The organism is Streptomyces sp. NPDC033178 (genome assembly GCF_055577685.1).
In genome coordinates this window covers 1-55,809 of sequence record NZ_JBVIPT010000031.1, presented here as the reverse complement: position 1 = coordinate 55,809, position 55,809 = coordinate 1, and the positions used below count along the sequence as shown (strand labels likewise).

The 55,809-nt window shown below is 71.7% G+C and carries 47 protein-coding genes, 2 pseudogenes and 1 riboswitch; of the genes and pseudogenes, 27 read left to right on the top strand and 22 right to left on the bottom strand.

Annotation, left to right across the window (positions count from 1 at the left end):
- Positions 1-39: 39 nt before the first annotated feature.
- Positions 40-924, top strand: a complete 885-nt coding sequence (locus ACZ5VQ_RS46250) for an oxidoreductase (protein WP_469110256.1) — start codon at positions 40-42, stop codon at positions 922-924.
- Between the two features lie 20 nt (positions 925-944).
- Positions 945-1,475 (top strand): hypothetical protein, encoded by a 531-nt coding sequence (locus ACZ5VQ_RS46245; RefSeq protein WP_469110255.1) that lies wholly within the window; start codon positions 945-947, stop codon positions 1,473-1,475.
- Positions 1,476-1,528: 53 nt separating this feature from the next.
- Here ACZ5VQ_RS46245 and ACZ5VQ_RS46240 read toward each other — a convergent pair whose 3' ends face one another.
- Together ACZ5VQ_RS46240 and ACZ5VQ_RS46235 are read right to left on the bottom strand one after the other, a co-directional pair.
- On the bottom strand, positions 1,529-2,395 hold the full coding sequence (locus ACZ5VQ_RS46240; protein WP_469110254.1) for an ABC transporter permease: 867 nt from the start codon (positions 2,393-2,395) through the stop codon (positions 1,529-1,531).
- Positions 2,392-3,300, bottom strand: a complete 909-nt coding sequence (locus ACZ5VQ_RS46235; protein WP_469110253.1) for an ABC transporter ATP-binding protein — start codon at positions 3,298-3,300, stop codon at positions 2,392-2,394. Before ACZ5VQ_RS46235 ends, ACZ5VQ_RS46240 begins: the two co-directional genes overlap by 4 nt.
- A gap of 132 nt (positions 3,301-3,432) precedes the next feature.
- On the opposite strand from ACZ5VQ_RS46235, the gene ACZ5VQ_RS46230 reads away from it, so the two are divergent.
- Both ACZ5VQ_RS46230 and ACZ5VQ_RS46225 read left to right on the top strand, forming a co-directional pair.
- A complete protein-coding gene (locus ACZ5VQ_RS46230) occupies positions 3,433-4,650 on the top strand; it encodes a sensor histidine kinase (protein ID WP_469110252.1) in 1,218 nt (405 codons plus the stop codon).
- Positions 4,647-5,306: a response regulator transcription factor gene (locus ACZ5VQ_RS46225; protein ID WP_362088074.1), complete on the top strand. Its 660-nt coding sequence runs from the start codon at positions 4,647-4,649 to the stop codon at positions 5,304-5,306. Before ACZ5VQ_RS46230 ends, ACZ5VQ_RS46225 begins: the two co-directional genes overlap by 4 nt.
- Here ACZ5VQ_RS46225 and ACZ5VQ_RS46220 read toward each other — a convergent pair.
- Positions 5,296-6,288, bottom strand: a complete 993-nt coding sequence (locus tag ACZ5VQ_RS46220) for an alpha/beta fold hydrolase (protein ID WP_469110251.1) — start codon at positions 6,286-6,288, stop codon at positions 5,296-5,298. The two genes, ACZ5VQ_RS46225 and ACZ5VQ_RS46220, sit on opposite strands and share 11 nt — an antisense overlap.
- Before the next feature lie 827 nt (positions 6,289-7,115).
- Positions 7,116-7,244: pseudogene (locus ACZ5VQ_RS46215) on the bottom strand (sigma factor); the annotation flags it as partial.
- Positions 7,245-7,359: 115 nt separating this feature from the next.
- Here ACZ5VQ_RS46215 and ACZ5VQ_RS46210 point away from each other — a divergent pair.
- The 3 genes from ACZ5VQ_RS46210 (at position 7,360) to ACZ5VQ_RS46200 (ending at position 10,906) form a co-directional block, all read left to right on the top strand.
- Entirely contained in the window at positions 7,360-8,769 is a 1,410-nt protein-coding gene (locus ACZ5VQ_RS46210) for a S1 family peptidase (RefSeq protein WP_469110250.1), read from the top strand.
- Positions 8,770-8,830: 61 nt separating this feature from the next.
- Entirely contained in the window at positions 8,831-10,066 is a 1,236-nt protein-coding gene (locus ACZ5VQ_RS46205) for a damage-control phosphatase ARMT1 family protein (RefSeq protein ID WP_469110249.1), read from the top strand.
- Between the two features lie 153 nt (positions 10,067-10,219).
- Positions 10,220-10,906, top strand: coding sequence for a hypothetical protein (locus tag ACZ5VQ_RS46200; RefSeq protein WP_469110248.1), 687 nt, complete (start codon positions 10,220-10,222; stop codon positions 10,904-10,906).
- Here ACZ5VQ_RS46200 and ACZ5VQ_RS46195 read toward each other — a convergent pair.
- Both ACZ5VQ_RS46195 and ACZ5VQ_RS46190 read right to left on the bottom strand, forming a co-directional pair.
- Positions 10,897-12,288, bottom strand: coding sequence for an MFS transporter (locus ACZ5VQ_RS46195; protein WP_469110247.1), 1,392 nt, complete (start codon positions 12,286-12,288; stop codon positions 10,897-10,899). The genes ACZ5VQ_RS46200 and ACZ5VQ_RS46195 overlap by 10 nt on opposite strands.
- The gene (locus tag ACZ5VQ_RS46190; RefSeq protein ID WP_469110246.1) at positions 12,285-12,917 is read right to left on the bottom strand and encodes a TetR/AcrR family transcriptional regulator; all 633 of its coding nucleotides are present in this window, start codon (positions 12,915-12,917) and stop codon (positions 12,285-12,287) included. The genes ACZ5VQ_RS46195 and ACZ5VQ_RS46190 overlap by 4 nt, the downstream gene beginning before the upstream one ends.
- 137 nt (positions 12,918-13,054) lie before the next feature.
- Here ACZ5VQ_RS46190 and ACZ5VQ_RS46185 point away from each other — a divergent pair, with 137 nt between their 5' ends.
- The 3 genes from ACZ5VQ_RS46185 (at position 13,055) to ACZ5VQ_RS46175 (ending at position 15,048) form a co-directional block, all read left to right on the top strand.
- Positions 13,055-13,435 (top strand): hypothetical protein, encoded by a 381-nt coding sequence (locus ACZ5VQ_RS46185; RefSeq protein ID WP_469110245.1) that lies wholly within the window; start codon positions 13,055-13,057, stop codon positions 13,433-13,435.
- Between the two features lie 88 nt (positions 13,436-13,523).
- The gene (locus ACZ5VQ_RS46180) at positions 13,524-14,180 is read left to right on the top strand and encodes a DUF3105 domain-containing protein (protein WP_469110244.1); all 657 of its coding nucleotides are present in this window, start codon (positions 13,524-13,526) and stop codon (positions 14,178-14,180) included.
- 133 nt (positions 14,181-14,313) lie between these two features.
- Positions 14,314-15,048 carry an ankyrin repeat domain-containing protein gene (locus ACZ5VQ_RS46175; protein ID WP_469110243.1) on the top strand — a complete coding sequence of 245 codons (735 nt, stop codon included), beginning with the start codon at positions 14,314-14,316 and terminating at the stop codon, positions 15,046-15,048.
- A 34-nt stretch (positions 15,049-15,082) separates the two neighbouring features.
- Here ACZ5VQ_RS46175 and ACZ5VQ_RS46170 read toward each other — a convergent pair whose 3' ends face one another.
- Positions 15,083-16,405 (bottom strand): PucR-like N-terminal domain-containing protein, encoded by a 1,323-nt coding sequence (locus tag ACZ5VQ_RS46170; RefSeq protein ID WP_469110242.1) that lies wholly within the window; start codon positions 16,403-16,405, stop codon positions 15,083-15,085.
- Positions 16,406-16,750: 345 nt separating this feature from the next.
- Between ACZ5VQ_RS46170 and ACZ5VQ_RS46165 the strand changes: the two genes are divergently transcribed.
- From ACZ5VQ_RS46165 to ACZ5VQ_RS46150, 4 genes are all read left to right on the top strand, one after another.
- Entirely contained in the window at positions 16,751-17,905 is a 1,155-nt protein-coding gene (locus ACZ5VQ_RS46165) for a PucR-like N-terminal domain-containing protein (RefSeq protein WP_469110241.1), read from the top strand.
- 71 nt (positions 17,906-17,976) lie between these two features.
- On the top strand, positions 17,977-18,855 hold the full coding sequence (locus ACZ5VQ_RS46160; RefSeq protein WP_362088048.1) for a poly(ethylene terephthalate) hydrolase family protein: 879 nt from the start codon (positions 17,977-17,979) through the stop codon (positions 18,853-18,855).
- A 352-nt stretch (positions 18,856-19,207) separates the two neighbouring features.
- Positions 19,208-20,545, top strand: a complete 1,338-nt coding sequence (locus ACZ5VQ_RS46155; RefSeq protein WP_469110280.1) for an alpha/beta hydrolase family protein — start codon at positions 19,208-19,210, stop codon at positions 20,543-20,545.
- Between the two features lie 156 nt (positions 20,546-20,701).
- The gene (locus ACZ5VQ_RS46150; RefSeq protein ID WP_469110240.1) at positions 20,702-21,598 is read left to right on the top strand and encodes a hypothetical protein; all 897 of its coding nucleotides are present in this window, start codon (positions 20,702-20,704) and stop codon (positions 21,596-21,598) included.
- A 107-nt stretch (positions 21,599-21,705) separates the two neighbouring features.
- Here ACZ5VQ_RS46150 and ACZ5VQ_RS46145 read toward each other — a convergent pair whose 3' ends face one another.
- From ACZ5VQ_RS46145 to ACZ5VQ_RS46135, 3 genes are all read right to left on the bottom strand, one after another.
- On the bottom strand, positions 21,706-21,900 hold the full coding sequence (locus ACZ5VQ_RS46145; protein ID WP_362076331.1) for an antitoxin: 195 nt from the start codon (positions 21,898-21,900) through the stop codon (positions 21,706-21,708).
- A gap of 99 nt (positions 21,901-21,999) precedes the next feature.
- The gene (locus ACZ5VQ_RS46140; RefSeq protein WP_469110239.1) at positions 22,000-22,710 is read right to left on the bottom strand and encodes a ribonuclease H family protein; all 711 of its coding nucleotides are present in this window, start codon (positions 22,708-22,710) and stop codon (positions 22,000-22,002) included.
- A 55-nt stretch (positions 22,711-22,765) separates the two neighbouring features.
- On the bottom strand, positions 22,766-23,311 hold the full coding sequence (locus ACZ5VQ_RS46135) for a GNAT family N-acetyltransferase (RefSeq protein WP_469110238.1): 546 nt from the start codon (positions 23,309-23,311) through the stop codon (positions 22,766-22,768).
- A 127-nt stretch (positions 23,312-23,438) separates the two neighbouring features.
- On the opposite strand from ACZ5VQ_RS46135, the gene ACZ5VQ_RS46130 reads away from it, so the two are divergent.
- The 3 genes from ACZ5VQ_RS46130 (at position 23,439) to ACZ5VQ_RS46120 (ending at position 26,370) form a co-directional block, all read left to right on the top strand.
- Positions 23,439-24,371 (top strand): MurR/RpiR family transcriptional regulator, encoded by a 933-nt coding sequence (locus tag ACZ5VQ_RS46130; RefSeq protein WP_362076322.1) that lies wholly within the window; start codon positions 23,439-23,441, stop codon positions 24,369-24,371.
- A 282-nt stretch (positions 24,372-24,653) separates the two neighbouring features.
- Positions 24,654-25,043 (top strand): hypothetical protein, encoded by a 390-nt coding sequence (locus ACZ5VQ_RS46125; protein ID WP_143641084.1) that lies wholly within the window; start codon positions 24,654-24,656, stop codon positions 25,041-25,043.
- Between the two features lie 58 nt (positions 25,044-25,101).
- Positions 25,102-26,370 carry a hypothetical protein gene (locus tag ACZ5VQ_RS46120; protein WP_469110237.1) on the top strand — a complete coding sequence of 423 codons (1,269 nt, stop codon included), beginning with the start codon at positions 25,102-25,104 and terminating at the stop codon, positions 26,368-26,370.
- 70 nt (positions 26,371-26,440) lie between these two features.
- On the opposite strand, the gene ACZ5VQ_RS46115 is transcribed toward ACZ5VQ_RS46120, so the two are convergent.
- Positions 26,441-27,466: a hypothetical protein gene (locus tag ACZ5VQ_RS46115; protein WP_469110236.1), complete on the bottom strand. Its 1,026-nt coding sequence runs from the start codon at positions 27,464-27,466 to the stop codon at positions 26,441-26,443.
- Positions 27,467-27,707: 241 nt separating this feature from the next.
- On the opposite strand from ACZ5VQ_RS46115, the gene ACZ5VQ_RS46110 reads away from it, so the two are divergent.
- From ACZ5VQ_RS46110 to ACZ5VQ_RS46100, 3 genes are all read left to right on the top strand, one after another.
- Complete coding sequence (locus tag ACZ5VQ_RS46110) at positions 27,708-28,433, top strand: TetR family transcriptional regulator (protein WP_469110279.1); 726 nt, start codon at positions 27,708-27,710, stop codon at positions 28,431-28,433.
- 107 nt (positions 28,434-28,540) lie between these two features.
- The gene (locus tag ACZ5VQ_RS46105; protein ID WP_469110278.1) at positions 28,541-28,951 is read left to right on the top strand and encodes a Zn-ribbon domain-containing OB-fold protein; all 411 of its coding nucleotides are present in this window, start codon (positions 28,541-28,543) and stop codon (positions 28,949-28,951) included.
- Between the two features lie 88 nt (positions 28,952-29,039).
- Entirely contained in the window at positions 29,040-29,549 is a 510-nt protein-coding gene (locus tag ACZ5VQ_RS46100) for a mycothiol transferase (protein WP_469110235.1), read from the top strand.
- 68 nt (positions 29,550-29,617) lie between these two features.
- On the opposite strand, the gene ACZ5VQ_RS46095 is transcribed toward ACZ5VQ_RS46100, so the two are convergent.
- From ACZ5VQ_RS46095 to ACZ5VQ_RS46070, 6 genes are all read right to left on the bottom strand, one after another.
- Complete coding sequence (locus tag ACZ5VQ_RS46095; RefSeq protein WP_469110234.1) at positions 29,618-30,721, bottom strand: class I SAM-dependent methyltransferase; 1,104 nt, start codon at positions 30,719-30,721, stop codon at positions 29,618-29,620.
- Entirely contained in the window at positions 30,718-32,010 is a 1,293-nt protein-coding gene (locus ACZ5VQ_RS46090) for a glycosyltransferase (protein ID WP_469110233.1), read from the bottom strand. Before ACZ5VQ_RS46090 ends, ACZ5VQ_RS46095 begins: the two co-directional genes overlap by 4 nt.
- Entirely contained in the window at positions 32,007-32,885 is an 879-nt protein-coding gene (locus tag ACZ5VQ_RS46085) for an alpha/beta fold hydrolase (protein WP_469110232.1), read from the bottom strand. Before ACZ5VQ_RS46085 ends, ACZ5VQ_RS46090 begins: the two co-directional genes overlap by 4 nt.
- A gap of 3 nt (positions 32,886-32,888) precedes the next feature.
- On the bottom strand, positions 32,889-33,143 hold the full coding sequence (locus ACZ5VQ_RS46080; RefSeq protein ID WP_362076400.1) for an acyl carrier protein: 255 nt from the start codon (positions 33,141-33,143) through the stop codon (positions 32,889-32,891).
- A gap of 95 nt (positions 33,144-33,238) precedes the next feature.
- Entirely contained in the window at positions 33,239-38,080 is a 4,842-nt protein-coding gene (locus ACZ5VQ_RS46075) for a type I polyketide synthase (protein WP_469110231.1), read from the bottom strand.
- 124 nt (positions 38,081-38,204) lie between these two features.
- A complete protein-coding gene (locus tag ACZ5VQ_RS46070) occupies positions 38,205-45,344 on the bottom strand; it encodes an SDR family NAD(P)-dependent oxidoreductase (RefSeq protein ID WP_469110230.1) in 7,140 nt (2,379 codons plus the stop codon).
- A gap of 902 nt (positions 45,345-46,246) precedes the next feature.
- Between ACZ5VQ_RS46070 and ACZ5VQ_RS46065 the strand changes: the two genes are divergently transcribed.
- The 3 genes from ACZ5VQ_RS46065 to ACZ5VQ_RS46055 all read left to right on the top strand — a co-directional run bounded on the left by ACZ5VQ_RS46065 (position 46,247) and on the right by ACZ5VQ_RS46055 (position 49,961).
- The gene (locus ACZ5VQ_RS46065; RefSeq protein ID WP_469110229.1) at positions 46,247-47,515 is read left to right on the top strand and encodes a tetratricopeptide repeat protein; all 1,269 of its coding nucleotides are present in this window, start codon (positions 46,247-46,249) and stop codon (positions 47,513-47,515) included.
- Positions 47,512-48,591 carry a polyprenyl synthetase family protein gene (locus ACZ5VQ_RS46060; RefSeq protein WP_469110228.1) on the top strand — a complete coding sequence of 360 codons (1,080 nt, stop codon included), beginning with the start codon at positions 47,512-47,514 and terminating at the stop codon, positions 48,589-48,591. The genes ACZ5VQ_RS46065 and ACZ5VQ_RS46060 overlap by 4 nt, the downstream gene beginning before the upstream one ends.
- Before the next feature lie 131 nt (positions 48,592-48,722).
- Complete coding sequence (locus tag ACZ5VQ_RS46055) at positions 48,723-49,961, top strand: hypothetical protein (protein ID WP_469110227.1); 1,239 nt, start codon at positions 48,723-48,725, stop codon at positions 49,959-49,961.
- Between the two features lie 294 nt (positions 49,962-50,255).
- On the opposite strand, the gene ACZ5VQ_RS46050 is transcribed toward ACZ5VQ_RS46055, so the two are convergent.
- Both ACZ5VQ_RS46050 and ACZ5VQ_RS46045 read right to left on the bottom strand, forming a co-directional pair.
- The gene (locus ACZ5VQ_RS46050; RefSeq protein WP_469110226.1) at positions 50,256-50,483 is read right to left on the bottom strand and encodes a hypothetical protein; all 228 of its coding nucleotides are present in this window, start codon (positions 50,481-50,483) and stop codon (positions 50,256-50,258) included.
- Positions 50,484-50,614: 131 nt separating this feature from the next.
- The gene (locus ACZ5VQ_RS46045; protein WP_362076284.1) at positions 50,615-50,911 is read right to left on the bottom strand and encodes a hypothetical protein; all 297 of its coding nucleotides are present in this window, start codon (positions 50,909-50,911) and stop codon (positions 50,615-50,617) included.
- Positions 50,912-51,097: 186 nt separating this feature from the next.
- On the opposite strand from ACZ5VQ_RS46045, the gene ACZ5VQ_RS46040 reads away from it, so the two are divergent.
- Positions 51,098-51,472: a nuclear transport factor 2 family protein gene (locus ACZ5VQ_RS46040; protein WP_469110225.1), complete on the top strand. Its 375-nt coding sequence runs from the start codon at positions 51,098-51,100 to the stop codon at positions 51,470-51,472.
- A 21-nt stretch (positions 51,473-51,493) separates the two neighbouring features.
- On the opposite strand, the gene ACZ5VQ_RS46035 is transcribed toward ACZ5VQ_RS46040, so the two are convergent.
- Positions 51,494-52,027, bottom strand: coding sequence for a MarR family winged helix-turn-helix transcriptional regulator (locus ACZ5VQ_RS46035; protein ID WP_469110224.1), 534 nt, complete (start codon positions 52,025-52,027; stop codon positions 51,494-51,496).
- A 77-nt stretch (positions 52,028-52,104) separates the two neighbouring features.
- Between ACZ5VQ_RS46035 and ACZ5VQ_RS46030 the strand changes: the two genes are divergently transcribed.
- Both ACZ5VQ_RS46030 and ACZ5VQ_RS46025 read left to right on the top strand, forming a co-directional pair.
- Positions 52,105-52,962 (top strand): hypothetical protein, encoded by an 858-nt coding sequence (locus tag ACZ5VQ_RS46030; protein WP_469110223.1) that lies wholly within the window; start codon positions 52,105-52,107, stop codon positions 52,960-52,962.
- A 15-nt stretch (positions 52,963-52,977) separates the two neighbouring features.
- Positions 52,978-53,064, top strand: a riboswitch (ZMP/ZTP riboswitch).
- A 20-nt stretch (positions 53,065-53,084) separates the two neighbouring features.
- Positions 53,085-53,933, top strand: a complete 849-nt coding sequence (locus ACZ5VQ_RS46025; protein ID WP_469110222.1) for a bifunctional 5,10-methylenetetrahydrofolate dehydrogenase/5,10-methenyltetrahydrofolate cyclohydrolase — start codon at positions 53,085-53,087, stop codon at positions 53,931-53,933.
- Here the strand turns inward: ACZ5VQ_RS46025 and ACZ5VQ_RS46020 are convergent, their stop codons facing one another.
- Positions 53,934-54,971 carry a CU044_5270 family protein gene (locus tag ACZ5VQ_RS46020; protein ID WP_469110221.1) on the bottom strand — a complete coding sequence of 346 codons (1,038 nt, stop codon included), beginning with the start codon at positions 54,969-54,971 and terminating at the stop codon, positions 53,934-53,936.
- On the bottom strand, positions 54,964-55,527 hold the full coding sequence (locus ACZ5VQ_RS46015; RefSeq protein WP_469110220.1) for an RNA polymerase sigma factor: 564 nt from the start codon (positions 55,525-55,527) through the stop codon (positions 54,964-54,966). Before ACZ5VQ_RS46015 ends, ACZ5VQ_RS46020 begins: the two co-directional genes overlap by 8 nt.
- Positions 55,528-55,633: 106 nt before the next feature.
- On the opposite strand from ACZ5VQ_RS46015, the pseudogene ACZ5VQ_RS46010 reads away from it, so the two are divergent.
- Positions 55,634-55,809 (top strand): annotated as a pseudogene (locus ACZ5VQ_RS46010) (aa3-type cytochrome oxidase subunit I); the annotation flags it as partial.

Here is a 55,809-nt window from a genome sequence, read left to right as displayed (position 1 = left end):
CCGCCCCCATGGTCCGAACCTCCGTGCAAGACTCCGAAGATGACCTCGGAGACGATCAACGCGGCGGCAGCGGGCACGTGGCGGCTCGGCGACCTCACGGTCAGCCGGCTGGGTTTCGGGACCATGCGGCTGACCGGGAGCGGCGCCTTCCACCAGGGCACGCCTAGCGATCGCGACCGGTCGCTCGGTGTGCTGCGGCGCGCGGTGGAACTGGGCGTGAACCACATCGACACCGCCGCCTTCTACTTCTCGTCCCTGCGCTCGGCCAACGAGCTGGTCAACTCGGCGCTGGCCCCGTATCCGGACGACCTGGTCATCGTCACCAAGGTCGGGCCGGGGCGTGATCCGTCGGGCGAGTGGCTGCCCTGGGCCAGGCCCGAGCAGCTGCGCGGCCAGGTGGAGGAGAACCTGCGCCAGCTCGGCCGCGACCACCTCGACGTGGTCAACCTGCGGACGCACGGCCGCCATTCGATCGCCGAGCACTTCGGCGCACTGGCCGCGCTGCGCGAGGCCGGGCTCGTCCGCCACCTCGGTGTGTCCGACGTCGACGCGGAGCAGCTCGCCGAGGCACAGGCCGTCGCCCCGGTGGTCTGCGTCCAGAACCGGTACGCCCTCGACACCCGTACCGAGATGGGCGACGACGTCCTGCGGATCTGCGGTGAGCAGGGCATCGCCTTCGTGCCGTTCTTCGCGATAGCCGGCGAAGGCGGCAGGAAGGGCGCCGACGGCAGTCACGAGGCGGAGGTCCTCGACATCGCCCGGGCCCACGGCGCGAGCCCCGCGCAGATCCGGCTGACCTGGACACTGCACCGCGGCCCGCACGTCCTGGCCATTCCGGGCACCGGCGATCCGGACCACCTCGTGGAGAACGTGGCCGCGGGAGCGATCAGCCTGTCGGACGACGAACTCGCCCGGCTCGCCTGAGGGTTGAGGATCACTTCGACATGGGGGACAGCACACTGTGGGTGGCCGCGCTGACGGCCGGGACCGCCGTGCTCGCGAGCTGGGTGACCAGCCGCGGCACCTACCGGGCCGCCCGCATCCAGGCGGACGCCGCCGCCGCGACCGTACAGGCGGACCGGCTCCGGGCTACCCGGCGGTCGGCGTACGTGGACGTCATCGAGCAGGCCCAGCGCATGGGAGACCTCTACTGGAAGGTCACCGACGCCGATCGGATCCAGGACCCTGACGAGCGGCTCGCCGCCCTCAGGGACCTGCGGATACGGCTTCAGGGCGAGTACGCCGTGCTGCGTCAGCGGGTCTGGGTGGTGGACCTGGAAGGGTCGGCGGAGGCCGCCGCGGCCGCGGACCGGCTCCGCCTCGCGACCGGCGACAACTGGCGGGCGCTCCGCGCGATGATCGAGGGCGAGGAGGGGGCGGGACAGCGGTTCGACGACTGCTACCGCCCGTTCTGGGAGTCGGTCGTGAACTTCGTCGGCCTCGCCCGCACCGCGCTGCACGAGACACGTACGTGACAGCACGTACGTAAGGACGGCGAGTATGCGGTGATCCGCGTGTGTCAGGACGGTCACTGGTCGCGCCGCTGCACCGAGATCACGGCGACAGCGGCCGCGGCCAGGGACCAGACCGCGTAGACGGTCCAGGCGCCGGTGAGCGTCCACGGGTACGCGATAGCCTGCTGGTCGACGTCGACCAGGCGGATCCACGCTCCGGTGGGCAGGGCGTGGTCGACGACGGCTGCCCAGTGGCGGTCGGCGCTGAAGACCAGGGGCAGCAGCAGGAGGATCACCACGCTTGCGGTCATGGTGGCCGCGCTGTGCCTGATGAGGGTGCCGAGGGCCATACCGAGGATCGCGGACACCGGCGCCAGGAGCGCGGACGCCACGACGACGCGCAGCGCCCCGGGGTGGTCGATCGGGACGCCGATGTGCCGGCCGGACAGAACGGCCTGGGTCAGTCCGAACGAGGCCGCCGCGACGACCGCGCCGAACACCGTCGTGACGGCCGTGACCACACACACCTTCGCCGCCATCACCGAACGCCGGGCCGGGACGGCCGTGAACGTCGTGCGGATCATCCCGGTCCTGTACTCACCCACGATCGCCGTGGCACCGATGGCGCTGAGGGCGAGCATGAGGATCATGGCGGCGTTCGCGGTGAAGGCGATCGACAGCGGGATCCCGTCCCGGACGAAGTCGGCCCGGGAACGCGCATCCTGCGCGGTCCAGTAGCGGTACGTGTCCCAGGCGGTCCCCACGTTGAACCCGATGACCGCCAGGGCGCCGATCACGAACGCCCAGGTGTTGGAGCGCAGCGACCACAGTTTGATCCACTCGGCGGCGACGAGGTCACGGAACCGGGCGCGGGGTTCGGTGACTTGAACAGAGTCGACCGTGGCCATGGCTGTGACCGTGGCCTTGTCGGTGGCGGTCATCGGGCTTCTCCCGCGAGGTATTCGACGCTGTCGGCGGTCAGTCCCATGAAGGCCTCCTCCAAAGAGGCGGTCCTGGTGGTGAGTTCGCGCAGCAGCACCCGGTGCCGGAGGGCGAGTTCACCGATTCGGTCCGCGTCCAGGCCGGACACCGTCAGCGAGTCGGCGTCCCGGCGCACCTCCGCACCCGCCCCGGTGAGCAGCGCCGTCAGCGCAGCGGGGTCCGGCGTGCGCACGGTCACGGTCGGACGGGTGCCGCGCGCCGCGAACCGAGTGAGGCTCTCGGCGGCGATGAGCGCGCCGCGGCCGATGACGACGAGCTGGTCGGCGGTGTTCTCCATCTCGGACATCAGGTGGCTGGAGACCAGCACGGTCCGGCCCTCGGCGGCCAGCCGGTGGAACAGGCCGCGAAGCCACTTCACCCCCTCCGGGTCCAGCCCGTTGAGGGGCTCGTCGAACAGCAGCACCGGAGGGTCGCCGAGCAGCGCGGCAGCGATGCCAAGCCGCTGTCTCATCCCGAGCGAGAAGCCGCCGATCCGGCGCCGCCGCGCGCCCGCGAGACCGACCTCCTCCAGCACCTCGTCCACCCGGCGGCGCGGGATGCGGTTGGAGCGGGCCAGCACGGTCAGGTGCGCCAGGGCGCTGCGGCCGCCGTGCACCTCGTGGGCGTCGAGCAGTGCGCCGACGTGGCGCAGGCCGCGCGGGCGGTCCCGGAAGCGGCGGCCGTCGACGGTGACCGATCCGCTGGTGGGATCGTTCAGACCGAGGACGAGTCGCAGAGTGGTGCTCTTCCCGGCGCCGTTCGGGCCGAGGAACCCGGTGACGTGTCCGGGCCGCACCGTGAAACTCAGATGGTCGACGGCCGTGGTGCCGCCGTATCGCTTCGTCAGTTCGTTGACTTCGATCACGGGTCCAACGGTCCCCGGGAACACGGCGGTTCGGCATCGGACCGGCGCCGACAATCGCGCAGGACGGTGTCGACCGTGGGTGTACACCCACGGTCCGATGCCCTGCGCGGATCGCGTCGTTACGATCGGCGTATGCCCGCCACACCGCGTCTTCCGCTGCTCAAGCGCATACCGCCGGGCATCTGGACGGCGGTGATCTGGTGTGCGGGTCTGGCGCTCACCCTCCTCATGCGTTTCCGGTTGCCCGGCCAGGAGGAGGCGGACGCCTATCGCACCGTGCTCATCAGCGGCGCCAAGTGGGAGGGCTGGGCACTCCTGGCGCTCGGCACCGCCCTGACGCTGGGCGGCGGTGCCCTGTTGCGCCGTCGGCCGCTGTGGGCCTTGGCGCTGATGCTCGCCGGTTCGATCGGCGGGACGAGCGCGCTGAGCGTGGACGCGATACCCCCGCTCCAGTTCCTGGCGGTCGATCTCATGCTGTACTTCATCGCGGCGGCCCGTCCCCGCAGGACCGGGATCGTCGCCGTCTCCATGGCGCTCTTCACACTCGCCGGTTTCCTGGCCGTCCGGGTGCTGAGCGGGTGGGGCATCGGAACCACGACCGAGCTGATCGTGGCGCTCACGGCCGTCATCGCCTGGCTCATCGGCGACTCGATGCACCAGTCACGGGTCCATGCCGAGCAGGTGCGCGCGCAGGCGGCGGCCCAGGCCGTCACCGCCGAACGGCTGCGCATCGCAAGGGAGTTGCACGACATGGTGGCCCACACCATCGGCATCGTCGCCCTCCAGGCCGGTGCCGCGCGGCGGGTCATCGACACCCGGCCCGAGCTGGCGCGGGAGGCCCTCGGAGAGGTGGAGAACGCGAGCCGCGAAACGCTGTCCGGTCTGCGCCGGATGCTCGGTGTGCTCCGCCGGGCCGAACCGGGCCGGGCCCCCGAGGAGACTCCGCTCGATCCCTCCCCCGCCCCCGGTCTGGCCGACATCGACCGCCTCGCCGAGCGGACGACGGCCGCGGGCGTCCGCGTCGAGGTCCGCTGGCAGGGCGAACGGCACACACTGCCTCCGGAGATCGGCATGTCCGCGTACCGCATCGTGCAGGAGGCCGTCACCAATGTCGTACGCCATGCCGGCGTCCGCTCCTGCCGGGTGACCGTCGACTGCCGGGACGAGGAGCTGGCCATCGAGGTCGTCGACAGCGGGAACGGCCCCGGGCGTGCCGCGGCCACCGGCTACGGGCTGCTCGGCATGCGCGAGCGGGTCGGCCTGCTGCACGGGGAGTTCTCGGCCGCGCCGCGCCCCGAGGGCGGATTCCGGGTGGCGGCGCGGCTGCCCGTACCGGCGGGTGTGCGATGACGGTCCGGGTGGTACTGGCCGACGACCAGCCCCTCGTCCGCGCGGCCCTGCGCATGGTGATCGGTGAGGCCACCGGCCTGGAGGTCGTCGGCGAGGCCGGCACCGGAGCCGAAGCGGTTGCCCTCGCCGCGGCGGAGCACCCCGACGTCGTGGTCATGGACATCCGCATGCCCGGCATGGACGGTATCGAGGCGACCCGGCTGATCGCGGAGGGTTCCGGCGGGACCCAGGTCATCATGCTGACGACCTTCGACGATGACGACTATCTGTACGGGGCGCTGCGCGCGGGCGCGGCCGGATTCCTCGTCAAGGACATGGCCCTGGACGACATCCTCGACGCGATCCGGGTCGTCGCCACCGGGGACGGGCTGCTCGCGCCGAGTGTGACACGCCGTCTCATCAGGGAGTTCGCGGAGCGTCCCGTGTCGGCCGCACCCGCCGTCCGCACGGCTCTGGGCATCACCGACCGCGAGCGCGAGGTGCTCACCCTCATCGGGAACGGCCTGTCCAACACCGAGATCGCCGCGCGGCTGTCCATCAGCGTGGCCACCGCGAAGACGTATGTGACCCGGCTGCTCGCCAAGCTGGACGCCCGGGACCGGGTGCGGCTCGTCATCATCGCGTACGAGGCGGGGCTGGTCGCGTCTACGCGTTGAGGGATCGCAGCCAGGTGGTCAGCAGCCGGTTGACCTCCTCGGGGCGTTCCTGCTGCACCCAGTGGCCGCAGCCCTCGACGAGGTGCGAGGAGACCAGGCCGGGAAGCGTGGTCGGGAACGCCTCGATGGCACTGGCCAACCACGCGATGGAGGCGTCGAGTCGGCCCGCGACGAAGAGCGACGGCTGGGTGATCGGGGCACCGTCCCACTCGGCGAGGTCCTCCCAGTCCTGGTCCATGTTGCGGTAGCGGTTGAGCGCGCCGGTGAATCCGGTGCGCTCGAACTCGCCCACGCAGAAGTCGAGTTCGGCGTCCGAGAGCCAGGACGGCCGGTCCTTCACGAACCGGTCGGAGAGCTTGCCGCCCGCCGGGACGAAGAAGACACCGGCCTCTCCCGACTCGGGCATGGTGTCGGCCGACAGTGTCGCGTAGAAGCCCGTCAGCCACGCCCGTACATCCGGCTCGATCTCCGACTCCGCCCGGCCGGGCTCCTGGAAGTAGCGGACGTAGAACTCCTCGTCCCCGCCGATCATGGCGAAGGCGTCGGACGGGCGCATCCCGCCCCGCGGCGCGTACGGCACGCCGAGCAGTCCCACCGCGGAGAAGACGTCGGGCCTGAGCAGCGCGGAGTCGGCGGCGATGGTCGAGCCCCAGTCGTGGCCGACGATCACGGCGGTCTCCTCGCCGAGGGCGCGGACGACGGCGACGTTGTCCTCGACGTGCGCCCCGATGCGGTACGCCTCCACGGTGTCGGGCACCGACGAGCGCCCGTAGCCGCGTACGTCGATGGCGACGGCGCGGAATCCCGCCTCGGCGAGTGCGGGGAGCTGGTGGCGCCACGAGTACCAGAGCTCGGGAAAGCCGTGGACCAGCAGGACAAGGGGGCCGGCGCCCTGTTCCACGAGGTGGATACGGCCACCGGGGACGTCCACCATCCGATGCTGGGCGCCCGCCGGGGTGAACGGGTCTGCGGCCTGCGACATGGGTCCTCCTCGGACTGGGATGCACTGCTGTCGATCATTGCTCCGGTTCCAGGAGGGGGCGAGGGACGTTGCTGTTTCGGCAACAACGCCCGGAGGGGGCACACCACCCCCGCGGATGTGCCCCCTCCGAAACGCCCCCTCCGAAGCGCCCCACCGCCGAGTCGGGCACCTTCTAGCCGCTCCCCGTTCGGTGCCTTGCCCTCGAACAGTTTGCGAACCGTGTCGGTGTCGGGCGCCAGGCCCTCGGAACCGGGGCCGTGGCCCGTGCGATCGAGCCCCCAGATGACGTCGTCGGGAATGATCCCCGACGCCTGTGCGGCGAGTCCCGCCCCCGCCAGGGCCGTGACGGTGGCGACCGCGACCACCCAGCCACGCCCGCGCCGCGGCCGGTACGCGTCGGCCCGGCGCCAGCTGCGCGGGCGCGGATCCGTGGCGAGCACCCGGGCCAGGACCATCCGATCCGCCGCCTCACTCACCACCACCCGGTCGGCTAACGGATCGGCGGGGCCCATCAGTTGACGTACCCGGGCCTCCGTCTCCACGGTCTCCTCGCGTGCCCTCATGTCCGCCTCCACGGTCTCCTCGCGTGCCCTCATGTCCGCCTCCCCTTCAGCCGCAGACCAGTACCCAACAGGCGGCGCGCGTCGTCGGCTGCTCGGCACGGGCCTTCGCCGTACGGCTGCACCGCGCGCGCCGACGGCTGGAGAACGCGCTGGCACGGACGGAGCAGGAGGAGCCGCGGGGACGGCGCCACGAACTGGACGGGGAGCTGGGGGACCGTACAGCCAGGGCAGCGACTCCTCCGGCATGTTCGGGACCTTGTCCAGGTGTCGCCAGGCGACGACGAAGGTCTCGGAGGCGATGTCCTTGGCCGCCTCCGCGTCACCCGCCCGCCGTTCGGCGAAGCGCAGCACCTGCCGGTAGTTACAGGCGAGTTCTCGCCGACTGACGAACACTCGGCCGGGCCGGTGAACCAGACCGAGGGGAGGCACGTACTGAAGGAGGGCGTTCACCTCACGGGAACGCCCACAGCAGTGACGCTGGGTCAGGACAGTCGCACGGGAGCCGTGGATGAGGCATGCACGACGGAACGTTCAGCGGATCGCACGGTTCGCCGCAATCGGCGGACTGGTGTGCGGGGGGCTGATGGTCTCGCATGCCGTGGCGAGCGAGACGCCGGACGATCCGAAGGCTCCGAACGCCGAGATGCTGGCCGCCCGGACCGGCCAGGAACTGGTCGCCGAGCTGGGCACCTCGCGTACGGCGGGCAGTTGGATCGACGCGAAGGGGCGCCCGGTCGTCGCGGTGACCGACGAGGAGGCGGCGGCCGACGTGCGTGGCGCGGGTGCCGTCCCCAAGGTCGTCCGCTACGCCATGAAGGACCTGCGGTCCGCCACCGACACCCTCAAGGACGCGCCCAAGGTGGCCGGCACCTCGTGGGCGATGGACTACGCCTCCAACCAGGTGGTGGTCCGCGCCGACACCACCGTCTCCGCCGACGAGTGGGACCGGCTGGCCAAGGTCGCCGAGAGCCTCGGCAAGTCCGTGCGGATGGAGCGCATCGAGGGCACGTTCACCCCACGGGTGAACGGCGCCTCGCCGCTCTTCGCCAGCGCCGGACGCTGTTCGGCGGGCTTCAACGTGACCAACGGACAGGCCAACTTCATTCTCACGGCCGGGCACTGCGGCCCGGTGGGCACGACGTGGTTCTCGGACCAGCAGGGCAGCCAGCAGGTCGGAGCGACCGTGTCCGGCTCGTTCCCCGGCGGTGACTTCTCGCTCGTGCAGTACAGCCCCGGCGTGGATCTCAGCGGCGCCGACCTCGTGGCCGTCGGCAACGGGGAGGGCATCCGGATCGTGGGAACGGCCGACGCCGCCGTCGGACAGAAGGTGTTCCGCAGCGGCAGCACGACCGGCCTCCAGTCCGGCGAGGTGACCGGACTGAACGCCACCGTGAACTACCCGCAGGGCACGGTCACCGGACTCATCGAGACCACGGTGTGCGCCGAACCGGGCGACAGCGGCGGCCCGATGTTCGCCGACGGACTGGCCATGGGCGTCACCTCGGGCGGCAACGGGGACTGCCAGAGCGGTGGTACGACGTTCTTCCAGCCGGTCACCAAGGCGCTGGACTCGCTCGGCGTGAAGCTGGTGACCGAGCCCGGGTCGGGCCAGGCGGCACCCTCCTCCGGGAGCACAGGCAGCGCCAACAGCGGCGCGGGCGCGGAGGCTCCCGACACGTCCTCGACCGCTCCCGGCGGCGCGGTCCTGCCCGGGGCAGGTGGCGGATCGGTGGACACGGTGCCCGAGGGTCGGACCGACAGCCTGTCCTCGGCGCTGGAGCGGATCGCGGACTTCAGAAGCCTGGGTCCCGGACTGTTCGTCATCGCGGGCAGCCTGGTCGCCCTGGTGGCCCTCCGAATCCGCTCCGAACGCGGGCGCAGGCGGTACCGCAACCAGTACTCGCAGAGCTGGGGCTGACGGCGGGCGGATCCGTCCCGGCTCCCGACCGGCGGGAAGCGCGGACGGTTTACTGGGGGGCATGACGCGCCCCAGTCACATCCCCGGCCGAGCCCCCGACGACGCCACTGCCGCCGCCGAAGCCACCTCCACCAGCGCCGAGAACCGCGCCCCCGTCATCGTCAGCTCCCCCGGCTCCTTCGCCCGGAGTGTGCTGGACGAGCGGCACCCGGCCCTCATCGAGCGCGTACGGCGAGCCACTCCGTACCCGCCCGAGCAGCAGCGCGCGCTGGACTCCCTCCTGGAGGAGATCACCAAGGGGGTCATCGAGCGGCTCGACGACAGTGAGCCCGGCGCCGAGCGGTGGCGGGACGAGCCGTACTACGGACAGCTCTGGGCGGACGTGCCGTTCCTGTGGGCGGAGAGCTTCTTCTACCGCAAGCTTCTGGCCGCCCTGGGCCACTTCACACCGGGGCCCTGGCAGGGCATCGACCCCTTCGCCCCGTTCAAGAACGCCGAACTCACGAGTTCCAAGGTCGACGAAGAGCTCTCCGCGCTCGACCGCCTGCCCGAACTCCCGGCGGAGGAGCAGGACCGCACGCTCCTGCTCTCCTCCCTCTGGGGCAACCGGGCCGATCTCGGCTTCCAACTGTCCGCCGGTGCCGGGGGGTTGGGCGAGCGCGTGGCGGGCCTCGTCGTGGACGACTCCCCCGCGCTCCTGGCGACGCTCGAAGCCGGCGAGCCCGGACAGGTCTGTCTGGTCGCCGACAACGCCGGTCCCGAACTGCTTCCCGACCTCGTCCTCGCCGACCATCTCCTGACCACTCGGCGGGCGGCCACCGTCGTCCTGCACCTCAAGCCGTACCCGTACTACGTGTCCGACGCGACCACCACCGACACCCTGGCCTGTCTCGACCGTATGACCGGTGCGGCCGGACACGCGGCCGAGGTCGGCGAGCGGCTGCGGCAGGCCGTCGGCGGTGGACGGCTGATCCTGCGCACCCACCCGTTCTCGTGCGCGCCGCATCCCTACGAGCGGATGCCGGCCGACCTCCGGGAGGATTTCGCGTCCGCCACGCTGACCGTGATGAAGGGCGACCTCAACTACCGCCGTCTGGTGGGCGATCGCCACTGGCCGGCCACGACTCCGTTCGCCGAGGCCACCGCGTACTTCCCGGGTCCGGTAGCGGCACTGCGGACGCTCAAGTCGGACGTCGTGACCGGACTCGAACCGCGGACGCTGGAGGAGCTGGACGCGGGCGAGGAAGCGTGGCGCACGAGCGGGACGCACGCCCTGATCCAGTTCGGCGCGTGCTGATCCGGTTCGGGGCGCGCTGATCCGGTTCGGGGCGTGAGCGTTCCGGTTGTGAGGACTGGGCTGTTTGTCCCCTCATGGGTCGGTGGTGCCGCTAGCGTTCGCTGGTCACCGTTCGCGTGAATGTGCATGACATGCACAGGGGGGGAGACAGCTATGGGGAACAAGCGTGTGCTGAGACATCCGGCACGGCTGATCGTCGCGTTGCTCGCCGGGTTCGCTCTGGTCCTGACCGGCACGGGCACCGCCCACGCCACGACCACCGTGGAGATCCCGGCGGGCACCGAGGGCGGCGTCTCGGCGACCGTGAAGTTCTACGGGACCGTGGTGCCTCAGCCCTACAACCCGGATCCGACCGCCTACTTCGGCGACCGCAAGTGCCAGTTGATCTACCACGACTACGACCCGTCGGCGGGCTGCGGGGGCTTCAAGCTCGGCGTCGTCCTGCACAACGTCCGCAACCAGCCCGGCTATCTGGCCGGCCTCAACAGCACCGGGAACTACTTCCAGGCGCACGCCGACACCGCCCGTACCTTCGGGTGCCTCCGGCCCGACGGCAGCTTCGACCACGGCACGAGCTTCGTCGTCCGCACCGAACAGCAGCGCCTCGGCTCGACGTACTACGAGCCGGACAGCAACTGGATCCTGTCCAGGCACCGGACCTACGACGGCGAGTACGGCCCGCACTTCTACGTCAACTTCCCTCCCGTGGAGGTGAACTGCCCGGCGGGCATGACCGCGACCCAGTACGGGCTGAAGGTCAGCAACGTCAACATCAGCATTGACGACGCGAACGTCTTCGGTACGACGACGTGGAGCACGCCTGGGCCGTTCTACGGGTGACCCGCTGTGCTTCTGGCGCCCGGACCCTCGGCGGGGTCCGGGCGCCTCTCCCGCGTCGCGGCAGGGAGTCTGCCGGCCAGTAGCGCGCCCGGTGCGGCGACCGCGGCGAGGACGGCCAGCGCGGTTCCCCTCGCGGCGGCACCGGCCGGTGCGAGCGTCGTGGCCACGGCCACCCCGAGGGCCGGACCGATGTTCATCGCGGTCTGCTGGAGTCCGCCGGAGACACCCGCCGACCGCACGCACGCCTCCCGCACGACGACAGCCGTCGCGGTGACCATCACGGGGGCGAAGCCGGCCCCCAGCAGAAGGAAGCAGCCGCCGATCGCCAGGGAGCCCGACGTCTGGTCGAGCCGGGACATCAGAAGCGTGGCGAGGGCCACAAGAAGCATGCCCACCACGGTCGTTCGGCGCGGACCGGACCGTCGCAGCAGTACGGCCGAGACCGGTGCGCCGACCATCATGGCCACCGCGAGCGGCAGCGCGTGCAGGCTGCCGTGGAGAGGGTCCAGGCCGAGTACGTCCTGGAGGTAGTACGTGCTGAGGAACAGCGTGCCGAACAGCACCGCCGACGCGGTGAGCAGGACACCGAGTGCCGAGGTGACGGTGGCCGAGCGGAACACGTCGGGCGGTACCAACGGCCCTGCCGTACGCCGCTCGTGGCGGACGAAGGCGGCGCACGCGGCCGTAGTGCAGAGGAGTCCGAGCACGCTCGCGGCCGTCCAACCGGTGTCCGGCACCCCGACGAGGGTGTGGACCAGGCACACCAGCGTCACTCCCAGCAGGCACGCGCCCCGCAGGTCGAGGCGGACGTCCGAGGCCTCCCTCGACACCCGCGCCACGAGGGCGAGCACAACCGCCGCCAGCGCCGGGACGAGGCCAAGGAAGAAGACCGACCGCCAGCCGAAGTAAGTTGCCAACGCCCCGCCGACCAGCGGGCCGAGGGCGGCGGCGGCCCCGATGGCACTGGTGCGCACGGCTATCGCCATACCAAGGCGGTCGGGCGGATACGCGGCGCGCAGCATTCCCAGGGTCGCCGGTTGCAGCAGCGCGCCGAATACCCCCTGAACGACGCGCAGTCCGATGACCCAGCCAACCCCCGGTGCCAGGCCGATCGCCGCCGAGGTGACGGCGAAGCCCAGCATTCCGAGGGCGAAGACCCGTCGGTGTCCGTACCGGTCACCGAGGCGTCCGGAGAACACGAGCAGGCTCGCGACGGCGATGAGATAGCCGGTGCTCGTCCACTGCATCTGCACGAACGAGGCGTCCAGGTCACGCCGCAGACTGGGCTGCGCGACGGTCAGCGCGGTCCCGTCGAGAGCGACCAGCGTGGCCCCGGTGATGCCCGCGATGAGCGTGAGACGCTGGTCGCGCGCCGAGTTCACCGGGCCTCCGGTCCGAGGTGGGCGTCCAGCGCGGCCCGTACAAGGGGTTCGACGCCGTCGGCCCCCGTCGCGAGCTGGAGACTGCCCCAGCCCCACAGTTGCGCGATGCCGTGCAGGTTGGCCCAGAGGGCGCCCGCCACGTCCGGCGCCCGCACGTCGGGACGTACGCGACTCACCAGGTCCACAAGGGAGTTGAACAGGGGCAGGCTGGTCTCACGCAGGCCCAGACTGTTGCTCTCCAGCAGGTCGTGACGGAACATCAGCTCGTACATACCGCGGTGGGACAGCGCGAAGTCGACGTAGATCCGGGCCAGCGCCGCGAGTTGGGCACGCGGGCCAACGTCGCCGCCGCCCGGTTCCTCACCGACTCCCCGTTCCTCACCGACTCCCGGCTCCTTGCCGCCCCGCAGCTCCTCGGCGACCTCCGCCCCCAGTTCGGCGAAGCCCTCTCGCGCGATCGCGGAGAGCAGTTCCAGGTGGGTCGGGAAGTAGCGGCGCGGGGCGCCGTGCGAGACACCCGCCCTGCGGGCGATCTCCCGCAGCGAGAGGGCCTGCGCCCCCTCCTGGGTCACCAGGTCCACGCCCACGGACACCAAACGGGCTCGAAGTCCCGCCTCCTGTTCGGTCATGGACAGTGTCTACCAGCCAGAAGTAGACACTGTCTACTCACAACTGGAGGCGCGTGCCCCGCCGAGTAGAGGTGCGTGCCCAACCGATCCGCGGGGCCCTCGAACCGCTCGCGCGCGCACCGCATACCATCACCGTGATGAGCAGCAGGACGCACCGGCGACCGCACCGCGTCACGCGGGACGCGGTGCTGCGCCCTGCCCTCGCCGTGCTGCTCGCGGCGCTGGTGATGTGTCTGGGGTACGTGCCCTCGCACGGCCGGGCGGCTCCGGCGGCCGATCCCGTCGTCACCGTCTCCGTCACCCAGGAGCGGCTGGGCTCCCCCGCCGAGCACGACCGGTGCTGCGGCCTCCCCACCCGGGAGGCGCGGGCCGTACTGCCCGTCGCGACGCACCCTCTGCCCGCGGTGCTGCCGCGTATGCCGGTCGTGGCGCGCCCGGTCGTCGCTTCGCACGTCCCCGTCCTGCCGCCCGCACGTGGCGCTCCCGATCTCCATGTCCTCCAGGTGCAGCGGATCTAGACCGACGTCCAGACCAGAGACGTCCGTCCGACCCCTCACCCACCGCCGCCCGAAGGAACCGGCGCGGCGGGGACAAGGAACGCATCCCATGAGCAGGACCAGCAAGAAGTCGGCCGCCGCGGCACGCAAGGCGCGCGTCGAGGAGCTGCGGCGGGCCGAGAAGGCCCGCGAGCGCAAATACCGCGTCCTGACGATCACGGTCAGCACGGTCATCGTCGTCGGTCTCGTCGCCTTCGGCGCCTACGGCCTCAACAAGGCGAACGACAAGGACGAGCAGCAGCAGGCGGCCGTGAAGAAGCCCGTGAAGGGCGAGAAGTCCTGGAACGCGAAGAAGCTGACGCAGAACCATGTCGCGAAGGCCGTGTCGTACCCGATGAACCCGCCGGTCGGCGGCGACCACAACCAGGCGTGGATGACCTGTGACGGCTCGGTCTACACGAAGGCGATACCGAACGAGAACGCGGTGCACTCGCTGGAGCACGGCGCGGTCTGGGTGACGTACAACGACAAGGCCGCGGACGCCGACGTGAAGACTCTCGCCGACAAGGTCGCCAAGACCCCGTACACGCTGATGAGTCCGGTGAAGGACCAGGCCGGGGCCATCATGCTGTCGGCCTGGGGCAAGCAGCTGACCGTGGACAAGGCGTCCGATCCGCGGGTCCAGCAGTTCCTCACGAAGTACGTGCAGGGCGCGCAGACCCCGGAGCCGGGGGCCGCGTGCACGAACGGGATCGACGCGTCCTGACGAGCCGGCGCCGGGCTCTTCCGTGAGCCCGGCGCCACGCCGTACCTCCGTCTCTGGCAGGCTCACCCCAGGCGCATCGTTCCGATCCCGAGCAGGACGCCCCCGACAGGGCTTCCTCGGCAGGAGGCGTGAGATGGAGACGCTCGACTCGCAGGATCCGCTCGCCGTCGCGGTGACCGAGGCGATCCGCGGCGGTGACCTGGCCACGCTCCGGCAGTGCCTCGCCGAACACCCCGGCCTCGCCGGCACACGGATCGTGCGGCGCGGCGCCGGAGCGGGGACGCGCAGCCTGCTGCACATCGCCGCGGACTGGCCCGGCCACTACCCGAACGGTCCCGCCGTCGTCGCCGCCCTCGTCGAGGCGGGCGCCGACCCCAACGCCCGCTTCGGGGGCGCCCATTCGGAGACCCCGCTGCACTGGGCGGCCAGCAGCAACGACGTGCCCGTACTGGACGCCCTCGTCGAGGCGGGCGCCGACATCGAAGCCACGGGTGCCGTGATCGGCGGCGGCACACCGCTCGCCGACGCCCGCGGCTTCGGCCAGTGGCGGGCGGCGCACCGGCTGGTCGAACTGGGCGCGTGCACGACGCTCATGGACGCCGCGACGCTCGGTCTGCTGGACCGGGTGAAGGAGGTCGTCGAGGCCGCCGAACCGCCGGGCCGCGACGCCGTGACCCGCGCTTTCTGGGGTGCCTGCCACGGCGGCCAACTGGCCGCCGCCGACTACCTGTTGGCGCGGGGAGCCGATCTCGACTGGGTCGGCTACGACAACAAGACCCCCCTCGACATCGCACGGTCGACCGACGCGGACGGGGTCGTCCACTGGCTGCGGGAACTCGGCGCGAAGGGCCGCGCCGAGCTGCCCTGACCGCGCCCACGGGATCCGGGCCCGGCGCCCGCGTCTACGCCTGTTTCGGCCGGGCGGGCGGGTGCATCCGGGCCGCCGCGTCGCCCGCCTCCCTGGACCTGGCCCGCCATCTGCCCGCGCCCTCGTCCGCGGTGCCCGGGGACAGCAGCCGGGTCAGTACGAGCATGGTCTCCAGGTGGCGTTCGGGGTCCGGGCAGTTGCCGTCGGTGAGCTGGGTGATCTGGCGGAGGCGGTAGCGGACCGTCTGTTCGTGGACGTGCAGGCGCTCCGCCGTGAGGACGGCGTTGTCGCCGCAGCGCAGATACACGAGCAGGGTTTCGAGGAGCGGTTCGCGGCGGCGGGGCGGGAGTTCCAGGAGCGGCCCGAGGAGCTCGGCCGCGGCCGCTTCGAGGAGGTCGCCCGACCGGAAGGCGGTGAGGACGGCCACGTGGTCGACGCAGCGCAGTGGCGTGTCGGCGGGCAGAGTCCCGCGTTCGACGAGCTCCAGGCCGCGCCGCGCCCATCGCAGCGACACCGCGCCCCGGTCGGCGGGCACCACGGGCCCGAGGGCCGCCCCCTCGGTCCTCGGAAGCCAACGGGGGCCAGGCGTACGGGGATTGGGCAGGATGAGATAGGGCGCGGCGGGGCTGCGGTCGGCGAGCACCTCGGGCGGCAGGACGTGTGTCTGCGGATGGTCGCCCGGTGGCAGGGCGAGGACGGCGAGCGTGCCGGGCAGCCGCCAGTCGGCCGCCGCCGCCAGCTCGGCGAGCGGCCGGGCCCGGTCGTCGGGCTCGGCGACCAGGGCGTCACGCAGCCGGTCCCGCTGTACGTCCAGCGGGGCGCGGTGGCTCTCCTCTGCGTAGCCGCGTGTCGCGGCCGCGATGGCCGTCCCGATCAGGGTGAAGGTGTCCTCGGTGAGCGTCGCCAGCAGGGGCGCGGGCCAGTGGAGGCGGTACGCGTCCTTGATGAGGCGGCGGCACGCCACCCGTCCCGCAAGGTCGAGGGCGTCCCGCAGTGCGTCGAGGGGGCAGCCCAGGCGGCCGTGCCGCGCGCCGATGCGCTCGTACAGGGCGATGATCTCGGCGGTGGCGGCCGGGCCGCGCAGACCGGTGTCGTGGATCGAGACGAAGCAGTTGACCGTGCGGTCGATGATCTGGCGCACCGAGTAGCCGTATGTGCCGTCGACGATGTGCGTGTAGTGCGGCAGACCGGTGCGGACGGCCTCCTCCATCTCGTCGACGGCGGCCGGCATGTGCCGCAGCAGCATCCGCCGCATCTCGCCCGGGAGCGGCGCGGCGTACTGAGGGTGCGGATCCTTCGTGCGCGCGGCTCGTTCGTGCGTGTTGGTGCGCGCGGCCCGTTCGTGCGTGGGGGTCAAGGGGCCTCCCGTGGATTCCCGTGGGGCTGGGCAGCCTCCGGGACCGGTGTGACGTACGCCAGATTCCGCGCGCGGACCGGCGGCGAAAGTGTCACCCGGCTTACACTCCGGACCACGACGACTCACTGTCCCGTGCTAGGCCCTGTCGCCAACTCCCGTCGTCCGCCCGGAGGGCGGGCCCTTCGGCGGTATGGGGGTCCCCCTGGTCGAGCGAAGTCGAGAGCCGGCACAAGCGTGCTCTCGGCGTGCCAGGCGCGAGCGCGCATGGCGTCGCAGGTTGGGGCACCTCCCCGCCGAAGACTGGGGGAGGGAGTTCGACTACAGGGCCAAGCAAGGGAGTTGGACGTGTCAGCTGTCGACCCGCTCTTATCCAGGCGCCCATGGCACGACCTGCCTCCGGCGCTCGCCCCACTGCTCCGGGCCAGACTTCCCGAGCTCACCACGGAGATGGTGCAGGCCATCCGCAGAGAGGTGCGCGGCTACCGGCAGCCGATCGGCTCCGCCGTCGCCCATGACCTCGCCGAGGCGGTCCGGCTGGCCGCGACGCAGTTCACGGAGCTGGTGGAGGAGCCGGACGCGCCGCAGCAGCACTATGTGCCGCGTTTCAAGCGGCTGGGCAGACTGGAGTATCTGAGCGGGCGCGGCATGGACGGGCTGCAGGCCGCGTACCGGATCGGCGCCCGGGTAGCGTGCCGCCGCTACATGGACGTGGCCCGGGAGGCCGAGTTCTCCGGTGAGATCGCCGTCCCGCTGAGTGAGGCCGTGCTCACGCACATCCACGCGATGGCCGAGGGGTCGGTGGCGGGCTTCGAGGAGGCGCGTGCTGGGGCCGCCGACGAGGTGCTGCGCACCAGGCGGCTGCTCGCCGCGCGGCTGCTGGAACGCAACCGGGATCCGCTCGCGGAACCGCTGCCCGATCTCGCCCGCAGAGCCGCCTGGCCGCTGCCGGAACGGGTGCGGTGTGCGGTGCTGCCCGCCTCCGCCGACCTGACCGCGGTCCACGAGGACGTACTGCGGGTGAGCCGGGGCGGTGAGGTGCATCTGGTGGCGCCCGACGACAGCCTGCTGACCGTCCTGGAGGGAACGGAGGTGGCGGTGGGCCCGAGCGTCCTGCTGAACGAGGCGTGGGTCTCGCTGCACTGTGCCCGGCTGGGCCGGCGCCTGGGGCGGCCCAGGGCCGAGGAGCATCTCGCGGAGCTGCATCTCCTGCACGGTTCGCCGATCGGAACTCTCCTGACCGACCAGGTACTTGAGCCGTTGCGCACCCTGCCGCCCGGCAAGGCGGAACGCCTCACGGACACGCTCGACGCGTTGCTCACGTCCGGTGGGCGGACGGCTCCGGAGGTCGCCGCCGCGTTGGGCATCCATCCGCAGACCGCCCGCAACCGGCTGCGCCAACTCGCCGCGCTGTACGGCGACAGGCTCGACGACCCGGCATTCCGTTTCGACGTTCAGCTCGCGCTGCGCAGCAGGTCAGTGCGCCGTTCCTTGCTGCCCTGACAAACTTCCGTACGGAATTCAGCAGTTGAGCCAGAAGCGGTACTGACTTTCGGTCAGCATGCTCTGGCGGCATGAGACATGCCAGCACCCGCGCAGCGAAACGCCTAGGCCTCCTCTCCGGCGCCGCCGCACTGGCGGTGAGCCTGAGCCTCCTTCCCCAGGAGGCTCAGGCCGGGCCCGGAGACTTCCAACGGGGCCCCGACCCCACCGAACAGTCCATCACCGCCGAGCGCGGTCCCTTCGCCACGGCTCAGACCACCGTCGACGGTCCGACCTTCAAGTCGGGCACCGCCTACTACCCCACCGACACCAGCCAGGGCACGTTCGGAGCCGTCGTCGTCAGCCCCGGCTTCGTGACGCCGGAGGCGCTGATCAGCTGGTACGGCCCCCGCCTCGCGTCGCAGGGCTTCGTCGTCCTGACGTTGGAGACCAACTCGGGCTTCGACCAGCCCGACGACCGCGCCACCCAGATGCTCAACGCACTGGACTACCTCGTCCAGTCCAGCTCCGTGCGCACCCGCATCGACCCCAACCGCCTTGCGGTGATGGGTCATTCGATGGGCGGGGGCGGCTCGCTCAAGGCGTCCGAGTCGCGCCCCGCACTCAAGGCCGCCGTACCGCTCATGCCGTGGAGCAACGACAAGACCTGGCAGACCGACCGGGTGCCCACGATGATCATCGGCGCCGAGAACGATGCCATCGCCTCACCCGCCTCACACGCGGAGGTGTTCTACAACAGCCTCACCGCCGCACCGGAGAAGGCGTACCTGGAGCTCCGGGGCGCGGACCACAACGTGGCGCTCGGCTCCAACGTGACGATCGCGAAGTACAGCATCGCCTGGCTGAAGCGGTTCGTCGACGAGGACGTGCGGTACGAGCAGTTCCTCTGCCCGGCGCCCGCGCCCAACACACAGATCAGCGAATACCGGAACACCTGCCCCACGGGATAGCCCTCGCCCGAGGGGGGGACGGCCGCGCGGTCCGTACGCGGACCGCGCGGCCCGCGTGTACTCACCGAGGTCCCGGCGGACCTCGGCGAGCACCTGCGGGTTACACACACGGGCACAGCGGCGCGCACATCGTCTCGAATTGACATGTCGCCCCGAATTGATGTTGCGCACATTCTTGACCACCGCCGCAAACATGCCTAGCTTCACTGTGCCCGCCCCGCCACAGGAAGCCCGCTGTGCACATGTCGCGCCAACCGCCTCAAGAGCAGGCCCAGTTGCGCCGTCATGCCCCCACCGCCGAAGGGATCCCCTCGTGAATCGCCGACTCCTCCTCTCGGTCGCCGCCCTGTTGATGGTGACCGCGGCCCCGGCCCATCCGGCCACCGCAGAGGACGTCCACGTCGAGGGCACGCTCGCCTCCGGCGCGACGTACGTCATGGACGTCCCCGCGGGCTGGAACGGCACCGTGCTCCTGTTCAGCCACGGATTCCGGCCGAAGGGCGCGCCGAACCCGGCCCAGAACGTCACCGACCCGGCCACCCGCGCGCTCCTCCTCAAGGACGGCTACGCGCTGGTGGGTTCCTCGTACGCCACCACGGGCTGGGCGGTGGAGCACGCGGTGCCGGACCAGCTGGCGACGCTCGACGCGTTCACCCAGCGGTTCGGGGCGGCCCGGCGGACCCTCGCCTGGGGCCAGTCGTACGGCGGGTTCGTCACCACGAGGATCGCCGAGCGGCACGGCGACCGGATCGACGGATCGCTGTCCGTCTGCGGGCTGGTCCACGGCGGCGTCGCCAACTGGAACAACACGCTCGATCCGGTCTTCGCCCTCAAGACCCTCCTGGCGCCCGACGCCTCGATACCCCTGGCCGGCTTCCAGGACCAGGCGGCCGCCACGACCGCCGCCGCCACCCTGACCGGTGTCGTCACCGAGGCACAGACCTCCGCGGACGGCCGCGCCCGCATCGCCCTCGCGGCGGCCCTGCACAACATCCCCGGCTGGAACGACCCCTCCCAGCCCCGCCCCGCTCCCGACGACTGGAACGCCCAGCAGGCCAACCAGTACACGGCCGTCCGGGGCCTCCTCGCGACCGCGGCGTTCAGCTGGCGTCAGGACACGGAGGTGCTGGCGGGCGGCAACTCGTCCTGGAACACGGGCGTCGACTACGCGAAGCTGCTGCGCACGTCCTCGGCGTACAAGGAGGTCAAGGGCCTCTACAAGGCGGCCGGGCGCTCCCTGAAGGCCGACCTCAGGGCGCTCAACACGGCCCCGCGCGTCAAGGCCGACAAGAAGGCGGTCGACTGGATGAGCCGGACCAGCGCCTTCACCGGACGGCTGACGAAGCCTCAGCTCACCATCCACACCACCGGCGACGCCCTCGTCCCCGTACAGACCGAGAGCGCCTACCTGCGCGCCGCCACGGCCGGCGGTTCGCGCCCGCTGCTGCGCCAGGCGTACGTCGACAACGCCGGTCACTGCACGTTCAGCCCCGCCGAGCAGGTCGCCGCCCTGGACACGCTGGAGCACCGGGTCGACACGGGCCGATGGGGCGACACGGGGGCCGACACCCTCAACTCACGGGCGGCGCAGGCCGATCCGACGACTCCGGCCCGCTACGCCGCGTACCGTCCCACTCCGTACCTGCGCCCCTACGACCTGGCCCATCCGGGCGACGCGTACCGGCCCTGACCCGTCCCGCCCGGCGTGGGAACGGCCCGGCCGTCGGCGCTTCCCGCATCCTCTCCTCGACGCGTGCGACCACATTCGACCGCATGCGACCGCATCTGAGCGCACGCGACCGGCGCATGTCCGGCCGTTGGCGCCCCGGAGCCGGAGGAGGAGTCGATGCCGTCCCACCCCACGCCTCGCAGGACGCCCCTGTTGCTGACCGCGGTGGCGGTCCTGGCCGCAGCGGGCTGGACCGCAGTGGGTCAGCCGGCGGGAGCCGCACACCGGACCCAGGCACCCGAGCCGCCCCCGCCGGCCATGCTCTGCGCCCCCGCGGGCACCCTGAAGGGCGAGGGCGGGCAGCGGGCCTCCGTCAGCCTGTGCGCGAGCGGCGGGGGCGCCGGTACGTCCCTGTCGGCTCCGGCCACCTGCGGGCGGGCGGGATCCTCCGTCCGGTACACCTGCCGGACGTCCGGCACCTGGACCCTGCGGCGCGACGGCAGGACCGTGGCCACCGGCCCGCTTCCCGGCGGCAGGGAGCACCCCGGCCCGGGCACGTACGAGGTCAGCGGCACCGTGCACGTCCGTTCGTCGCCCGCCGGTGTCGATCTGCGGGGCACGGTCCGCGCCACCCTGACCCTCACCGACCCGAAGCCCGTCGCCACCCATCGCATCGAGGCCGACCGGCAGGTGCTGCGGCCGAACACGACCACGACGGTGACGTACACCGTCTCCCGCGACAGCGACGAGGGGGACGGAAGCGCCCGTTTCGGGCTCATCGGCGAGGAGGCCTCGGGGGTGGAGCTGACGACGGCCGACCCGCGCTGCGTGAATCCGCTCGTCGGCCGCTATCCGTCGAGCGCCCGCAGCATGTACGCCCTGGACTGCGCCCTCACCGACCTCCAGCCGGGCAGGCCGTCCACGGTCGTCGTCCGGGCCCGGCTCGCGGACGCCTGCACGACGGTCGTGTCCAAGCTGGGTTACTGGATGCCCCGGGGCCAAAACCTCTACACCGGAGGCATGCTGGCCGGCCCGACAGCCACCTGTACCCCCTCAAGTGCCCGCGGCCACTGACCTCTTGGCGCGACGAACGCCACAGGGCCGGTCTCCACGTGGAGACCGGCCCTGTGGCAACGACGAGGCAGGCCCTCGCCGCCAGTGCCGTTCGCGGTGTGACGGGGTCAGGACTGCGGCGGCCGGTCCTGGTCCGGGTTCGAACCGAACTGGTCCTTGAGCCTGTCCTGGCCGCTGTCGACCTGACCGCTGTACTTGCTCTGGGTCTTGTCGTCGACGAAGTCTCCGGCCTTGTCGACACCCTTGTTGGCCTGGTCCGGGTGGCCCTTCAGCATGCCCTTGATCTTGTCCATAACGGACATGAGTCATCCTCCTGATCAGTTCACCCCCACGCCTCCAGGGTCACCGCAGGTGGAGCATTTCGCATCCGGGCGGGAAAACAGCCGGTCAGAGGCCAGGTCCTAGGCCTCGGTACGGCACTCCGGGTGGCCCCAGCCGTCGGCGTTCTTCGCGATGGTCTCGCCCGCGGTGTACGAGCGACCGCAGCGGCAGCGGCCGGGGAACTTGGCCTTGAGCGTGCGCGAGGACGACGAGGAGGACGCGGCGGAGGAGGACGCGGCGCGCTTGCGCGCGGGCGCCGTGCTCTTGGCCGTCTTCTTGGCCGCGGGCGACTTCGGCGGCTCCGGAGAGCCGTGCTCGCTCCCCGCCGGTTCCTGGACGAAGGCCGCCTGACTCGCCGCCCGGTCCGCGAAGTCGTTGAGCGGGTCGCCGTCGACCTGGTGGGCGGGCACGTACCGGAACTCGACCGAGCGGCCGTCGAGCAGTTCGTCGATCCGTACGACGAGTTCCTGGTTGGCCACCGGCTTGCCCGCCGCCGTCTTCCAGCCCTTGCGCTTCCAGCCCGGGAGCCAGGTGGTGACGGCCTTCATGGCGTACTGGGAGTCCATCCGGATCTCCAGCGGCACATCCGGGGCCACGAAGGTCAACAGCCGCTCCAGCGCGGTCAGTTCGGCGACGTTGTTGGTCGCCGTGCCGAGCGGACCCGCCTCCCACTCGGTGGGAGTTGTGCCCGTCCCGTCGGCGATGACCCAGGCCCAGCCGGCGGGGCCCGGGTTGCCCTTCGATGCCCCGTCGCATGCGGCGATTACGCGTTCACCCATGGGCCCGATCATGCCAGGGGTCGGAGTACCTCCGGGACGGTGGGTGGTCGGGTGCGGCTCCGCGCCCCTACGGGGCGCATGCCTCTGCCGCGTAGCAGTGGACCGAGACCACCTGATCCGGGGCCCACCTCTGCTCGACCGTCGCCAGGCGGTGCCAGCCCAGGCGCTCGTACAGGGCCGCTGCCGCCCTGTCCGTGGCGACGACGTCAAGTACGGGGTGGAGGGCTCGCCGTGCCGCCTCATGTGTCGCCTCGGTCATCAGCAGCGCGCCGATTCCGTGACCCCGGGCCTCCGGGGAGACGAAAAGGCGGCTGACGACCGCGGTCGCGGCGTCGCTCGTGCCCCGGCGGGTGCGCCACAGTCCGGGGGCCAGGTCGTCCGGGCCGCTGTGGGACAGGCCGATGTGGCCGACGATCCGGCCGTCCAGTTCCGCGACCCAGGACGTCAGGAGGGAGGGCGGGGTCAGCCACCGCGACGGAGTGTCGGGCCAGTTCACCGGGTAGCCGTCGCTCTCGTGGACCGCGGCGAGTACGGCGACGCAGGCGTCGAGGTCGCCGTCGTTCCGAGGGCGGACCGGGCCGCTGCCGGGCACATCGGCGCTCTCGCTTCTCATCGTGGCATCGAAGCACAGCCCGGATAACCGTCCGGACGGCGGCCCTCTGACCACGCGCAACTGTCCGCCGGACCCTCCTTCCTGTGAGCTATGTTGAACCTCAGTGGGACACGAAGGAGGCGCATCGGTGCCATCGCCGCAGCAGGCCCGCGCGCAGGCGTCTGCGATCAGCTCGGGAAAACCGGTCCCTGAGGCGGAGGCCGCTCCCACCACACGGCTGCGGGCACTGTTCGACGGCCCCCGGCTCTCTCCGGGACAGCGCCGCATCGCCCAGTACCTGATCGAGCACATCACCGAAGCCGCGTTCCTGTCGATCACCGACCTCGCGGAGCGGGTGGGCGTGAGCCAGCCCTCGGTGACCCGCTTCGCCACGGCGGTGGGCTTCAGCGGCTATCCCGCGCTGCGCGAGCGCCTCCAGTCGATCGCGCTCAGCAAGCTGGCCAGCACGCCCGAGGCCGCCGAGGAGGCGGAGGCGGCCCGGCCGAACGAACTTCAGGCGGCCGTCGACGCCGAGATCGACAACCTGGAGAACCTGCGGCGCGACTTCGCGGACCCGGAGCAGGTCATCGAGACCGGCCGCGCGCTCTCGCGATCGACCCCGCTCACCATTCTCGGGCTGCGGATCTCCGGTTCGCTGGCCGAATACTTCGCATACGCCGCCCGTCGCATCCACCCGGACGTCCGGCTGGTGACCCGGGGGGGCAGCGTCGCCTACGACGCCCTGCTGCAGTCGCGCGAGGCGGGCGGCACCTGGGTGCTGGCCTTCACCATGCCCCGGCACGCGCACGAGACGCTGACGGCCATGCGGGTCGCCCGGCGGGCCGGGCTGAGCGTCGCCCTGGTCACCGACCTGGGCCTTGGCCCGCTGGCCGACGAGGCCGACGTCGTCTTCGCCACCGGTACCGGCTCACGCCTCGTCTTCGATTCGTACGCGGCGCCCGTGGTGCTGTCCGCGGCCCTGCTCCAGGCCATGACCGACGCCGATCCCGAGCGTACGCAGGCCCGCCTGGAGGACTACGAACAGGTCGCGGACGAGCACGCGTTCTTCGTCAAGGACTGACCTCTCCGGCATGTGGTGACCTGTGTCCGCAAGGGGTGATTCAGCCGTGCCTTCACATGAATTTTTTCATACCCTTGCGTACCGGACGGTATATATGAATACTTCTCGCTGATCGGGATCCGGTGGGGTCCTGGTCGGCCCGGGAACGACGCTCCCTTCTCGTGTCGGCCCCGGGTGCATTGAACGGGCACCGCTCACGCACGCCCGTGGCGGCCCCGGTCCATCCCCTAGACCGGGGCCGCCAAGAACGACCCTCACCACCCGCCGGCCACCTCGGAAGCGATGTCCATGTCCCTGACGTACTCCCCCATCAGCACGGATTGGCCGTGTCAGGTCAAGACGCCCGGCAACCGGGACTGGGAACGATCGGCTGCCAAATGGCTGCGCGACCTGGTGCCCTCCCGCTACGCCAGCTATCCGTTGCTGATCCGTCAGCCCGTGCTGCTCGCCCGTCACGCGCAGATCCAGCTCCAGCAGGAGATCCGGGTCGTGCGCACCGCGCTGCACAGCGCCCGGGCCGAGCTGCCCGCCCTGGGGATGCCGGAGTCCGTCATCGAGAACACGATCAAGCTGTACGCGGCCGAGCTCACGCAGTTGAACCACATCGCCCGGGGTGTACGCGTCGTCTCCCAGGCCCTGGTGGAGAGCCACAACACGCGGCACGGACACTGAGCCGGTCACCCGCGGACCCGGCGCGTTCGCGACTGCGGACGCTCGCTAGTCTGCCGGGATGCGTGATGGGGGAAGCGGGAGTGGCGGTGGCGCTGACGGTCCCGACAAGGAGACATCCGTCAAGGGTCCCGACGAGGAGATGTCCGTCGGACCTCGGGGCCGGTTCGGATCGTTGACGAGGCGCCTCTCGTTGCGCGGGCAGCCGCGGAAGCGCCGCTGGGCCGTCGTGGGCGGAGCCGTGGTCGTTCTCGCGGCCGGGGCCTCTCTTCCGCTCGCGCTCGCCGACTCCGGCCCCGACAAGCCCTGTTGGCGGCTGCCCGCCTCGAAGCGGGCGCTCGCCGACGACGCGGCGGCCGCCACGAGGGCACTGGATCCCGGCGAGGACCTCGAACGGCTCGGCTCGGTCAGGAAGCTGCTGGCGCACGAGAAGGTGTGCGCCGACGGCGCCCGCGTACTCGGCGACATCGTGAACACGGCCACCCGGTCCACGGGGTCGGGCGCACCGCACACCCTGGCGCAGGCCCGCGGCGCGTACGCGGTGGCGGCCGTTCTCCACGACGTGGAGATCCCCGACGGTCTCGCCCCGGGCGTGGCGCGGATGCTGGCCGAGTACGTGGTGGACGCGGGACGCGACGGCTCGCTCGGCGACGACGACGCCAACCGCCCCGCGGTGCCCGCCGAGGAGGCCCAGCCCGACCCGAACGGCTATTCCCGGTACGGACGCTTCCTGGCGGCGGACGAGGCGCACGTGGTCTTCGAGCACAGCGACAGCTACGCGGACGCCGACGCGAACATCGAGTACCTCGTCGCCGAACTCGCCAAGGATCCCGAGGCGTTCGCGATCCTCTACGACGCCGAGCGCGCCTACTTCGCGTACTACCTGGAACGGCTGACCGGCTCGGGGGGCGACCCCGACTTCCGCCCCTCGACCGACAGGCGCTTCGAGTCGACCCCGCAGGACTGGCCCGACAACGACCTCCAGGACATGTCCGGCCGGGTCGGCAACCTCATGAAGTACCGCGCCGCGTACGTCAGGAACGGGACGATCCCCGACCTCGCCGCCTTCGACAAGGCGGTGCGCGAGCACACGCGTGGCATCTTCCGCCCCGCGTCCCGGCAGCTCGACGACCGCCCGCCGATGGGCGACATCGCGGACCGGAAGGCCACCGGTCCGGTGCGCGGCGACCTGATGGACGGCCGCCACCAGCTGTTCACGGTCCTCGACGGGTGGGCAGAGGAACGGCACGTGTCCGCCGAACGCGCCGCCACGATGCGGCAGTTGGTGGACGACTGGTACGTACGGGCGCTGTGGATGACCATCTACTAGGGATGACCGTCGACCAGGGATGACCGCCGACTAGGAGTGACGGTCTACCAGCCGGACGAGGCACCAGCGGTCAGAAGCGGAACCGGAGCTCGGAGCAGCCGCGCCGGTCCACCTGGTTCTGCGCGAACTGCTTGAACATGCGCTGCTTGGCGGCCTTGTCGACGCCGGGTATGTCGTCGGAGGCGCTGAGGGCGAAGTTGGCGGCCTCGCCGTCACAGCGGGCGGTGGCCGTCGTCGACAGGTACTCGCCGTTGCTGTCCTCGAAGACGAGGCGGTTGCTCCAGTCTCCGTACCAGGCGGCGAAGTACATCCCTTTGTCGTTGCCGTTGTCGCCCGCCTCGCTGCTCAGGTCGCACTGTCCGGTGGGCGCGGAGTCGTTCATGCCCGCCTCGACGCGCCAGTCGCCGCTCGCCGGCAGGCCCGCCCCGGTCACCCACTCGCAGCCAGTGCCCTTGGCCCGCGTCAGCGGCACGGCCTCGGGCTCGTCCCCGAGAGTGGGCGGCACCGGGTTCCCCTTCGGTGCCCTGAGCGCTTCGGCGCCGCAACCCAGCCGGTCCGAGGCCGAGTTGGCGAGCGCGACGACCGCCTGGTACGCGGCTCCCGGCACCCCGTACAGCGTGTCCCGGCCCATCCAGGTGCATACCAGGAGTTTGCTCTGCCGTCCTTCGGCGTCCTTCGGGAGGTCCGGGCAGGGCATCAGGAGCTGGATCACACCGAGGCGGTCGATGAATCCGGGCAGCCCCTCGGGCACCGCGGACTGCGAGGAGAACCCCTCCTCGGGAAAGGCCCGGAAGAACTCCCGGTCCTGGTCGTCGCGCCGGGTGTACGCCTCCATGCCGATGAGGCGTGAGTCGTTCACCTCGTCGCCCTCCATGGTGAGGTCGCACGCGTACGAGCCCAGGGCGCCGCTCTGCCGGGACTCCTCGCTCTCCAGGTGTGCGTCGTCCGGGGTGAGCCGGTCCACGACGTCCCGGGGCAGCGCCCCGCCGCACGCGCTGCCGGCCAGCATCCAGTCCTGTGCGTAGGGCTCGGCCACGTAGCCGCCGATGCCCAGCACCACCGCAGCCGCCACCGACACCTTGATCCAGCGCCGCACGATTTCCGACCCCCGTCACACCCGCACCAGCGTTCACTCCGGCCTCACGGCCGGGCACAGGCCCGGACCCTACTCGGCGCCTCGGACCGGACGGCACCCGGCCCCGACCGGGCATGGCACTCAGTTCCCTGATCGGAGCACACCGAGTGCCATCCGTGTCTCGTCCGGTGCTAGGTTCCCCACCATGAGCGAGGCACCCCGCCCTGACCAGGCGGCCGATGCGACACCTCCGAAGCCGACGATGCGGGACTCCCTCGTCGCGGCGGCTTTCCAGCTGTTCCTGGAGCGGGGGTACGAACAGACCACCGTCGACGAGATCGTGGCTCTCGCGGGGGTCGGCCGGCGGTCCTTCTTCCGGTATTTCCCGTCCAAGGAGGACGTGGTCTTCCCGGACCACGAGCGCTGTCTGGCCGAGATGAACGACTTCCTCGGCAAGGACAACGGCAGCAGCGGCAGCGGGGACGCGGACGACCCGGTGGCCAGGGTCTGCGACGCCGCTCGCGTAGTGCTGCGCATGTACGCCGAGAACCCCACGTTCTCCGTCCAGCGCTACCGCCTGACCAAGAAGGTCCCGGGGCTGCGGACGTACGAACTGTCGGTGGTCTGGCGGTACGAGCGCGCGCTCGCCGAGTATCTGCGCGGGCGTTTCGCCGGTCGTCGTGACGGGACGCTGCGGGCCGACGTGATCGCCGCGGCCGTCGTCGCCGCGCACAACAACGGGCTGCGGTCCTGGCTGCGTTCGGACGGTCAGAGCGACGCGGGCGCGGAGGTGGACCACGCGCTCGCCCATGTCCAGCAGGTCTTCGGTCCGGGCCCCGGGCCCGTCGGACCGGCGAAGAAGCCGACCGACGAGCCGGCGAAGGAGCCGACGGAGGACGACGTGGTCGTCGTCATCTCCCGACGTGGTGCGCCGATGTGGCGGGTCGTCCAGGAGGTCGAGACGGCTCTCGGTCGAAATCCCGAATGATTGAGGGTACTGAGTGCCTTTACGCGTGACACTGCGTGCCATATTCTGAGGTTGTGCACGGCGCTCCGCGCACTTCTTCAGATTCCGGCCCAGCGCAGGGAGATGACATCGTGTTCCACCGAGGAAGCGGGACCACGACGGGCGTACTCGACCCGGAGGCGACGACCACCGCCCCGGCCGCCGAGGAAGGGCTCCTCTACCAGCGTTGCCGCTGGTGCGGGACCGCCATGTTCCACCGGCTGCTCTGCCCGGTCTGCCAGGGCAGCGACCTGCGGACGGAGCGCAGCGCGGGCCTGGGAGTCATCCGCCACGCCACCGTCGTCCAGCGCAACACTCCGGGCGCGCGCAATGTGTCGCTCGTCGAGATGGCGGAGGGCTTCACCGTCCGGGGCCGGGTCACGGGACCGCTCATAGCGATCCGTACGGGTGACCGTGTCCAGCTCACCACGGCGTTGGACCCGGTCCGCCGCGAACCGGTGTTCAAGCTCGTCGAGGAGCCGTACTCCGGCTGGCACTGACCGGCTCTCCCACCGGCGCGACGCGCGCGGCGGGTCCGCGGGGGACACTGGGCAGGGACAGGAACCCGCGGAGAGCGTGGAGGAGCCCATGCAAGCCAAGGACGTTCTCGTCGACGCGTACGGTCGCATCCGGGAAGAGGTCCATGCCGCCGTCGACGGCCTCTCCCCCGGCGAGCTCAACACCCGCATCGACGACCGGACCAACTCGATCAGCTGGCTGGTCTGGCATCTCACCCGTGTCCAGGACGACCACGTCGCCGACGCCTTCGGACTGAAACAGGTCTGGCTGTCGCAGGACTGGCCGGACCGCTTCGCCCTGGGCCTGCCCGGCCGGGACACGGGCTACGGCCACACCCCCCGGCAGGTCGCCAAGGTCCAGGTCGACTCGGGCGACCTCCTGCTCGGCTACTACGACGCCGTCCACGAGCAGACGCTGGCCGCCCTGCGCGACCTGCGCGCCGACGACCTGGACGGGATCGTCGACGAGAACTGGTCCCCGCCCGTCACGCTGGGCGCCCGCCTGGTCAGCGTCCTGGCCGACGATCTGCAGCACGTGGGTCAGGCGGCGTTCGCCCGGGGGATCCTGGAGGGCCGTTGAGGGCGGCCGTGCCGTGAGAGGACGCGTGTGCCGTGAGGTCGGCGCGTCAGCGCCATCCTTCAGTCACCTCAGTCGCGGCGCGCCAGGAGCCGGTAGGCGTTGGACAGGCGCAGCCGTTGCGACAGAGGTCTGATCACGAACCGGTCCAACAGGGTGCCCAGGATCAGGACGGGAACACCGGCGATCAGCATCGTGGTACGCAGCATCCGCTGCCGGCGGTTCGGCGGGTGCGGCAGCCACGGCAGGTCCTCGCGGGGAGCGGCCGTGTCGAGGGCCAGCCAGGTGCCGGCGAGGAGGTCGACCGGATCGTGCGGTTCGGCGTGCTGTTCCGCCACCACCGTGAAGCCGAGGTCGGTCAGTCGGCGCCGCAGGTTCTCGACCGGGACGAGGTGCAGGTGCTGCGGCTGGAGCCAGGGCAGCCACCAGCGGCCGAGGAGGCGGGCGTAGCGGCTGTCGGGGTCGGGGACCTCGATGAGCAGATGGCCGCCGGCACGTATCGCCCGGTGCGCGGCCTCCAGTTCGCGGCCGGGCTCCGTGCTGTGCTCCAGGTAGTGGAACATGCTCACCACGTCGTAGTGGCCGGCGAGTTCCGGGGCCAGGTCGGGGAAGCTGCCCCGGTAGCCCCGCTCCACCCGCCCGGCGCGCTCGGCGAGTTCGGCGCCGTCGGTGAAGTCGAGCCCGTCGAAGGTCGTACCGGGAAAGACGGTCCGCGCCGACTCGCAGAAGTGGCCGTGGCCGGTGCCGACGTCCAGCCAGTTCTTGGGCGTCTCGGCGAACGGCAGCAGGGACTCCGCGCGCTGCCGGTACATCGCGGTCCGGCCCCCGAAGGTGTTGCCGAGCTGCTTCTCCCCCAGACCGTCATAGAAGTCGCGGTAGTAGAACTCCAGCCCCTCGGCGCTGAGCCGGGGGTTCTGGAAGGTGTGCCGGCAGTCCTGGCAGCGGTCGAGGACGAAGTGGCCCGGCTTGTGCTGAAGCAGGTCGGTGGTGCGCAGACGCGTCTTCAGCCGTGCCGAGCCGCACCAGGGGCAGTCGGAGCGCCGGGGTTCGAAGAAGCGGTCCAGGCCGCGCGCCAGGTCGGCCTGGTAGCCGGGACGCAGTGCGGCGACCTGTTCGGTGCGACTGGGGGCCGGCTCGGCGTCGGCCTGTTGTGGTTCGTGCTCTGCGTCGCTCATGGGGCCTCCTTGGAGGGCGCGCCGACGGCCAGTACTTCGAGGTGAGTTGCTGCCGCGCGGGCACCGCCCGCGGCACGGAACGCGGTACGGATCCGCTCGGCGGCGGCGCGGTGGCCGGGTTCGTGGAGTACGGCGTCGATCGCCGCGCCCAGCCTGGGCGCGGTGACCCGACCGAACCTGACCCGGACGCCCGCTCCCGCGTCGACGACCTGCCCGGCCACGACGGGCTGGTCGTCGCGGATGGGGGCCACCACGAGAGGGACGCCGTGCCACAGCGCCTCGCACACGGTGTTGTGCCCCGCGTGGCACACGACCGCGTCGACCCGTTCGAGGAGCGGGAGTTGGGGGACCGAGGGACGGATCAGTACGTCCTTGTCGTCCGGGTCCTCCACGTCGTCCTTGTCGTCCTTGTCGTGCCGGTCCGCCTTGTCGTGCCGGTCCGCGTGCGCGCCGAGCACGTTCGCGGGATCGACGATCACCGCCTGTACCCGGTCCGCACGGCAGCGCAGGGCATCGCGGCACTCGGCGAGGAAACGGGCCCCGACATCGGTGTTGGCGGTGCCCAGGGTCACGAGCACCGTGGCACGGGCGGGGTCGAGCCAGTCCCAGGGGAAGTCGGCAGCGGCCGGCCGAGACGCCATGGAAGGGCCGACCCAGCGGATCCGGTCACCGGGTCCTGCCCCTGCGCCTGCGCCTGCGCCTGCGCCTGCGCCTGCGCCGACCAACTCCGGCGTGCTGAACGCGAGTACAAGGTGCGGCGAGAACCGCGGATCGGCCGTGCCCGACGGATCGCCGATGCGGCCGCGCAGATCGTGGAGCAGCGTGTCGAGCCAGTCCGCGACCTTGGGCATGCCCGCCAGCGCGTCGGCGAAGGTGAACTCGGCGGAGGTGGTGGACGAGGTGGCCCACGGCACACGCAGCCGCTCGGCGACCAGTCCTCCGGCGAAGGCCTGCTGATCGGCGACGACGACATCGGGGCCGAACTCCCCGATGGCCGCCCGTACGCCGGGAGCCATCGCCTCGGCCAACGGCACCAGGAACCGTTCCCACAGGAACTTCAGCGCCTCCGGACCCCGGAGCTGCGCCGGCCGCACTCCGTCCTCCCCTGTCAGGACCGGTCCCGCGCACGGGAAGACCAGTGCCTCGCCCCCCGCGAGCCGCCGGACGAGGCCCGGATCGGCGGACGCCCAGGCCACCCGGTGTCCCCGCGCGGTCAGTTCCGCCGCGACGCCCACGGTCGGATTGATGTGGCCGACCAGGGGCGGCACGACGAACAGGAAGCGGCTCACGGGGCCTCAGCCCTCACGAGCGAGGCCACACTCCGCTCGACCACGCCCCGCTCGACCACGCCCTGCTCGACCACGTCCCGCTCGTCCGTCTCCCCTTGGATCATGGAGAGGATATGGCCGCCGACCGCCCCCGGCGCCTCGACGAGCACCGAGTGCTCGTGCCCCGGCACCACGACGGTCCGGCAGTCGGGCAACAGCGACTCCAGCCACGGTGCCCGCTCGACGAGCGCCGACTCGCCACCGTAGAGGGCGAGCACCGGGCAGCGTACGGACCGGATCTGGTCCTCGGTCAGCACCTGACTGACCGGAATGTCGCGGGCGAGGGTGGTCTCGCGGGCCAGGCGGGCCGCGCCCTTCGCCAGGCGGGCGGTGTTCTGGCTGCGGTTGGCGGTGATCCAGGCCAGCGCGGCGGCCTCGTTGTGCGCCAGCTCGGTGAGCACCTGCCGCAGCACCCCGTCCATGGTCGCCGCCCACCCCGCGGTCGCCGGCTCCGATTCGATCAGGGAGACGCCTGCCGCCCGCTCCGGGTGACGGGCGGCGTAGCCGAAGGCGACGGATCCGCCGAAGGAGTTGCCGACCAGTTGGACCGGTCCCGTCACCTCCAGCCGGTCGAGCAGCGCCTCCAGGTCGTCGATGTGGTCGTCGAGGCGGTAGCCGCTCTCAGGGCGCTCGCTGCGGCCGTGACCGCGCAGGTCGTACATGATCACGTCGATGCCGGACACCGCGAACACCGGTGCCAGGGTGAAGTAGTAGCTGGCCAGGCTGTCGGTGAGCAGACCGTGGACGAGAACCGCGGTCGCCGTGACGGGGCGCCCTGCCTTGGGGGTCATCCGCTGGACGTGCAGCCGGACGTCGCCGGTGTCGACCATCGCCATGGCTCAGACCGCCTCGGCCGCTTCGAGGCTCTGCACGACGTGCTCGACGAGCCTGCCGACGGTGAGTTCGATGATCTCGTCGAACTCCATACCGGCCAGGAACTCGGCGAAGTTGACCCGGTCCCCGTACCGCTCCTCCAGGAGGCCCGCCAGGGTCACCAGGTCGATGCTCTCCAGTTCCAGATCGCGGTTGAACGTGGTCTCCATGCGGACCTCGACGTCGTCGAGGCCGTACTCGTCAAGGAGGGTCGCGAGCATGCCGGTGAGATCGGCGAGGACCGACTCCTCGTCCGCGCCCACGAGTTCCGCGCGCTCGAGTTCGTCGTCGGTCGCACCGGTCGGCTGACTCGGGTTCATCGATCGCTCTCCTCTTGGTCCGTCGGTCCGGTCGTCCAGGCCACGACGTAGTCCCTGTCCGGCAGTCCCGGCGGGTTGCCGGTCCGCTCGCAGTGCACGGTGTACGCGCGTTCGAGGCGCCCCGAGACCAACAGCCGGTCTCCGCCGTCCCCGGCTGTCGCTTCGAACACGGTGAAGTCCCGGGGGCGGCCGCGGAAGCCGGTGCCCTCCGCCTTGGCGACCGCTTCCTTGGCCGCCCAGAACCGGGTGAACCACAGCGCCTCCGATTCGCCGGTGGCGGCACATCGGGCGCTCAGCAGCCTCAACTCGTCCTCGCCGAGGGCGACTGCGAGGGTCCCCGCATCCCTCTCGACGACCTCTTCGATGTCGATGCCCGGCCCCGGCCCGGGCCTGTGCGGCCGTACGATCGCGACCCCGGCCTCCGCGCGGTGGGCCAGCGAGATGTCCAGCGCGGGCAGAGTCCGGCCGTGCAGCCCGGTGACGTACGGCCGCCCCGACTCGTCGTTGCGCACCCGGATCTCGGCCGGGAAGACCGGTCCTTCGCCGTGGTCCCACAGCCACTGCCGTACGGCGTCCTTGGCGGCGATCCGCCCGAGCAGCCACTGTCTGCGCCCCCTGGGAGCGTGCCGCTCGTACTCCGAACGCTCGGCGCCGCTCAGGGAGTTGCGCATGATGAGGTCGCGCGAGGCGAGGTCGGGCCAGCGCTCGTGGAGCAGGGACCAGCCGCCGGGCCGTGCCTGCGAGAGGGTGTTGCGCTCGGGGAAACGCTCTACGGGCCTGGTCTGCGGGTCGTTGTCGAAACGGCGGTCCTGCCAGCCCGTGAGCTCCGCCCATACCTCGCCCGCGACGACCAGTTGGACGTCGGCTTCGAGCACGGTGTCGGTGAGGGAGGTGATCCTCACCAGGCAGTCCACGTCGGTCCCGGGGCGCGGGTGCGGTCCGTAGAACCGCATGTGCCGCATCTGCACGGGGAACACGACGGTCCGTTCCGTACGGGTCGCCATGATCCAGTAGCCGAGGATCTGGCCCACGTTGTCGAGCAGGGCGCCGGGGGCGGGCGGCGTGGTGAGCACGCCTCGTACGTGGCTGTCGCCGATCGCGGTGAGTTCGGTGACCCCTTGGAAAGCCGGTCCGTGGAACATCCAGCGCTCGTCGTAGAGCTGGGCCGCGGTGTGGTCGGGGGCTCGCTCGGAGGCGGGGTCCGCACGCCACGGGGTGGCGGGTGGCGCCGGGAAGTGGGCCCCGAGCTCGACCACGGCACGTGCCCGGGGGCCGAAGGAGACCGCCAGGCGGCCGGGGCCGTCGGGGACGGCGGTAACCGGTACCTCGACGGCCGGTGTGGCGGTGAGCCACTGGTCGAACCGGGCTCCGTGCACGGCGACCGCCCGCATGCCGGGGGCCGCGTCCTGGGCCGCCTCCATGATGTGGTGAACGATCGTGGTCGCTGGGACGACCGGCCATCGGTCGGCCACGTCGGGCCAGCCGGGCCGCTGCGGGAAGAAGCAGTGGTCCAGGAGGTACGGCATCGTTTCCGGGGATACGCGGACGGTGGTGCGCCATTCCTGGGCGGCGGGGGCCGCCTTGGCGGCCAGGGCCGCGGGCGTGCGGTGGGGAACCGTCGGGACGGGGGCTTGAGCGGGAGCGGCGGCCCGGATCGGAGAAGGCGCCGCGGCGCGGGCAGGAACAGAGGCAGTGGCCGAGCCGGCTTGGCGACTGCCTGCCGCGATCAGTGCGGCGGCCGTGTCGGCCGTGTCCCGCAACAGCGCGCTCAGTTCGGCGGCAACCGGCATGCGTGCGGCTAGTACGTCCAGTGGCGACGGCCCGGCGGCGACCGCCGTGGGGGTGGCCTCGCTCGGGGCCGGTGTGCCCGTCCCTGCCGGAACGCGGTGAGTGGGCGAAGCCGCGGCCCGGGGTGCCGACAGCTCGGCGCGCAGCTGCGTGAGGGCCGGGCCGTCGAGCGAGACGAGCGCCCCGCCGAGGTCGAGGCGGACGGTCGGCCGGGCCATCCGCGCCGGACGCGCCGCGTCGACGGGCGCGGCGGAGCGGGCGGAGGGAGAAGAGGGACCGGCGAAAGGAACAGAAGGAGGGGAGGCACTTTCGGAACGGACGGCGGACGGCGGCAGTGCGGGAGCGACCGCCGCGCCCACGGTCCACAGCGCCGTCGCCACGCGGCGGAGCTGGGCGAGACCCGTGCGGTGGGGCGAGTTGGCCGCCACGACCAGGTGATCGCGCCCGCTCAGCGTGTCTCCGACGAGTGAGCCCAGCTGCCCGGTGCCGACCTGGACGAAGGCGCGGTGGCCCGCCGCGTACATGGCCTCGATCACCTGCTGGAAGCGGACCGGTTCCAGCAGGTGTCTGACGAACAGGTCGCGTACGGCGGCCTCGTCGGAGGGGAACGGCGCCGCGGTCGTCCCCGACCACAGGGGCACGGTCGGCGGATGCAGCCGGAAGCGGTTCGCCGCTTCCTCGATGGGTGCGAGGTAGGGCTTCAGCATCGGGGTGTGGAAGCCGGACCGGAAGGGCAGCACCTGGCTGAGCACGCCCCGGGCGCGGAAGGAGCGTACGAACTCCTCCACCGCGTCCTGCGGTCCGCACACCATCGACTGGTTCGGCGCGTTGTCGTGGGAGAGGACGATTCCGGAGTCCGTCCACCCGTCGTCGAGGGCCTCCAGGACGCGCCCTGCGCAGGTGCCGAGGGCGGCGAAGGACAGGCCGGGGACGGTCAGCTCGTCGGGGTCGAACGACGCCATGAAGTCGCTCACCTCGTCCCCGGCGTACATCCCGGCGGCCACCATCGCCGTCCACTCACCGACGCTGTGCCCTGCCACCGCGTCCGGGACGACGCCCATGCGGCGCAGCGCGCCGTCGAGCAGTCGGCCGACGCCGACGACACCGAATCCGTGCCGGCCCACGTCCGAGACCCGGGTCGCCCCCTCGGGGTTCGGGGTGGGACCCGGGACGCGGGGAAGGCCGAAGTGGGCGGCGACGTCGTCGACATGGGGATCGAAATCGCCTTCGAGTCCCGGGTAGACGAAGGCCAGCTTGCCGCGCTTGTTCACGTCTCCAGCGCCGCCGAGCAGCGGACTCGGCGTGAACCAGACGTCGCTGCGGCCGTGCCAGGCGCGTCCCTTGGCGACCGCCCGGCGGGCCAGGGCGAGCCGCTTGGCGGTGGGGGCGACGATGCCGAGCCGGGCCCGGCCCGCGTCCGGATGTGTCCGGCCGGGGTCGAGACCGGCCGCGCGCAGGGTCGAGTCGTCGGCCTCCAGCAGATCGGCGAGGCGCTCGGGGCTGTCGGCTGCGAGCAGGAGCACCTGCTCGGGCTCGGGCTCGGCGACAGAAGCGGTCGCGGCGGCGGTCCGCGAAGGGGTCGGGGACAGGTTCGGATTCGGGGCCGCGGACGAGGACGAGGGCGGGGACGGGGACGGGGAAGCCATCGTCGCGTGCCGAGTGGCTCGTACGTTGGGCGCCTGCTCCAGTACGACATGGGCGTTGATCCCGCCGAAGCCGAACGCGTTGACGGCCGCCCGGCGTACCGGCCGTTCGGGACCGGTCTCCCAGGGCGTTGCCGTCTGCAGCGGACGGAAACGGGTCGCTGCGAGCGCGGGGTGCGGATCGTCGCAGTGGAGCGTCGGCAGGAGCATTCCGTGGTGGACGGCAAGGGCTGCCTTCACCAGGCCTGCCACTCCGGCGGCGGGCATGGTGTGGCCGATCATCGACTTCACCGAACCGATCACCGCGGGGTCACCGTCCGCGGCGGGACCGAACACCTCGGCCAGAGTGGTCAGTTCGGCCGCGTCGCCGGCCGGGGTCGCGGTGCCGTGGGCCTCCAGGAGACCGATGGATCCGGGCCGGGCGGGATCGAGGCCCGCCGCTTGCCAGGCCTGGCGTACAGCGTGGGCCTGGCCGCCGGGGTCAGGGTTGACGAGACCGGCGGCGCGGCCGTCGCTCGCCACGCCGGTGCCCCGGATGACCGCGTAGATCCGGTCGCCGTCGCGTTCGGCGTCGGCCAGTCGCTTGAGCACCACCACACCGGTGCCCTCGCCGATCAGGATGCCGTCGGCATCGCGGTGGAAGGGGCGAATCCGCTGGCTCGGGGAGAGCGCGCGGAGTTGGGAGAAGACGCTCCACAGGGTGATGTCGTGGCAGTGGTGGACTCCCCCGGCGAGCATCAAGTCGCAGCGTCCGGAGGCGAGTTCGCGCACCGCCTGGTCGACGGCGACCAGCGACGACGCGCAGGCGGCGTCCACGGTGTAGGCGGGGCCTCGCAGGTCGAGGCGGTTGGCGACGCGCGAGGCCGCGAGGTTGGGCACCAGGCCGATGGCGGACTCAGGGCTGTCGGGCCCGAGCCGCTCGGTGAACGCCGCCCGGACCCGGTCGAGTTGGCCGGTGTCCAGGTCGGGCAGCAACTCACCGAGCGTACGCACGAGTTGACCGGCGGTGCGGACCCGTTGGTCGAGGCGGACCAGGCCGGGAGTGAGGTAGCCGCCCCGGCCGAGGACGACGCCGATGCGGTGCCGGTCGGGCAGCCGGTCCTCGCCGCCCGCGTCGGCGAGGGCGGCGGCGGCCACGTTCAGCGCGATGAGCTGGTCGGGTTCGGTGCCGGGCACCGAGTTCGGCATGATCCCGAACCGGGTGACCTCCACGTCGGCGAGCCCGTCGACGAAGCCGCCGCGCCGGCAGTACACCTGGTCGGCGACAGCCGGCCCGGTCGCGGAATCGGGGCGGTAGTAGTCGGAGTCCCACCGCCCGTCGGGTACGTCGGTGATCGCGTCCGTGCCCGCCAGAAGATTCCGCCAGTACGCGTCGAGGTCGGCGGCACCGGGCAGCAGCACCGCCATCCCCACTATGGCGACGGGAGACGGAAGTTGACGCCCTCTCAGTTGATCCCGGCTCGGTTGATCCCGGACCACTTGATCCCAGTCCTCTTGGTCCCGGTCCCCTTGATCCGTCAGGTCGGTCATGTCACCAGCCCGACGCGGTGTAGACGACGGCTCCGGCGGACTCGTCGCCCCAGGCGAGTTCACGCAGCAGTGCCGCGGTGCCCTCCTCGGGGTCGATGAGCTTGATCCCGCGCCTGGCGTACTCGCGTCCGAGTTCCGGGGTCACCATTCCGGTGTGACCGCCGGTCGGTGCCCACGGTCCCCAGTGCACGGTCAGGGCACGGTGACCGGTGCGGGCGGCCCAGTCGGCGCCGAGGCTCTGGAGGGCGTCGTTGGCGGCCGCGTAGTCGACCTGGCCGCGGTTGCCGAGTACCGCCGAGATGCTGCCGAACAGGACGGCGAACGCGGGCCCGTTCGGGAACTCCTCCAGCGCCGTAAGCAAGGTCTCCGCGCCGCTCGTCTTCGTCTCGTACACGCGCTGGAACGACTCGGCGGTCTTGTCGGCGATCAGCCGGTCCTCGATCACCCCGGCCGCGTAGACGACGCCGTCGAGCCGGCCGTGCTCGGCGTGGATCTCCTTCACCGCCTGGAGCGCGGCGTCCGGCTCCCGGAAGTCCACGCAGTGGTAGCGGGCCGTACTGCCGAACGCCGTGAGCTCCGCGAGGGTTGCGGTGATCTCCCGCTGGGCCAGGACGAGTTCGGCCTCGCGGTTGATGTCGGCGGGTGTCAGGCCACCGCCCTCGCGGGCGGCGAGTGCCGTACGCAGCGCGGCGCGGTCCGCGGCGGCGGCGATGGCCGGATCCTCGGGTCCGGTCGGCGCCGGGGTCCTGCCGAGCAGTTCGATACGGCACCGGGAGGCCGTGGCGAGCGCGGCGGCGAAGGTCGCGGTGATGCCGCGGGCCCCGCCGACCAGCAGCACCACGGAGTCCCGGTCGAGACCGATGGCGGCGGCCTCGGCGGCTCCGTCACCCGCCGGTCCGGCACCGGTGGTCCCGAGGGCGCCCAGCGGTGTCTCGACGAGCTCCAGTCCGTGGCGACCGGCTGCCGTGCGCAGGACGACCGGGGCCGGTTCGGCCACGAGCAGTTCGGCGACCAGTACGTCGGCGACGGCAGCCGGTGTGGTGTCTTCGAGGTCGACGATCCGCACGACAGTGTCCGGGTACTCGCGTACGACCGTACGGAACAAGCCGTGCAACCCTGCCGACCTGAGGCCCGGGGAGTTCCCGTCGCCGGGCCGGGCGGCGAGCAGCCAGCGCGGCCCCCGGCGCAGGGCAGCCTGGAACACCGGGAAGGCGTGCGGCAGCACCGGTGACGAGGAATCGGCGAGGGAGTCGAGGTACAGCACCCCGTCCACCCGGCCGTCCGCCTCGGTGAGCAGGTGCTCCGGGCCCAGGACCACGGCGTCGGCACCGTGCCTCGTGAGCCGGGAGCGGACCTCCCGGGACACGTCCTCGCTCTCGTCGCCGAGAAGGACGAACCGCTTTCCGGCCAGTGCGGCGGACGGATCCGCCGAGCCGTCGCCGTCCTGCTGCTCCAGAAGCACGGGCCGCAGCTGAAAACGTTTCGGGGCCTCACCGGTAACTGCCACCGACTCCGGCGGCTCGGTCTGCCCGACCGCCGTGCCGCCGGACGGTTCGGCGGGCCCCGCGAGGCGCGCGGCGAGCCAGCCCGTCACCGATGCGGCCGTACGGGCCTTCGCCAGGTCCTCCAGTTCCGCGTCGTCCAGCCCGGCAACGTCCACGCCGCCCCCGGCGCCCAGTCGCTTGGCCAGTTCGCCGGCGATCTCGGCCCGCTTGATGGAGTCGATGCTGAGGTCTGCCTCCAGGTCGAGATCGGGCTCGATCATGTCCACGGGATAGCCGGTGCGCTCGCTGATGATCTCCAACACGACCGCCAGGACGTCCGCTTCCGTGACGGCTGCCGTGACCGCCTCAGGGGCGAGCGCCTCGGCGGTGACGGGCGTGGCTGCCGCCCCCGGCCCAGGAACCGCCGGCTGTTGAGCCACGGGAAGCTCAGCAGCCGGTACGGCCTGCAGATGGGTGCCGGCCCCGGTGGACGCAACGGGCGCGGCAGGCGCGACGGGCGCCGGAATCCACTCCCCCGCCGTCGCGCCGAAGTAGGTCAGCAACACGTCCCGCTGGGCAGCCACCATCTCCCGGCTGGTGCGCAGGTATTCGACGATCAGCGCGTCCCTGTCGGCCGGGACGCCGTCTCCATGGTTCGCGTGGGTCGCGTGGCTCGTCGTCACTGTCGTCTCCACAACGCGTCGGGCCGGCGCGAGGGCGCCGGGGAGGAGTTCTCCTGCGGCCGTACGGACCAGTTGCCCGTCGACCGTCCATCCGGGCCGTTTGGGCTCCGGGGTCCGGGTCGCGTCGACGGCGTCGCGCCCCTGGAACAGCCATCCGGTGCGTACCGGCAGCCCCGCCACGGCCAGTTGGGCCAGTGCGTCGAGCCAGCCACGCAGTCCGCTGTCGTGGCGCGGCTCGCACGCGACGGTGCGGTGCGGGCGGTCGCCGAGGATCTGTGCGACCAGCCGGGTGAGAACGGATCCAGGTCCGGCCTCGACGAAGATCCTCGCCCCGTCCTCGTACATGGCCTCGATCTGTGCGACGAACCCGACGGGGGCGCCGATCTGGGCGGCGAGTTCGGCGCGGATCCCGTCGGCGTGGTCGTCGTACGGGGCCGCCGTGCGGTTGGACCACACCGGGATCTCGGGCGGACGCACGGACCGGCTCGCAAGTGCCTCGGCGAACCGCTCTCCGCCGGCGGCCACCACCGGGCTGTGGAAGGCGCAGGCGACGGGGATGCCTTCGGCGCGGTGTCCCGCCGCGCGCAGCAGTTGTACCGCGGTGGCCAGCGCCTCCGTCGGGCCGGAAATCACCGTCTGCCGGGGCGAGTTGTGGTTGGCGACGACGACCGTTCCGGGAGCTCCCGTCTCGCGCAGTGCCCGTTCGACGTCTTCGGCACCGGCCGCGACGGCCGCCATGGTTCCCGGGTCCTCGCCGACGGCCGAGAGGATCGCCGCCGCCCTCTCGGTGCTCAGTTCGAGGAGCGCCTCCGGTGTGATCGCGCCCGCGGCGCAGAGGGCGACCAGTTCGCCGTAGCTGTGCCCGGCGGCCATGTCCGGTCGTACCCCGGCCGCGGTGAGCAGCGCGTGGGCGGCGAGTCCGGCGATGCCCAGCGCGGGCTGGGCGACCCGAGTGTCGGTGATCCCGACCCGCCGGCGGTCCCGGGCAGCCGTGTCGAAGGCGGCGGGCGGGTACAGCGCGTCGGCGTGGTCGCGGCCGAGGTGCAGGTAGTGCTGGAGCTCGGGGAAGGCGATGAACACGTCCGCGAGCATCCCGGTCCGCTGGCTGCCCTGGCCCGGGAAGAGGAACGCGACCTTGCCGTCGACCGCCGCCGGCCGACGCGAACCGGGCGGCGCCTGCCCCGCGTCCGCCTGCACCTGCCCCGCGTCCGAACTCGCCCGCTCGCTCAGGCCGGTCGGGGCTCGTCCCGCGTCCGCGAGGTGGATGCCTCCGGGCGGATCGTGCTCGCCCGCCAGGGCCCGGCGCAGCTGACCGGTCAGCCCGTCGACGTCGGTGGCGACGACTGCCACCCGGACCGGTTCGTGGCGGGCGTCGGCGCGGCGGGACGCGCTCAGCGCGAGGTCGCGCAGGCGCCACGGGCGGCCGTCGGTCTCGGCGGCCTTGAGTACGTCCTCGATGGCTCGCCGGGCTGCCGCCGGATCCGTACCGCGGAAGGTGAACAGCTCGGCGGGCCAGCTGTCCAGGCCGTGGGCGGGCGGTTCGGCGGCGGTGTGGGCGCTGAGCACCACATGGAAGTTGGTCCCGCCGAAGCCGAACGCGCTGAGTCCGGCGACGCGTTCCCCGGCCGGAGCCGCCCAGGGCCGTGGCCGTGCGTGAAAGACGAACGGGCTGCTCTCCTCCTGCCACGCCGGGTTCGGCCGCTTCATGTGCAGGGTGGGCGGCTTGACTCCCGTGTGGAGAGACAGCACGGTCTTGATCAGACCCGCGAGACCGGCGGCGCACTTGGTGTGCCCGATCTGCGACTTGACCGAACCGAGCGCACAGCTGCCCGTCTTGGCCCCGGCCTCCGTGAACACGTCGCTGAGAATGGTCAGTTCGGTACGGTCCCCGACCACGGTCCCGGTGCCATGGGCCTCGACCAGGCCGACGTCGGCCGGTGAGATCCCCGCGTTGCGATAGGCGCGCTCCAGCGCGGCACGCTGGCCCTCGGGTCGGGGCGCGGTCAGTCCGAGCGAGCGGCCGTCGCTGGAACTGCCGACTCCCTTGATCACTCCGTAGATCCGGTCGCCGTCGCGTTCGGCGTCCGCGAGCCGCTTGAGCACGACACAGGCGATGCCCTCGCCCAGGGCGATCCCGTCCGCCGAGCTGTCGAAGGCCCGCGACCGACCGGTCGGGGAGAGCGCGTGCACGGAGGAGAAGAGGGCGTAGTCGTTGATGCCGTTGTGCAGGTCGGCGCCCCCGCACAGGACGACGTCGCTCGTACCGCCGACGAGTTCCTTGCATGCCACGTCGACGGCGGCGAGTGACGACGCGCAGGCCGCGTCGACGGTGTAGTTGGCGCCGCCCAGGTCCAGCCGGTTGGCGATCCGCCCCGAGATGACGTTGGCGAGCATGCCGGGGAAGGAGTCCTCGGTGAGCCGGGGCAGTTGACCGTCCAGACCTCCGGGAACCTCCCCGTAGTAGGAGGGCAGTACGGCACGCAGAGTGGCGGCGTTGGAGAGGTCGCTGCCCGCCTCGGCGCCGAAGACCACGGAGGTCCGCGACCGGTCGAAGCCCCGGCCGCGCTCCCCGTACCCGGCGTCCTCCAGTGCCCGCCGCGCGGCTTCGAGCGCCAGCAGTTGTACGGGCTCGATGCTGCCCAGCGAGGTCGGCGGGATGCCGTAGCGCAGCGGGTCGAAGGGGATCCGCGGCAGGAAGCCGCCCCACTTGGACGGGGTGGCGCCGTCCGCGTCCTGCGAGTAGTGCACGGCGGGGTCCCAGCGGTCGGCGGGGACCTCACCGACTCCGTCGTGGCCGCCGAGGATGTTCGCCCAGTAGGCGGCGAGGTCGGGGGCCCCCGGGAACATGCAGGCCATGCCGACCACGGCCACGTCCAGCGGCTCGGGTGCCGCGGGCTCCTCGGCCGTGTCCATCCCGAGGCGTTCGCGGAGGAGAGCGGTGCGGGCGGCGAGGAACCCCGCCGCGCCGGTGGTGACCGAGCCGTGCAGCGCGTTGACCGTTGTCGTCGCCGAGCGCAGCACGGCCACTTCCCCGGCCATGAACATGCCCTCGGAGAGCTGGCGTTCCTCGGCCACGGCCGCCAGTTGGCCGGTGGCGTCCCGCTCGATCCCCTTGCTGGCGATGCGCAGCCGCCCGACGTTGAGCCGTTCCAGCTCCTCCCAGATCCGCCGCTCCGGCACGCCGCGCTCGCGCAGCTCCGCCTCGAACGCCCGGTAGTTCTCGCTGAACGGGCTGGGCACACAGCGGGTGGCGTGGCCGGGTGCGGTCTCCAGCAGCGCGGTGCGTGTGGCGGCCATGACCTGCTGCTGGAAGAGCGGCTGGACCGCTCCGCACTCCACGGCTTCGTCGGTGAACAGGTAGGCGGTTCCCATGAGGACGCCGACGGCGGCCCCGCGCGCGATCAGTGGAGCGGCGAGCGCCGCGACCATCGCCGACGAGCGCTCGTCGTGGACGCCGCCCGCGAAGAACACCTCGACGCGTTCGGCCGTTTCGGCGTCCGCTCCGTCCAAGAAGTCTTCCAGCACCGCCAGTTGGGCCTCCCACAAGGGGAAGCTCGCGCGCGGTCCGACGTGGCCGCCGCATTCGGAGCCCTCGAAGACGAATCGGCGGGCTCCGGCGTCGAGGAACTGGCGGAGCAGTCCCGGCGAGGGCACGTGCAGAAAGGTCCTGATCCCGGCCCGCTCCAGCGCCTCCGCCTGGGACGGTCGTCCGCCCGCGATGATCGCGTGCGTGGGCCGCATGTCCCGTACGGCTTCGAGCTGGGCGTTTCTGGTCTCCTCGGGTGCGAAGCCGAGCACGCCGACACCCCAGGGCCGGCCGGCCACGGCGGCGCGGGTCTCCTCCAGGACCGTACGCGTCTGCTCGCCGCTCGCGAGGGCCAGCGCGATGAACGGCAGGGCGCCGTCCCCGGCGACGGCTGCGGCGAACCTGGCCTGGTCGCTGACCCGGGTCATCGGCCCCTGGGCGACGGGCACGCGCGTGCCGAGAGCGCGGCTCATCGGGGACCCTGGCCGCAGTGCGCCGCCCGGCCCGTCGTCGCGTACGGCGTCCCGTACGGAGGCGGTCAGGGCGCGGACCGTCCGGCCCGCGTCGCCCCAGCGTTCGGCGAAGCGGGCGGCGAGGAAGCCGTCCTGACCGACCGGCAGGAACTGGGTACGCAGGTCCTGGGCACCGAGCATCCCCGACACCAGCAGTGGATCGTCGGCCTGGACGCGCGGGGCGTCCGGGCCCCGGCGGTGCAGCACCCGGTGCCCGCCCACCACGGCTGTCTCCGAACCGTCCATGGACCGCAGTGCCGCGGCGGCCGGCTCCGGAAGCCTCGCCTCGGCGAGCAGCGCCAGCTGGCTGTCCAGGACCACTCCGGCCGCCCCGCCGGCCACGGCGGCCGCCGCCGTACGGGGGCCGATGCCGCCGCAGGCCCAGACGGGGAGGTCGACGCCTGGCTCGGCGAGCAGGTGCTGGAGCAGGACGAAGGTGCTGAGCTCCCCGGTCCGGCCGCCGCTCTCGCTGCCACGGGCGATCAGTCCGTGCGCTCCTGCGCGGACCGCTGCCAGAGCCTGCTCCAGGTCCGTGACCTCCACCAGGACCCGGTACGTCGTGGTGACCTCGTCGATCTGCCATGGCGAATCCATGCCGAGGACGACGGTATGGAGGCCACCGTCGTCTCGCATTCCCGGCTTTCCGCACTTCTTTCCAGGCGCGAATTCTCCGGGTTCGAGTTTCCCGGGAGCGAGTTCTCCGGGACCGAGTTCTCCGGGACCGGTCCGGCAGTGCGCTCCGACCCGCACTCCGAACGGTCCCGGTGCCCAGCGCCGGAGGGATGCCAGCGCCTCTCTGGCTCTTCGGTCACCGACCCCCAGGTCAAGGACCCCTAAGCCGCCCGCACGGCTGACGGCGGCGGCGAGCCTGGCTTCGGGTTCACCGAACGGGGTGATTCCAATGATCATGTCCTCGGCGCGCACAGCAGACGTCATGATTCTCCGAAATAATCGGTGAGACTGCACGGTGGGGGGTGCCTGGAGACGACGAATTGGCCCACGCGGACATACACCGTTTACGCGGCGTCGGGGGGAACTCCCACGCGAAAACCAACCCGTTGGAAGCTAGCGCCACAGTTACCCGTCGGTCAACATCGCACCGACCTCCCGCTACGCCGTGGAATCGATCCAGCCAGGCCCCGTCGGGCCCCAAGAACCGAAAACCCGGCCAATTGCAATCAGTCACTACGCTAGCCGGACGACAGCGCCGCAAGTCCGCCAAAAGCAGCGCCATGATTCACCCCTGTGAAACACGGACGGCAGCGCAAGGCCACTCTGTAAAATTCACATGTCCGCACGAGAAGTCCCTGCCGGGCCGCACGCCGAAGATCCCCTCACGGCGCGATGTCGAGAAACAAATCCCCACACATCTGGCTCCATCGCGTGACACCGCTCCGGCTCATTCACAGGGATTTCCCTTTTACTCGCCCTCTCCCCCCGAACCGCCAGCAGGATTTTACCTCTCCGCAACCGCAAGACGTTTCAGGAATCTTTCTGCCGACACCGGGAGACCGCACTTCGGATCAATCGGTCGAATCGCTCTCAAGAAACCAATCACTCCGGGCCGGCCACGACAATCCGACCGGAGGCCTCGACGCGCCACGACGACTCCCCCACCCCGACTGTGATCTACGACGCAGAGGCAACCCCGCCGCCGACACCGACGTCTTGATCGACAACGAGGTGGCGCGGCGGCGCCGGTGACCCGTCGACCCAGGACACACGACCCGGGGTGGAAAACAGGGCACTATGCACATCGCGTATACACACCGTGTATACCTGTGGGAAGCCAGGTCCGCCGCCGCCCCGTCCGAGCATCGGCAGACCGAAAGGCACGCATGTACGGCAAGGCATTCGCACCCGAGTACCAAGGTGCGCTCACCACCCTGTCCGTGAACTCCTCCCTGGTCGACGTACTGGCCGCGGGCACCGAGCAGTTGCGCGCAGCCGAGCGCGCCGGAGCACGGGGAGAGGTGGCGCGCTCCGGTCTCGCGGTCGCGGAGGCGCACCGGCGGCTCGGGCAGGTGGGCGACGCCGACCGCGCCTGGAAGGCGAGTTACCGCGCGGCCAGGGAGGCCGGGGACACCGCCGCGATGGCATGGGCCCTGTGGAGCGGCGGCACGCTGGCACGCCAGCGCGGTGCGTTCCCTCTCGCCTGGCGGCTGCTGGGGCTCGCGGCCGAGTTCGGCGAGCGCGGCGGCGACATCGTCGTACGCGGCTACTCGCTCGCCGGGATGGCGGAGACGGGCCGCATCCAGGGTGACTACGAGGCGGTCGGCGCACTGCACGAGCAACTCCTGGCCGAGGCACGCAAGCGCGGCGAGGCGCGGCACACCGTGTGGGCCCTGGAGGGCATCGCGCAGATACACCGCAACACCGGCTCGTACGACACGGCGTACGCGATGTTCGAGGAGGCCGCGGAGATCGCCGGACGGGCCGACGACCGGCGCGGCCACGCGTGGGCGCTGCGTGGCCTGGCCGACATCGTGTCCGTCCGCGACGGGGATGCCGAGCGCGCGCTCGGCCTGCTCGCCGAGGCCGAGGTGACCTGCCGGGAGATGAACCTGTCGAGCGCGCTGGCGTACAACCACAAGATGCGCGGCAACGTCCTTTACCGGGCAGGGCGTTACGCGGAGGCCCGGGACGTCTACACCCAGGCGCTGGCGGAGTTCCGGGCGATGAGCGAGCCCCGGGGGGAGGCACTGTCCCGGCTCGGCCTCGCCAAGTCCCTCGCCCACCTGGGCCACGACCTCGCCGACACGGCGGCCGAACTGGCCGATCTCGCGCAGGTGTTGGAACGTATCGGCCTGCGGCACGCACGGCAGATGGTGGCTCGCGCGCAGGCGGAGTTCGGCATCGTGGCGGATGCGGACACGGATGTGCATGCGAACGTCCGGCCGACCACGGTGTCGGACGCGGCCGCCCGGGCCGGGAACGAGACGAGCGCGCGCCCCTCCGCCCCGGCGGCGGCGAGCACGGACACCCCGGCCACCACCACGCCGACTCCCGGCACCTTGGCCGCCACCGCCACCAAAGCAGACGCGGCTGCGGCTGCGGCTGCCGGGACCCCCACAACCACCCTCGCAGGAACGGAGGTTCAGCGATGACGGTGACGACCTCCGCACCGCATCCGCCCCTCTCGACCACGGCCGATGCCGAACGTGCCGTTCAACTCCTCGACCGCAGCCGGGCGTTGGTGCGCCCCGCGCTGGCCGAGGCGGTAAGGCGACTGCACCCGTGGGTGGGTGAGATGGCGGCGTACTCCTTCGGCTGGTGCGAGGCCGGTGGTGCACCGGCCGCGGTGGCGGCCGGCGGCAAGGGACTGCGACAGGCCCTGGCCGTCCTGGGCGCGGAGGCGGCCGGGGCACCCGCAAGCGCGGGAGTGAGCGCGGCCGTGGCGGTGGAGCTGGTGCACACCTTCTCGTTGCTCCACGACGACATCATGGACGGCGACGCGACCCGGCGCGGCCGCCCCACGGTCTGGAAGGCGTACGGCACCGGACCGGCCGTCCTCGCGGGGGACGCCCTGTTCGCGCTCGCCGTGGAGACCCTGGCCTCGGCGCCCGGCAGCGACGTCCCGGCGGCCGTCCGTCACCTGTCCACCGCGCTCAACGACCTCGTGAGCGGTCAGGCCGACGACCTGCTCTTCGAGTCGCGCCCCTGGACGGGTCCGGAGGCCGTCGGCCCCGACGAGTACCGGGCGATGGCCGAGCACAAGACCGGTGCGCTGCTGGGCTGTGCCGCCGCCCTGGGTGCCGCACTCGCCGGAGCCCCGGCGGCGACGGTCACCGCGCTCGACCGGGCGGGCCGTCATCTCGGCGTGGCCTTCCAGGTGATCGACGATCTCCTGGGCATCTGGGGCGATCCCGCCGTCACGGGCAAGCCGGTCCACGCGGACCTGCGTCGGCGCAAGAAGACGTTCCCGGTTCTGGAGGCTCTCGACAACCCAGCCGCCGCCCGCCCGCTCGCCCGCCTCCTGGAGGGTGCCGAAGAGCTCGACGACGCGACCGCCCGCCGGGCCGCGGCCGTGATCGAGGAGGCCGGCGGCCGGAGCGCCGCGCTGGCGGAGGCCCACCGTCACATCGCCCACGTCCACGCGTGCCTCGACAGCCTCCCCACGGCTTCGCACGCGGCCGACGATCTTCGTGCGCTGCTGGCCTTCCTCGTGCGTCGCGAGATGTGACCAACTCCTTTGTCACACAGACCTCTTGACGCCATAGAAAGCCCTTGCCACACTCACCGCCCGCCATAGAAAACGCTTGCTGCGACTCATTCGCGCGGGCGGCGGACCCCCACACAGGAGAAGAAGACGAGATGGGACGCAGAGCCGCACCTCACCTCATCCGCAAGACCACCAGGACCACCAGGGCCACCCAACCCCCCACGACCGCCGGAGCCCGCGGGAGGCGGGCCGGCGTCACCGTCACATGCGCGACCGCCCTGCTCACCGGGGCAGCCCTGCTCACAGCCCCCGCGAGCGCGGCCCCGCACCAGGCGGCGGCAGCGTGCGGCGAGGGCTCGTACCAGGCCGAGGCCGTGTTGAACGGCAGCACCTGGACCGCCCGGCGCGGCAGCAGTGTCACGTACACCGGCACGGACATGCGGGCCGCGATGCAGGCGGCCGTCAACAGCCTTACGGCGGGCCGTACTTCGAAGGAGCGGGTCGTGGTACGCGGCTCGGGCGCCATCGGCGCGGGTTCCCGGGTCTCCCTGCCGAGCTACACCGTGCTCGACGTGTGCGGCACCATCGACGTCACCGGTACGGGCTCCGGCGACCAGGCCCCGGTCTACGCACGCGGCGCCCGGGACATCGAGGTCCAGCATCTGAACCTCACCGGCACCCCGCTGTACGGCATCTTCATGCGCAACGTCACCAACGTCGTACTCGGCCAGATCGACATGCGCCTCTCGCGCGGTCTCGGCGTACGCATCGACAACCGCGGCGACACCAGCCAGTGGACACGCAACGTCCGGATCGACAACGTGTACGTCTCCGGGGCGAGCAGCCACGCCGTGGAGACGTACGGGGTCGACGGCATCACCATCGGCACGGTCACCGCGCGCAACGTGGGCGAGTCCGGCCTCCTGCTGAACCAGACCGTCAACGCGACCGTCACGAAGGTCGACGCGGACGGCGCGGGCGCCGGTACGGGGTACGCGGCCTTCCGCATGGCCAACCGCAACGGCCGGATCGGCAGCGGGTACCCGACCAACGTGCGGGTCGGCGAGGTCGTCGCGCGTGGTGGCGGCCGGGGCGTCTTCTGCGTCTCCGAGAGCGGTGGCGCGACCATCGACCGCGTGACCATCTCCAACACCGGCAACAACGCGATCCTGATCGAGAACTGCTACAACGTGAACCTCGCCGCCCAGAGCGGCAGTGTCACGGGCGGCGGCGAGATCCGGCTGGCCGCCCGCGCGGAGTTCCCGAACAACTCGGACATCACCGTCCAGAACCTGAGGGTGACCAACTCCTCGATCCGGGAGAGCCCTTGCGGTGACAACACCACGTTCCGCAACAACACCCTGGTCAACAGCACCCAGAGCATCTGCTGACGTCCGCCAGGGGTCGGTACGGCAGTCAGTACGGCAGGAGTCGGCCCGAGGGGGTCCTGCGGTCGATCGTCGTGTCGCGCGCGGTGGTCGTGCGGCGGGTGGGACGGATGCGGATCCGGCGGTTCATGACGGCCTCCTCATTCCTGGTACCACCAGCCTCCGCGCCGCCGCGGCCCGGCACATCGTGCCCATGGAGGCCTTCGCCCTGGTCCCGTGGCGGCAGTGGCCGGGGACGAGGTACTCCCGAGGAAGGACGTGGGCCCCTACACGCGCCCTCTCACCTGCGCACTGCCGTCAGGGGCGGCGCGGCTCCGGCCCCCAGTAGGACGGGCCTCCGCCGCGCCACTCGATGAGCGGTGACACGACGACCTCGTTCTCGTCGAACTCCAGACCCGCGCGGCGCAGGAACTCGACGACGTCCAGGAGGTTCATGGCGACGCCGATCGACTCGCCGTGAACCGTCACGCGCCGTCCGCCCTCCTCCTGCGGCGGATGCACGACCACTACGGGATGTTCCGACATGCCCTCAGCCTCACCCGGTCCGCCCCGGCGCGCATCCGGGGGCCCGCCACCGCTTCGCCGAGAACGACGTCGGCGTGCGCCTCCCCACGAGACGCACGCCGACGGACCGGGCCGTTCACTGCACGACGGCTCTACTCGACGGCCCCGACCAGTCCCATGGCGGGGGCGGCGAGGTCGGTCACCTGGTGAAGCTGCTCCAGCTGGTAGAGGCCGTTCAGCTCGTTGAGCTTGTCGAGCTGGTCGGAGACCCTCGGCATCTGGGCCTTGTGCTCAGCGGGAAGGTCGCTCACGGCGAGCGAGTCGAGCATCGCGATGGGGTTCACCTTTCCCGTCTCCGGGGTGGCGGCAGCGCTCGCGGACGGTACGGCAAGGCCCGTGACGCCGACGGCGAGGCCAACGGCGGCGACGATACGTCGTGTTGAGATCATGCCTTCAGCAACGGTGGCGGGCCGCCCACGGACACGGCCCCACCCGGCCCCTCACCCGACAGGCTCATCGGCCCGGCTGCGCTTGCCGTGGCCGCCGCGCCGGAGGAGTCTCAGAGGGAGAGGCCCTCAACGGCCCGCTCCGTACCGGGCCGCGGTCTTCGCCAGTGGTCCACAAGGAGGTCCATCATGGGCACTGCGGCAAGCCCCGGCTTCGACACCGAAGCGCTACGCCGGGGCATCGAAGGCCAGGACGCGTCGGCGCTCCTGTCGCTGTACGCGGACGACGCGGAAATGCGCGTCGTCGACCGCAACACCCAGCCCAGCCACCCCAAGGTCATGCACGGCCGCGAGCAGATCCGCGAGATGCTCGACGACGTCTACAGCCGCGACATGACACACAAGTTGGAACAGTGTGTGATCCAGGGCGACCATGTCGCCTTCACCGAGTCCTGTCAGTACGCGGACGGCACCAGGGTGCTCGCGAACTCGATGATGTCGCTGCGCGACGGCAAGATCGTCGACCAGACATTGCTGCAGGCATGGGACGACGAAGAGCAGTAAGGGGTACGCCGAGGGTCCGGGTCACGACCCGTCTGACCTGGACCTTCTCGGCTCGGACGCGTCCGGGGCGGCCTCTGCGGCCTCGACCAGCTTCCGGAGCAGGTCGGCGAGTGTCCGCTTCTCTCCTTCTGTCAGCACTGAGAGCAGCGCGTTCTCGCCATGTTCTTCGGAGGCCGCGTGCCGCTCGAACGCGTCGTATCCCGCCGGGGTGAGCCGTACGTGGACCCGGCGGCGGTCGGCCGCGTCGTGCGTACGCGTGATCAGGCCGGCGTCCTCCAGCGGGCCGAGCCGTGCCGACAGCGCGCCCCGGGTCAGACCGAGCAGCTCGGCGAGCCGTGACGGGCTCGTCTCGTAGGGCGGGCCGAGCCTGCGCAGGGTGAGCAGCACCTTGAACTGCCAGTGCCTGAGCCCGTCGGAGTCCAGGGTGTCCCGGCGGGCCTGCGCCGCGTGCCGTGCCAGGATCGCGAGCCGCGCGAAGATCGCCTCCTTGACCGGGTCCATCCAGCCGAGCTCCTTCGACCAGAGCGCGACGTGCCGGTCGACCGAATCGCCCACCGATCCCCTCCTGACGTCCAGACGGCTGCCCGATAGTTTTCTTGTGGATAGTTTTTCTGATTACTACCTTCCTCGCCATGACAAAAAAGACGAGCACGGCCCACGCCGTCCTCCCGGTGGACGTCGTCGTCGCGGCGGCGCGTGAACTGGCCCGGGCCGGACGGTGGCCGAGCGCCCTGGATCTCCTCGACGGGGCCGTCACGGCCGATCCGCACAACCGAGCGGCCATCGCTCTCGCCGGGGCGGAGGTCGCTCTTGAGCACGACTGGTTCGGCGGTACGGAGACAGTGACCACGCGGATCGCCGCCGCGGACAAGGCATCAGCCGAACTGACCGAACCGGTCGGCCTCTGGGACCTGGACTTCGTACGGCTGCGGCACACGTATTTCCGGCTGCTCCGCGGTGACGGTACGTTCCGGTTCGGGCCGGCGGGCAAGGATCCCGGCGAGCTGGCGGAGCTGCGGAGGTGTGCGCAGGAGTTGTGCGAGCGGGCGGCCGACGACGTGCGCCGGGGCTGGGCGCGGATGTACCTCGGACTGATCGTCGACAACCTCTTCGCCGAGCGGGACACGGCCCCCGCGCACTACGAACTCGCCCTGAGCGCCGGGGAGTCGGGCGACGACCTGCTCGCCCGCGAGGCACTGCGGCATCTCGGCGACCACGACCACGACGACCTGGACCACGCGCGGGCACGGGAGCGCTGGACCCGGGCGACCGCTCTCGGTGCACGAGCGGGGAACGTCCCCGGCACCCTCTCCCAGCAGCTGCTCCTGGCCGTGCTGGCCCGCGACCGCGGCGACGAGGCGGGAGCCGCGGCCCTCGCGACCGAGGTGGCGCGCTGGGCGGGGGCGATCGGGGCCGTGCGTATCGAGGCACAGGCGACGGGGTTCCTGGCAGGCGTGGACCCGACGGCCGGGCCCGAGGACGAGTCCTGAACCTCGGCTAGTGTGGTCGTAGGCCGTGACTGGCGCTGAGGTGGAGTACCACCGGGGAGCGGCCCGACGCACACGTCTTCGCCGCGCGCCTGGGCATCTTCTACGACGCTCAGGAGTCGCTCATGTCCCAGGCCCGGCTGATGGACGGCACCGGTCTCGCCCGGCGGATCGTCGAGGAGACGACCAAGCGCGCGGCCGACCTCACCGAACGCACGGGGGTGGCACCCTGTCTGGCCACCGTGCTCGTGGGTGAGGACCCCGCCTCCGTCACGTACGTACGCATGAAGCAGAACCGTTCCCGCAAGGCGGGTATCGAGTCGCGGCACGTGGCTCTGCCCGCCAGGACGACGACGGCCGAACTGGTCGGCACGCTCACCGCGCTGTCCGCCGACCCCGCCGTGCACGGCATCCTGTTGCAGCACCCGATGGGTCACCACATCGACGAGCGCGCGGCGTTCGAGGCGATCGCCCCGGAGAAGGACGTCGACGGGGTCACCCTGGCGTCCTTCTCCGCGATGAGCTTCGGGCTGCCGGGCTTCGCGTCGTGCACGCCCGGCGGGATCATGCGGCTCCTGGACGAGTACGACGTCGATCCGGCCGGTAAGCGGGCGGTCGTGGTGGGCCGAAGCGCCATCCTCGGCAAGCCGGTGGGGATGCTGCTGCTCGGCCGCGACGCCACGGTGACGTACTGCCACTCGCGTACGGCCGACCTGTCGTCGGTCGTGCGGGAGGCGGACATCGTGGTGGCCGCGGTGGGGCGGCCCCGGCTGATCCGCGGCGAGGACATCAAGCCGGGGGCGGTCGTCGTCGACGCCGGTTACAACCCCGGCAACATCGGCGACGTCGACTTCGACAGCGCACGGGAGCGGGCCTCGCTGATCACTCCCGTACCGGGCGGCGTCGGTCCGATGACGATCGCCACGCTGCTGGCCCAGACCGTCGAGGCGGCCACGCGGCAGACCGGCACCTGATCACCGCATCCACGCGCTGTAGTCCACGACGTCACCCGCCCTGAGTCCGTACTCGGGATCGGCAACCGAGGCGGTGCTCTCCAGGCCGAGGACAGCACCGGTGGCCGGATCCATGATCAGCATCCGGTGGTAGCCGGTGCCGTCGTACACGTATGCCTGACCGCGCCTGCCCAGCCGATCGGTCACCTGGCCGACGGGCCGCAGTCCGTCGGCGTCCGCGAGGAGCCGGGCGAGCGCCGCGTCCTCACGGGTGCCGAGGGTCCAGGTGTCGAGCAACCGCCCTGTGACGTCGAGCAGTTCGGGCGTGGTCAGCGGGGTGTCGGTGTGCTGCGCGTCCTGCAGATAGGCGCGCAGCCGCTCGGCGTCGTGCGGGGGCGGCGACTCGGGCGGGGCGTCGCTCCAGCTCGGCGGGAAGGTCTGCTCGCTGATGACGTGTCCGTCGTCGACGAGGCGCGAATCGCCGTCCGCTTCCGACAAGACCGGCCGGCCCGGGTGACGCGGGTCGGTCGCGACGACCAGTTCCGTGTGGCTGTCGTCCGCGTTCCACCGCACGATGCGCTCCACGGGGAGCGTGATCGGAGGCTTGTCCTCCGACATGCCCATGCTCCACGACTGCACGTGCGTGCCCTTGCGCAGACCGGCCGGACCGTCCGCCGCGGCCGCGTCGGCCCGCTCGGCCAGCCGGTCCAGCGGTACGGGGGTGGAGTCGGCCCGGACGACCAGCGGACGCGGCGCGGCCACGGCGGGGGTGGTGCTCGGTCCCGCGAGGAGAAGGGCGAGGGAGGTCACGGCGACGGCCGCCGTCGTCGCGAGGGCCCAGGCGAGACGCGTACGGCGGGGGCGGGGGCCACGCAGCAGTCGGCCGAGGCTGCCCCGGCCGGGCAGGAAGCGGCCCGGCTTCGGGCGTTCGTCGTCCGCCGGACCCACGAGCTGGTTGAGGCGGCACTCGGCCTCGTGGCCAAGGGGTCCGTCGCCGAAGCGGGGGTCGCCGGACGGCACCGGGTTGGCGCGGCGCAGCAGTTCGAGTTCGTCAGCCATGGCGCTGCTCCTTCGGGGTGTCGCGGCGAGGCGTCGTGGGACCGGCGGCCACGGTGGTCCGCATGCTTTCGATCTCGGCTCTCAGCCGGCGGCGGGCGCGGTGCAGCCGCATCGCCGCCGCCCTGCTGCCGCAGCCGAGGGCCACGGCGACCTCGTCGATGCCGAGTTCCTCCCAGGTGGTGAGCCGCAGAACCTCCTGATCGGCGGGGGCAAGGCGGGCCAGCGCGTCGTGCACCCAGGCGCCGGGCTGCTCCGAGTCCGGGCTGTCCACGATCTGCCGGCCGTGCGCGGTCTCGTCGTGACCGAGCTTGTCGACGAGTCGACGACGGCGTCCGTAGCCGCGTACCGCGTTGGACAGGCAGTTGCGTGCCACGCCGTACAGCCAGGGAAGGGTGGTCGCGGGAAGGTCGGCCCGGCGCCGCCAGGCGACGGTGAAGACCTCCGCCACCACTTCCTCGACTTCGCTCGTCCGGCCGTCCAGTCGCCGTGCAACGTACCGGCTGACCGCCCAGTAGTGCTCGCGATAGGCAGCGGCGAAGGTCTCGTCGTTGCTCATGTTCCGTAGGTGTCCGGCAGTCCCTCGATCGTCACACCCGAATGCGGTGATCCTTGTCGCTCCGCTCAAGTGTGACGCCGGGACGGCCCGCGGACACAGGCGGGGTATGGAGAGCAACACTGTCACCACGGCGCTCGCGCCCCCGCGTGCGGGCCGCCGCCCGGGCCTCGCCGCCGTCCGCTGGCTGACCACCACTGACCACAAGACGATCGGTACGTTGTACCTGGTCACGTCGTTCGCGTTCTTCTGCATCGGTGGCGTGATGGCGCTGTTCATGCGCGC

Excerpts from the sequence above, each read along its gene's own strand:
- ACZ5VQ_RS46050 (WP_469110226.1), bottom strand. The coding sequence starts at position 50,483 with ATGTCGGAACATCCCGTAGTGGTCGTGCATCCGCCGCAGGAGGAGGGC.
- ACZ5VQ_RS46015 (WP_469110220.1), bottom strand. The coding sequence starts at position 55,527 with ATGAGCAACGACGAGACCTTCGCCGCTGCCTATCGCGAGCACTACTGG.
- ACZ5VQ_RS46230 (WP_469110252.1), top strand. The coding sequence starts at position 3,433 with ATGCCCGCCACACCGCGTCTTCCGCTGCTCAAGCGCATACCGCCGGGC.
- ACZ5VQ_RS46245 (WP_469110255.1), top strand. The coding sequence starts at position 945 with ATGGGGGACAGCACACTGTGGGTGGCCGCGCTGACGGCCGGGACCGCC.
- ACZ5VQ_RS46065 (WP_469110229.1), top strand. The coding sequence starts at position 46,247 with ATGTACGGCAAGGCATTCGCACCCGAGTACCAAGGTGCGCTCACCACC.
- ACZ5VQ_RS46185 (WP_469110245.1), top strand. The coding sequence starts at position 13,055 with ATGAGCAGCAGGACGCACCGGCGACCGCACCGCGTCACGCGGGACGCG.
- ACZ5VQ_RS46120 (WP_469110237.1), top strand. The coding sequence starts at position 25,102 with ATGCGTGATGGGGGAAGCGGGAGTGGCGGTGGCGCTGACGGTCCCGAC.
- ACZ5VQ_RS46140 (WP_469110239.1), bottom strand. The coding sequence starts at position 22,710 with ATGATCGGGCCCATGGGTGAACGCGTAATCGCCGCATGCGACGGGGCA.
- ACZ5VQ_RS46095 (WP_469110234.1), bottom strand. The coding sequence starts at position 30,721 with ATGAGCGACGCAGAGCACGAACCACAACAGGCCGACGCCGAGCCGGCC.
- ACZ5VQ_RS46020 (WP_469110221.1), bottom strand. The coding sequence starts at position 54,971 with ATGGCTGACGAACTCGAACTGCTGCGCCGCGCCAACCCGGTGCCGTCC.
- ACZ5VQ_RS46055 (WP_469110227.1), top strand. The coding sequence starts at position 48,723 with ATGGGACGCAGAGCCGCACCTCACCTCATCCGCAAGACCACCAGGACC.
- ACZ5VQ_RS46070 (WP_469110230.1), bottom strand. The coding sequence starts at position 45,344 with ATGACGTCTGCTGTGCGCGCCGAGGACATGATCATTGGAATCACCCCG.
- ACZ5VQ_RS46150 (WP_469110240.1), top strand. The coding sequence starts at position 20,702 with ATGCCGTCCCACCCCACGCCTCGCAGGACGCCCCTGTTGCTGACCGCG.
- ACZ5VQ_RS46025 (WP_469110222.1), top strand. The coding sequence starts at position 53,085 with ATGTCCCAGGCCCGGCTGATGGACGGCACCGGTCTCGCCCGGCGGATC.
- ACZ5VQ_RS46250 (WP_469110256.1), top strand. The coding sequence starts at position 40 with ATGACCTCGGAGACGATCAACGCGGCGGCAGCGGGCACGTGGCGGCTC.
- ACZ5VQ_RS46125 (WP_143641084.1), top strand. The coding sequence starts at position 24,654 with ATGTCCATGTCCCTGACGTACTCCCCCATCAGCACGGATTGGCCGTGT.
- ACZ5VQ_RS46040 (WP_469110225.1), top strand. The coding sequence starts at position 51,098 with ATGGGCACTGCGGCAAGCCCCGGCTTCGACACCGAAGCGCTACGCCGG.
- ACZ5VQ_RS46110 (WP_469110279.1), top strand. The coding sequence starts at position 27,708 with ATGCGGGACTCCCTCGTCGCGGCGGCTTTCCAGCTGTTCCTGGAGCGG.
- ACZ5VQ_RS46210 (WP_469110250.1), top strand. The coding sequence starts at position 7,360 with ATGAGGCATGCACGACGGAACGTTCAGCGGATCGCACGGTTCGCCGCA.
- ACZ5VQ_RS46100 (WP_469110235.1), top strand. The coding sequence starts at position 29,040 with ATGCAAGCCAAGGACGTTCTCGTCGACGCGTACGGTCGCATCCGGGAA.
- ACZ5VQ_RS46205 (WP_469110249.1), top strand. The coding sequence starts at position 8,831 with ATGACGCGCCCCAGTCACATCCCCGGCCGAGCCCCCGACGACGCCACT.
- ACZ5VQ_RS46045 (WP_362076284.1), bottom strand. The coding sequence starts at position 50,911 with ATGATCTCAACACGACGTATCGTCGCCGCCGTTGGCCTCGCCGTCGGC.
- ACZ5VQ_RS46180 (WP_469110244.1), top strand. The coding sequence starts at position 13,524 with ATGAGCAGGACCAGCAAGAAGTCGGCCGCCGCGGCACGCAAGGCGCGC.
- ACZ5VQ_RS46075 (WP_469110231.1), bottom strand. The coding sequence starts at position 38,080 with ATGGCGGTGCTGCTGCCCGGTGCCGCCGACCTCGACGCGTACTGGCGG.
- ACZ5VQ_RS46160 (WP_362088048.1), top strand. The coding sequence starts at position 17,977 with ATGAGACATGCCAGCACCCGCGCAGCGAAACGCCTAGGCCTCCTCTCC.
- ACZ5VQ_RS46175 (WP_469110243.1), top strand. The coding sequence starts at position 14,314 with ATGGAGACGCTCGACTCGCAGGATCCGCTCGCCGTCGCGGTGACCGAG.
- ACZ5VQ_RS46085 (WP_469110232.1), bottom strand. The coding sequence starts at position 32,885 with ATGGCGATGGTCGACACCGGCGACGTCCGGCTGCACGTCCAGCGGATG.
- ACZ5VQ_RS46030 (WP_469110223.1), top strand. The coding sequence starts at position 52,105 with ATGACAAAAAAGACGAGCACGGCCCACGCCGTCCTCCCGGTGGACGTC.
- ACZ5VQ_RS46220 (WP_469110251.1), bottom strand. The coding sequence starts at position 6,288 with ATGTCGCAGGCCGCAGACCCGTTCACCCCGGCGGGCGCCCAGCATCGG.
- ACZ5VQ_RS46135 (WP_469110238.1), bottom strand. The coding sequence starts at position 23,311 with ATGAGAAGCGAGAGCGCCGATGTGCCCGGCAGCGGCCCGGTCCGCCCT.
- ACZ5VQ_RS46240 (WP_469110254.1), bottom strand. The coding sequence starts at position 2,395 with ATGACCGCCACCGACAAGGCCACGGTCACAGCCATGGCCACGGTCGAC.
- ACZ5VQ_RS46200 (WP_469110248.1), top strand. The coding sequence starts at position 10,220 with ATGGGGAACAAGCGTGTGCTGAGACATCCGGCACGGCTGATCGTCGCG.
- ACZ5VQ_RS46060 (WP_469110228.1), top strand. The coding sequence starts at position 47,512 with ATGACGGTGACGACCTCCGCACCGCATCCGCCCCTCTCGACCACGGCC.
- ACZ5VQ_RS46225 (WP_362088074.1), top strand. The coding sequence starts at position 4,647 with ATGACGGTCCGGGTGGTACTGGCCGACGACCAGCCCCTCGTCCGCGCG.
- ACZ5VQ_RS46145 (WP_362076331.1), bottom strand. The coding sequence starts at position 21,900 with ATGTCCGTTATGGACAAGATCAAGGGCATGCTGAAGGGCCACCCGGAC.
- ACZ5VQ_RS46080 (WP_362076400.1), bottom strand. The coding sequence starts at position 33,143 with ATGCTCGCGACCCTCCTTGACGAGTACGGCCTCGACGACGTCGAGGTC.
- ACZ5VQ_RS46155 (WP_469110280.1), top strand. The coding sequence starts at position 19,208 with ATGGTGACCGCGGCCCCGGCCCATCCGGCCACCGCAGAGGACGTCCAC.
- ACZ5VQ_RS46190 (WP_469110246.1), bottom strand. The coding sequence starts at position 12,917 with ATGACCGAACAGGAGGCGGGACTTCGAGCCCGTTTGGTGTCCGTGGGC.